Origin of the sequence: Mycobacterium xenopi (genome assembly GCF_009936235.1) — a bacterium.
Lineage (GTDB): Bacteria > Actinomycetota > Actinomycetes > Mycobacteriales > Mycobacteriaceae > Mycobacterium > Mycobacterium xenopi.
Window position 1 is genome coordinate 1,375,302 of sequence record NZ_AP022314.1, and the last position, 54,801, is coordinate 1,430,102.

Genomic DNA, 54,801 nt, shown 5'->3' on the forward strand with positions numbered 1-54,801 from the left:
AGACGAACAACACGACGACGCTGACCGCGGAAAAGGCCAGCACACTGCGCGCATAGTTAGCCCAGGTCTGTTCGGAGCGCGGGTTGGCACCGATCGTGCGGTAGATGAAATTCTCTGCGCGCGAGTGCTTTTCAGAGCTATAGACGCGGTACATGTAGTCGCCCAGTGGCACGTGGACGACCGCCAGCGCCGCGACCAGCAGTGCAAGGAACAACACGCTTGCGGTTACGTCGCTCACTAGAATTTTTCCGGAACGAGCAGGGCTGCACCGAGTAACAACGCGACCAGGATGGCCAGCACCAGACCGACGGCGTTGGTAAGGGTCATAGTCCTTCGACCAGCTTCAGCACGGCGCCGATCAGGGCAAAGATCGCCGACGTCAACACCAGGTAGAGCACGACAGACACATCTTCTCCGTTCGCGACAGCCCGTCACGCTTTGCGCGCAGCATTGTCTCGGTCCTGGAGCCAGGGCCCAGCTGACCTTAGACAGGCTCGGCGCTGGCCGGGAGCCGCGTTGACGGTTTCTTTACGTCCTGGGCCGCTATCTTTACGGCCTTGGTTTTGTGGCCTGAGCGCAAATGAATCCTGCACTGCGGCCGCGTCGCGGTGCTGTGCTGATCGGCGTAAGGCCTGCGAAGCGGATCGGTGCGCGACCGACTGGGTTCACCTGCCGGGTGTAGGCATGGGCATCGTCGGCATTGGCGACATGCTCGGCATTGGCGACATGGGCGGCATGGAGGGCATGTTTTTCATGGCGTCTTTCATCGAGGCGCAGCAAGACTTGTCGTCCTTTGTCTGGCTGGTCGTCGTGGTCGGACTCTTGGCGTCACAACAAGTCTTGTGCCCAGGCTGCGCGATGAGAAGATACAGGCCGGCGACGATGATGAAGATCCCGACGGCGATGCCGGTGATCGCCAAGATTCGGTAGAGCCAACGCGTCCAGGGTGGTTCGGTAGGAGCCGGGGTAGCGGGGGTGGCGGTTGTCATGACTGCAGACCTCTCTCACACGTGCCGTCGTAGCTGACCGCAATATATACTATCCTACTTAGTAGATTAGTAGTAGATCCTGAATATAGGCTCGCCGCTGAGGCAGGAGGTCCGGATGCCGGCTGCGCATGGTCTCGGTGAACTAGAGGCTGAGATCATGTCCATCATGTGGGACAACGGGCAAGTCGCCACCGTGCGTGAGGTCCGTGCTGCCCTCAATCGGCAGGCGGCCTACACGACGGTGATGACCGTGATGGACAACTTGCACCGGAAAGGCCTGCTGACACGCGAACGAGTCGGCAAAGCGTTTCACTACCGGCCGACATGGAGTCGGGAGGAGTACACCGCGCGGCTGATGCGTGATGTGTTAGCGGCCACCGACAACCACGAGGCTGTTTTCACGCATTTCGTTTCCCAGATGTCGGCCGAGGAAGCTCGTAGCCTGCGGGCCGCCTGGCAGCGTCACACGGCCCGCCGGGAATAGGCATATGCCATGGTGCTGTGTGTTTTAACCATCACGCTGGTATGCATCGCGGTGGTGCCGGCCCTGCTGGACCGCGTCACACCCATGACGTCACCCGTGGTGCGCCTGACGGCATGGCTCGCGACACTGGTCACTGTTTTGGGTGCGGTGCTGGCCTTGCCGGTTATCGCCATGGCTACCGGGCATGCTGCCACGGCAACGGTGGTCAGCGTGCCGATTGCACTACTGGCACAAGGCATTTGGCGCCGCTACACCGAAATTATGCGCAGCACCCGTGAACATGCCCAAGCGGTATACCTCATCTCCCGTCCTGCGAACGGCGTGCGATCGCAGACTCCTGTCGTCACCATCGACTCGGTGTTGCCCTTGGTGTACTGCCTCCCCGGGCACCCGGGCCTTATCGTCACCACTACCGCTGTACGGAAGCGGCTGGGCTCCGCCGAGCTGCAAGCAGTTCTCGCCCATGAGGAAGCACACCTACGTCAGCGTCACATCCAGTTGCGCGCCATGATCGAGGCTGTCGCCATTACCGTACGGTGGCTGCGATTCTTTCGTCGCGCCGCCGAGCGCGTCACAGCTGCAACTGAACTCTGCGCCGATAGCGCCGCCGCGCGACGCCACCACCCGCACACGCTCGCTCGCGCCCTGCTGGCGCTGGCTCCCGCGCCGCCGGGCGCGCTCGGGGCGGCGCTCAGCGGGGCACCAGAACGCCTCGAACAGCTGCTTTGCCGGCCGCGGCGAAACTATCTTCGCCAGCTCGTCACCGGGCTGACTGCCACAGCCCCGGCCATCGCAATCCTCACGATCGACTTGTGGTGTCCCCTGATGGCATCGTGATTCAGCCGCGTGCCGGCTGCGCAATCATCGGAAGCCGCACCCGAAAGGCCGTTCGGCCGTTCGCGGATTCCGCCGTCACGGATCCGCCGTGCGCCTTGACGATCGAGGCGACTATGGCGAGTCCCAATCCGCTACCGGATCCTTCCGCCCTGGACTTGTCCGCACGCACGAATCGCTCGAACAGATGCGGTAGCAGCGCTGGATCGATATCGGGTCCGTCGTCGGCGACGGTCAATTCAACGTATGGCGGGCCATCGTCGTTGTGCTGCTGCGTGATTGCCGTCGTCACCGTGACACCGGCCGGCGTGTGCACCCAGGCGTTGCTCAACAGGTTGCTGACGAGTTGATGCAGCCGGTCGCGATCCCCACGCACCCACACCGGCTCGTCGGGCAGCTCCTTGACCCATCGGTGGCTGGGCGCAGCCACGGCCGCATCGTTGACGGCGTTGAGCACCAGCTCGGCGATGTCGACGTCCTCGGTTTGCAGGTCTTCCCCTTCCCCTAGCCGCGACAACAGCAGCAGTTGATCAACGAGCGAAGTCATTCGCCGGGCCTCGGATTCGATGCGGGCCAGCGCATATTCGGTGGTCGGTGGCAGGGCGGAACTGTCCTGGCGGGTGAGCTCGGCATATCCCTGGATCGACGCGAGTGGGGTACGCAGTTCGTGGCTGGCGTCTGTGATGAACTGCCGCATCCTCCGGTCCGAATCTGCACGATGGGCCAAAGCGCGATCTACGTTGTCCAGCAACCGATTCAGCGCGTGGCCGACAATCCCTACCTCACTGTCAGGATCGGTGTCATCGGATCCCACCCGTACGGTAATCTTGTCTTCGCCGTCAGTGAGCGACATCCGGGCAACGGTCGCGGCGGTCGCCGCGACACGGCGCAGTGGCCGCAAGGCGTAACCGACCACCGAAATCGTCAACACTGCCGTGATCAGCAGCGCGACAACGAAAAGCGCTACGGCAGCGACGATCCGGCGTGTGACGATCCGATTGACGAGATCGAGGGAGACGCCTACCACAAGGCGGTCCGCACCGAATGCCCGGCTGTCCAGCCGATAAGGGCCCAGGCTGCCCAGCTTTTCGGTGCGGGGCGGCCCGTTGGTCCACGACTGTGCCTCCAGGGCGTGAATGACGTCGGCTGAAGCAGGCGTCGGCTCGTTCTGAGAAAACACCGCCGAACCAATCACCACGCCGTCGCGCACGACCGCAATCAGGTTACCGGGCGTCTGTTCGGTGAATCCCAACATCGCTTCCCCGATCGGGATCGCATGTCCCGCCGAGCCCTCGCTAGCGCGGTATCGCGCATACGAATGGGTGAATGCGTCGAGAGATTCGGCGAGTTCGGCGTCGCTCATCGCGGTGACGTATCCGCGCAGGCTGAGCACGGAGACAGCCCCGACGACCACCAATACGACGCTGACCACGGCCAGCACGCCCAACAACAGCTGATGGCGCAACGAGCGAGGACGCCACCACCTGGCGCGTCTGGCCGGGGTCATCCCGGAGGGCGCAGCATGTAGCCGACGCCGCGCACGGTATGGATCATCGGTTGCTTGCCGGCGTCGATCTTTTTTCGCAGATACGAGATGTACAAATCGACGATGCTGGTGCGGCCCGCGAAGTCGTAGTTCCAGACCCGATCCAAGATCTCGGTGCGACTTAGCGCTCGTCGCGGATTACGCATCATGAAGCGCAACAGCTCGAATTCGGTGGAGCTCAGCGATATTGGCGCGCCGCCGCGGGTGACTTCACGGCTTGCCCCGTCCAGCGTGAGATCTCCCACGGTGAGGACCTCGTCTGCCGGCGGCGTCAGATGGCTAGAGCGACGCAACAGCCCGCGCAGCCGGGCAACCAGTTCCTCCAAGCTGAACGGCTTGGTCATGTAGTCGTCGGCGCCTGCGGTCAACCCGGTGACCCGGTCCATCACCGAGTCGCGGGCGGTGAGAAACAGCGTTGGTGTGTAGGCGTCCGATTCGCGGACCCGCCGCAGGACTTCGAGCCCGTCCACATCGGGCAGCATGATGTCCAAGACGAGCACGTCGGGGCCGATCTTGTCGAACTTGGCCACAGCTTCGCGCCCGTTGTGAGCGACGTCGACCACCCAACCCTCGTAGTGCAGCGCCATCTTCACCAGGTTGGTCAGCGCGGGCTCGTCGTCAACCAGCAAAACCCGGATCGGCGATCCATCGGCGCGGTGGATCCGCGGCAGCTGCCCGAGGATGGCCTGACGTGGACGCTGATCGCGCGCATACCCCGACATTGCCGTCATGTTCCCACATTTTCCCCGGCTCATATGAGGTTGTCACGGAGCTCATAGAGACTTCAAATGTTTCACGCTCCGCCGTCGGTGGAGGGCGGGCATATTTGTGTTTTCTATGTGTCTCGTCAGCGTCCTTGATCCAGCGAATTTCCGAAAAATACTGTGGTGCACAGCCGTTGTGCGGATACCGCGAAATGGCTTAGGTAGCTGTGCCTAATGAGTTGTGCGTGAAGTGGTTTCGGCGTGTAGCTACGAGCCCTACTGATGCATGACGGGCTCCTGACGGCCGAGACCCAGGCTTGGCACGGGACCGCCGTCGCAAACGGCGGCGGAGTTTGTAAGCAGAAATTAGGAGTATTCAATGACTTTCGGGGCGGGATTCGTCACCACGCACCCTGAAGGGCTGCTGGCAGCGACGAGTGATTTGGGCAGCGTCGGCGCTGCAATGGCCGCGGCAAATGCCGCCGCGGCCGCCCCGACCAGCGGGGTGATTCCGGCGGCGGCCGACGAAGTGTCGGCGCTGACTGCCGCCCAATTCGCCGCACACGCCGCCCGCTATCAGGCCGTGAGTGCCCAGGCGGCGGCGGTTCACGAGCTGTTCGTCAGGACCTTGGGCACCAGTGCCGCATCGTACGCCGCGACCGAGGCCGCCAACGCGATCGCAGCCAGCTAGCAAACAGGAGGCCAACCAAGATGGATTTCGGCGCGCTGCCACCGGAGATCAATTCTGCCCGGATGTACGCCGGGCCGGGTGCAGGCCCGATGCTGACAGCCGCAGCCGCCTGGGACGGGCTGGCCGCCGACCTGTACGCGACCGCGGACTCCTACCAGTCGGTGATTACCGGCCTGACCGCTGGCTCCTGGCAGGGCCCGGCGTCCTCGGCGATGGCCGCAGCAGCGGCACCCTATGTGACCTGGATGACCGCCACCGCGGCCCAGTGCGAGCAGGTGGCTAACCAGGCCAGGGCGGCCGCGAGCGCATTCGAGGCCGCATTCGCGATGACGGTGCCGCCGCCGCTGATCGCCGCCAACCGTGCTCAGCTGGCGGCGCTGGTCGCGACGAATTTCCTCGGGCAAAACACTGCGGCGATCGCGGCCACCGAGGCCCAGTACGGCGAGATGTGGGCCCAGGATGCCGCCGCCATGTATGGCTATGCCGGCAGTTCGGCCGCGGCTGCGACCTTGGCGCCGTTCACGCCGCCGCAGCAGAACACCAACCCGAGCGGGCCGGTCGCCCAGGCCGCGGCCGTCGCCCACGCGGCCGGCGACTCGGCAGCTACCCATGTGCGCACGGCGATGTCACCGTTGTCGATGATGCCCCAGGCCCTGCATGCGCTCGCGTCCCCAAGCTCGTCGTCGCCGGGACTATCGCAGCTGGCGATGGGTGAGGCCGCCTCGATGACCACGTCGGGGGCGTCTGCCCCCGCTAGTGCCCTTGCGGGCCTGACCGGCGCATCGGGCAAAGGAGCTGTCAAGGGTGCCGGGAACGGCGCGACATTTGGCGCGAATGCGCTGGCCGGTCTCCAGTCCAGCATGGGCGCCGACGAGTTGGGCCTGATCGAGGACACAGTGGGTCTGGAGATCGACGCGGCCGCCGCCGGTGGTTTGGACGGCGGCGGCGTCGGTTTGGACCTGATCGGTGTTGGAATTGACTTCCTGGGCGCCGACGAGCTCACCGAGTCGGGAGGCTTGGGACCTTTAGGAGCGCTGCCGCCTGGGTCGCTGGGCGGCTTAGGCGGTGGGACGGGGTTGGCACCCGGGGCAGGCTTGGGCGGCTTGGGCGGCTTGGGCGGTGCAGGGGCGTCGGCCAGCGTCGGTCAGGCCGGCTCGGTGGGCGTCTTGTCGGTGCCGCAGGGCTGGGGTGACGCGCTTTCGGCCGGGACCATGAGTCAGGCGAGCGCCATGCCGTTGCCGGGTAGCGGCCTGGGCAGTGTCGCGGGGGCGTCGGCAGGCGCGACTGGCGCGCCCAAGATGCCCGTTGCGAATCTGTCTGGGCGCGAATTCGAGGGCGCAATTCAGCAAATCGGCCTGCGCCCCAAAGTTATTGCGCGTTCACCGATGGTCGGATAGATCCGCCGCGCGGCCACAACATAGCTCGCACCTCGGATCGACGTGCGGGCTACGCCTGTGGTTGGTTGTTAGGCCCAGCTGGAGCCGACGGCGCTGTCGGTGCTGGCCATGTTGCTGCTGGCGGTTTGCACCTTTTGGCCGTGGGCGTTGGCCTGCTCGTAGATCACCTGGAAGTTGCGGCCCAGCTCGGTGATGAACTGTTGGCACGCCGTCGACCCGGCACCACCCCAGAAGTCACCGGCGGCCAGCACATCACGGATGATCGCCTGATGCTCGGCCTCCAACGCCGCCGCCTGCGCCCGAATCGTGGCACCATGAGCGTCAACGTCGCCGAATTGGTAGTTGATGGTCATTGTCGTTGTCTCCTAACGATTTCGGTGCTAGCTGCTCAGGATCTGCTGGGACGCCTGCTCTTGGGCCTCGTAGTTGTTGGCGTCGCGGATCAGCCCGTCACGCACCCCGTGCAGCATGTTGACGATGTTGCGAAACGCCTGATTCATCTGGCTCATCGTGTCGTAGGAGGTGGCCTGCGCAGACCCACTCCAGCCGGCACCGGCAATGTTGACCGACGACGCCCACATCTTGCGGGCCTCGTCCTCCACGGTCTGGGCGTGCACGTCGAACCGGCCCGCCATCGCCCGCATCTGGTCGGGATCGGTCATAAACCGAGTTGGCATCTGAATATCTCCTTAGCTCGAAGCCGTCGATGATCGCTGCGCCGCAGCAGCCTTATGGACTACAGTACGGCCTGGCGTTGAACGGGTGGATTCAAACAAGTTACATATTCTTTCCCTTTTCTCTTCCCTTTTGGTCAGCCGGCGACCACCGGGCGTGTTACCACGGTTGGTTTGACGCCGTAGCGAGGAGCGCCGAAGCCGGTCACCCCGCGGCTGGCGGAAGCCACCGAGGGCATGGCGGCCGGCATCGTGGCCACCGGCGGGGTTTCCTCGGCGGCGCTGGTCCAGCCTGAGGCGGTGAATGCAGCCTCTGTGCTGGCAGTTGGGGTGGCTGCCGACCACGTGGCCGGCACCGAGAGCTTGCCGACGGTGGCGGCCCGGCCCATGCCCGCTGACACCGGTGCCCCACCTGCGGCCGCTGGGGAGGCTGCGCTTGCCAGCATCGATCCGCCGGCGCTCGCCGCGACGCCCTCCGAGCCGGCAGGTGCGGCGGTGCCGCCAGGAAAGCCTGGCCCGGCTCCCGAGGAACTGATGCCTCTTGCGATGCCGGCAAACATGTTCCAAGCCCCGATGTTTCCTGCCGCCCCGGTGTAGGTCTGGGTTGCGTTCCAAATCCCGATGTTTTGTGTGGAGTTGATGAAATCTGACAGAAACCCACCGGGACCCGCCGACGCGGAGGCCGATCCGGCCAGCGGGGAGGCCAGGCCTTGCACGGTGTTGGGCAGGCTGGCAACTAGCTGCGACAACTCGGTCTGGGTGCCGGCGGTCGCGGCCGCGGCGGCTTGGCCGGCCAGCCCGGCAGGGTTGGTATTCGGCGCTGGCGGGGTCAACGGATGCAATAGTGCGGCGCTCGCCGAGGAACTCGCGTAGCCATACATGGCGGCCGCGTCTTGTGCCCACATTTCGCCGTAGTGGGCCTCGGTGGCCATAATCGCCGGAGTGTTCTGCCCGAGGAAGTTCGTCGCGACGAGCGCGGCGAGCTGAGCCCGGTTAGCTGCTATCACCGGCGGCGGCACCGTCATCGCAAACGCGGTCTGGTAGGCGGCTGCGGAGGCGGTGGCCTGCGCGGCTGCGTGCTCGGCGGCCGCGGCGGTGGTATTGAGCCACGCCACATAGGGCGCCGCCGCGGCGGCCATCGCCACCGACGACGGGCCCATCCAACCCTCGCTCGTCAGCGAGGAGATCACCGACTCGTACGCCGATGCGGCGGTAGCCAATTCAGCGGCCAGGCTGTTCCACGCGGCCGCGGTGGCCGTCATCGGGCCCGATCCTGGCCCGGCGTAGATGCGTGCGGAGTTGATCTCCGGAGGTAACGCGCCGAAGTCCATCTCGCACATCCCCCGTTCGTAGTAACCGATTGCGCTTGTGTCGAAGATGCAGGGACGCGGTCCCTAACCGACCGCCGGGCGCGGCATCACCGTGGGTTTGACGCCGTAGCGCGGTGCGCCGAATCCGGCGGTTTTGCCAGCCGAGGCCACCGACGGCATCCCGGCCGGCACCGTCGCCGCGGGCGCGCTGTCGGGTGTGGCGGCCGTCCAACCCGCGCCAGCCAGCCGCGCCGGGGCGCCGGTTGACACTGGCGTGGTCTCTGCGGCCCAACTGGGCGGCACCGACAACCCGCCGACCGCGGAGGCCTGACCTGCGCTGGCCAACACCGGCGCCGCGCGGGCACCAACCGCGCCCGCCGGCCCGACGGCATTCGTCGCCACCGCTCCGCCCACCCCGCCGGAATCGGCGGCCCCGGCACCCAGAGGCGCGGTCGCACTCGCTGCGGCGGTGCCCGAAGCGGGGCTGGCCTGGATGAGGTCGGATGCTGCGGAACCGAAATTCCCCGCTTGCAATGCGCCGATGATGGCGCTGTTGCTCAACGCACCGGGGACCAGCCCGTATGACCCTTCCCCCGTCAGGAACCCCAGGAGCGAGAGCCCCGACCCGGAGGAACCGGCGGCAGCCGCGTTGGCGGCTTCGGTGGCTGCGTACGAATCGGCGCTGGCTCCCAACGTGTTGACAAACATCTCGTGAATCGCCGCGGCCTGGGCACTGACTGCCTGATACAGGCTGCCGTAGGCAGAAAACTGGGTGGCCTGCAGCGCCGACACTTCATCGGCGGCCGCGGGGGCCACTCCCGTCGTCGGGGCCGCCGCGGCGGCGTTTTGGGCGGCCAATGCCGAGCCGATTCCCCGTAGCTGGCTCGAGGCAGCCGCCAACGCTTCAGGCAGCGTGGTGACGTACGACATTGGACTACTCCTCGGCAACCGAGCCGATAGGTCGGCTGTCGTCTTCCGTTTGTGATGCCACGACTCCACGCTTCCGTGCACAGACGCAGCGGTGATACCTCGTTAACGGCTCCTTAACGGTTTTGGCGGCGGTTTTAACGCTTTGCTGGCGGGCGCGCAGGGTCGGCAAACCAACTCGGCCGAACAACATTTCCGTAAAGGAGTGGGCTATTCGCGACTGGCACCGAGAAGAAGCAATTGCTCACGAATTCGCCGGGAATTTACCTACATGGTGAGATTGCAGAAACTGGCCAGTAACATCAACCGCTTGCCGGGATGTGGTGTTCATCAGCCCGACGGCGGGCTGGCTGCGAGCAATGTCATCGACCTTGCACGTGACGTGTTTTCCGAATGAATTACACAGCGGCGCAGCATGTTTCGCGCACAGCGACAGCTACGGGGGGTTCAGTTGCCGGGCTTGGCAGCAGTGTTCAGGTCGGGGCAGTAGTGGGCCACGGCGTCGGCGACGAAATACCTCGCGCCTTGTGGGGTCAACTTCGGGTTTTCCGATTGGATACGGTTGACCAGCTCGGCTGCTGGTCGTCCGGAGTGGAGCGCGTCGCAGACGGCTTTGGCGTAGTTGATGATCCGTGCCGGGTCTTGATAGGTGACGCCGTCCTGGTCGAGGGCGTGCAAAAACGAACTGTCGGTCGCATCGGCATGCGCGATACCGGTGCCGAGCAACCCCAAGGCCGCCGACACGGCGACCGCGAAACACCCGGCCGGTCGTCGGTTCATGGCGAGATGCTACTGCCGGTGTGCCGCGTCGGCAGCAGCTCGGGCCCGCTAAGGCCAGCCCATATACGCTTCTGAACTGCAAAGCCCCCATAGCCCAATTGGCAGAGGCAGCGGACTTAAAATCCGTCCAGTGTCGGTTCGAGTCCGACTGGGGGCACCGGTGGTCAGCTGTGCGTCCGAGAACCCGGCTGTGGCCACCCGCGGTGGCGGGCCGGCGCGATAGCACCGGGGGCTTCGTCGAGGCGCCGAATTGCGGTCCTGCGAACCACGCGTTTGCCAGGATCGGCGTGCGCCTCGGCGAACTGCCCGGTCTTGCCCGAAATGACGTGTTGGCACGGACGATTAGCGAATTCGCGGCGTTGTCCGGCTCCGGTCGCGGTAGGCTCAATACACGCAAATTCTGGCCAGCAGTGCAGCAGGGGTGGTGAGCGTCGCGCTGATCGGTTGGGGGTCACAGCGGGGATGCGAAACGAACATGTGCGCTACCTGACGGCCGCAGGGGCCGTCGCGGGCATCTGCATTCTCGCCGCCGGGTGCGGCGGTGGCGGCCACGAAGGCAGCGTCAAGTCGCGGCCCACCACCACCAAGTCGAAGACGGCGCCACCGATTACCGAGGTTGGGCTGAAGGGGTTGTTGCTCAGCGCCGATCAGGTCAACGCCGTCATGGGCGCATCCGAGATGAAGGTGACGAGATACCGCACTCAGATGTCTGACGACAGCGCCACGATGGAGCCCAAGGAATGCCTGGCCGTCGATGGTTCAGCGCAGGAGAAGGTCTACGCCAAAAGCGGTTACACCGCTGAGCGGGATGAGACACTTCAGGAAGGCGATAACTTCACCCATTTCGTCGAGCAGGCCGTGGTGCTGTTTCCGTCCGCCAAGCAGGCCAGCGCCTTCGTCGCCGCATCCGGGCTCCAGTGGTCGGCCTGTCACCAGTACACCCACACCCAAAGCCACACGGTGTGGGATGTGGGGCCGGTATCCAACACCAACGGCATGTTGAGCACGATCGCGACCCAACAAAACGCCAACGCCCCTGGCTGGGCCTGCGGGCGGGCGCTGACAGCCCGCAACAACGTCGTCATCGATGTCAACACCTGCAGCGCCGACCCGAAGAACACGGCGGTCGACATCGCGAATCAGATCGCCGGCAGGGTACCCATGACGTAAGCCCCGGCTGCGCGCGAAGCTGCGTTCCACGCGACTGCCGCGGATGTGACTTTCGCCTCTTTCTCGACGCTGATGCTGAACGATCTCTTAACTTTCCGTGTCGTGACGCGCATCGCCCTGTGGTTAGCGAGCAACCTGCAAAAGCCTGGAAGACCGCATTACTGCGTTCGCTGTATGGCAACCCGCTCATACCGACAGATCGATATTTAAGCGGGCTTTGAGGTCTTCTGGCGGGACCGGCAGGGCGGGCGGCGAACTGCGCGCGTTGCGTTAAGAAATCGGCCGCTAGACTCGCCCAGAAGCGGCGCTGATGGCGCCGAAATCCTGTCAACCAGGGATATTCCGGTCGTCATGCTGCGGTGACCCTTGTCGCGTGGCGTCGAAGCGCGACAAGTACAGCAAAGGCTGGTGTCAATGTGGGTTATCTGAAACGCAATTGGCTTGGCGATGACGGGTCAGCCGTCGGCACGGAGAGCACGTCGCAGTTCGCGATCGTTGCCGGAATGGCCGTGCACCGCGGACCCATCAGCGGCATCGTCGCCAGCCCCGACGGTGATCGGCTGCTATTGAGCAACTACCGCGATCACAGCGTGTCGATCATCGACACCGGCACCTGGGCCGGGGTAAGGACGATCACCGGGATCAATGAACCGTTCACCATCGCCATGAGCCCCGCCGACCCCCGCCACGCTTACCTCAGCACGGTTTCACCGGCATACGACGCGATCGCGGTCGTTGACTTGGAGACCGACAGCGTCGTCGCCGCGCATCCGGTGGCCCTGACGGTGACCGACCTGGCGGTCGACAGCGACGGCAGGCGGATCTATGTGAGCCGAACCGCAGCGAGCGGCGCCGACGTCGCCGTCCTCGACAGCGCGACCGGTCGTGTTGAAGCGATCGACATTGGCGCGCGGGCGGGCACCACCGCCGGATGCCTGCGCATCACCCCGGATGGGCTTGTCTACACCGCCACCCAGCGGGCCGCTGGCGGCGAAGTCGTGGTGATTGACGCACGCCGGCAGCGCGTCGTCGACACCATCGAGATCGGTTGTGCCATCCGCGATATCGCGATCAGCCCGGACGGCGCTACGGCTTACATCGCCAGCAGCGGCGTGGGGTTCGGCGCGGTGATCGACGTCGTCGATACCCGCAGCAACAAGATCATCAGCACACGCAAGCTCGGCGAGACCGGGGCATTGGTCACGCAGCTGGTGCTCAGCAGCGACGGCGATCGCGCCTACCTCGTCGGTGAGGACAGGATCAGCGTGCTGTGCCCGCTGACGCAGGATGTCGTCGCCACCATCACCGTGGGCAGGCAGCCGTCGTGCGTAGCGGAAAGTCCGGGCGGCCACTACCTCTATGTCGGCGACTATTCCGGCGCGGTGACCGTGGTGTCGATCGACTCCGCTGCGGCGGCCCCGAGGCTGCCGGGCGAAGACAACCGCACGCGCCGCTCGGGGCTGGGTCGGCACGCACTGCCGCAGCTTGAGCCGGCGTTGACGTAACCCGGCGTGGTTTATCAGCGCTTCTCGCGGGAACCACTAACAGTCGGGCGTCTCGGCGCTAGCATTCGCGCGACTGAACACCAAGCGATGCTGCGAACGGTAAGGCGGTACGTCGATGCAGAGCACCATGCAGCAATTCCCGCTGACGATCACCGCGATTCTGAGGCACGCCAGCGGCGTCCACGGCGCCCGCAAGGTCACTACCGCCACCGGCGACGGTTATCGGGAGTGCACTTACCGTGAGCTCGGCCAGCAGGCGGCCCAATTGGCGCATGCGTTACGCGGTCTGGGCGTCACCGCAGACCAGCGCGTCGCCACGTTCATGTGGAACAACACCGAGCACCTGGCAACCTATGTGGCGGTGCCGGCGATGGGTGCGGTGCTGCATACCCTCAACGTCCGGCTCTTCGCCGACCAGGTGGTCTATATCGCCAACGAGGCCGAAGACCAAGTCGTGCTGGTCGACACGTCGTTGGCACCACTGCTCGCCCCGATCCTGTCCCGCCTTCCGACGGTGCACACCGTGATCGCGGTCGGAGACGGAGACACCGCGCCCCTCGAGCAAGCCGGCAAGACCGTGCTGCGCTACACCGATGTCATCGCCGGCGAGCCGACCGAATTTGCCTGGCCGGACATCGACGAGTATTCAGCCGCCGCGATGTGCTACACCAGCGGCACCACCGGCCATCCCAAAGGCGTTGTCTACAGCCACCGTTCGAGCTTCCTGCATACCATGGCGGCCTGCACAGCCAACGGAATCGGCGTCGGGTCCAGCGATTGCGTGCTGCCGATAGTGCCGATGTTTCACGCCAACGCGTGGGGGCTGCCGTATGCGGCGCTGATGGCCGGCGCCGATCTGGTGCTGCCCGATTGCCACCTGGATGCTGGGTCGCTGATCGACATGATCGAGACGCTGCGGCCCACGGTCGCCGGTGCGGTCCCCACCATCTGGAACGACGTCCTGCATTACTTGGCTAAGGATCCCGACCACGACTTGTCGTCGCTGCGGGTGGTCGCCTGCGGCGGTTCGGCCGTCCCGCTTTCGCTGATGCGCACTTTCGAGGAAAAGCACGGCGTCCAGATCCGCCAGCTGTGGGGGATGACCGAAACATCGCCGATGGCCACCATGGCATGGCCCCCGCCTGGAACCCCGGACGAGCAGCATTGGCCGCTGCGCGCCACCCAGGGCCAACCCGTGTGCGGGGTGGAGGCCCGCATCGTCGACGACGATGACAACGTATTGCCCAATGACGGCAAGGCCGTCGGCGAGCTGGAGGTTCGTGGTCCGTGGATTGCCGCGTCCTACTACCGCGGGCACGACCAGTCGAAGTTTGCATCCGGATGGTTGCGGACCGGCGACGTGGGCCGCATCGACGAGCGGGGCTTCATCACGTTGACCGACCGGGCCAAGGACGTCATCAAATCAGGCGGGGAGTGGATCTCGTCGGTCGAGTTGGAGAACTACCTCATCGCGCACCCGGACGTGGTCGAGGCCGCGGTCGTCGGCGTACCCGACGAGCGCTGGCAGGAGCGGCCCCTGGCCGTTGCGGTGCTCAAAGAAGGTGTCCCTCCCGATGCCGCGGAGCTTCGAAAATTCCTGGCGGACAAAGTAGCTCGATGGTGGCTACCGGAACGGTGGACGTTCGTCGACCAGATTCCGCGCACCAGCGTGGGCAAGTACGACAAGAAGGCTATCCGGGCGCGCTACGCCGAGAACGGATACCAGGTCATCGAGGCGCGAGAGTAGGGGAGCAGACGCTGACGCCCCCATTTCGGCGCGAAATTGGGGGCGTTAGCGTCTGCTCACCACAGGAAGGCGACCAGCATGTGTCGACTCTTCGGACTGCACGCCGGGACGAACGTCGTGACCGCCACGTTCTGGCTGCTCGACGCTCCCGACAACCTGGCCGCTCAGAGCCGGCGGAACCCGGACGGCACCGGGCTTGGGGTCTTCGACGGCCACGGCCGTCCCGACGTCCGCAAGCAGCCGATAGCGGCGTGGCAGGACGCCGATTTCGCCACCGAAGCCCACGAGATGACCGGCACCACCTTCGTCGCTCACGTGCGCTACGCAACAACCGGGGCGCACGACGTGCTCAACACCCATCCGTTCGTGCAGGACGGACGCATCTTCGCCCACAACGGTGTGCTTGAGGGTCTGGACGTGCTCGACGACCGGCTCCGCGAGGTCGGTACCGCGGACCTTGTGTTGGGCCAGACCGATTCGGAGCGGATGTTCGCGTTGATCACCGCGTCGATCCGCGCGCGTGGCGGTGATGTGTCGGCTGGCCTAATCGACGCCATGCAATGGCTGGCGGCCAACGTGCCGATCTATGCGGTCAACGTGCTGCTGAGCACGGCCACCGATGTGTGGGCCCTGCGTTACCCCGAGGCGCACGAGCTCTACCTGTTGGACCGCCGCGAATTTGTACCGGGTACGGGATTCCACTTGCGCACCAACCGAATTCGCGCACGCTCAGAGCACTTGAGCGCCGCTCCGTCGGCGGTGTTCGCCAGCGAGCCGATGGATGACGACCCGCGGTGGGACCTGATCGCGCCCGGGGAGCTCGTCCATGTCGACGCCGCACTGCAGATCACCCGCGATATGGTGCTCCCCCACCCGCCCCGCTACCAGCTGCGCCGCGACGACTTGAGTTCGGCGGCGCAGGCAGCGCAGCACACGTGACGCGGTGAACATGGCAGCCAAACGCGCACTGGTCCTGGCAGGCGGAGGGATAGCCGGAATCTCCTGGGAGACAGGCGTTTTGCAAGGAATCGCCGACCAGGCGCCGCAGACGGCACGGACGCTGCTGGACTGCGATGTGCTGGTGGGGACGTCGGCCGGTTCGGCGGTGGCGGCGCAGATCAGCAGCGGTTCGGCCCTCGACGAGTTGTACGCCCGGCAAATCGCTCCGACATCAGCCGAACTGGACCCGGGTGTCGGCGTCGAAACCATCACCGAGCTTTTCTTCAACGCCATCACGAAACCAGGAACAACGCGGCAGAAGCTGCGACGGATCGGGGCGATCGCGGCGGCGACCGATACCGTGGCCGAGCCGGTCCGTCGTGAGGTAATCGCCGGCCGTCTGCCGTCGCACCACTGGCCGGACCGCGACTTGCGCCTGACCGCTATCGACATCGTCACTGGCGAACGCGTTGTATTCGACCGTGAGTCGGGCGTGGACCTGGTTGACGCGGTCGCCGCCAGCTGCGCGGTGCCCGGGGCGTGGCCACCGGTGACGATCGGGGAGCGGCGCTACATGGACGGCGGGGTCGCCAGCAGTGTCAACCTCGACATCGCCGCCGACTGTGACGTGGCGGTGGTGCTGGTGCCCTCCAGTGGGGCGGCGCCGTCGCCGTTTGGCGCCGCCCGGGTGCCGAGGTCGCGGCCTTCCACGGAGCGGCATTCGGTGTGTTCGCCGACGACGACTCGCTGGCTGCGTTCGGAGCCAACCCGCTGGACCCGCGCTGCCGGGTGGCGTCGGCGAAAGCAGGGCGGGCACAAGGCCGGCGAGACGTTGCCGCCCTCACCGCTTTCCTGGACGGCACCTAGCAGCGCTGCCCGCGGTCAGCTCTCGCTAGCCGGCGGAGCCGGGTCGTCGACGTTCAGGCTATCCAGCGCGTCGATGGCCAGTGTGCGGCCGACCTCGATCACCTCGGCAGCCCGGTGGAATTCCAAGCCGCGGCAGACGGTTCGGGGCACTTCGATCAACAAATCGGGCGGATAGGCAGCCAGTGTGTGGCGCGCCAGCGCGGCCTGGGCAATGTCGATAGTGCGGTTCATGACCTCAAAGCTGCCCAGCTTCGGCACCTCGGCCGGCGCCTCCGCAAGGTCGGTCGGCTCTTCGCCGGCCGCGATCTCCGGCTCGTCATCGGGTGCGGGAAGCGATGCGCCGAACCGGCTGAGCACCGCACGCGCCGTCGGCCGGTCCAGCAGCGACCGGGCGGCATTGGCGTCGAACAGTGCCGAGGTGCTGCGCACCATCCGGTTCAGCCACTCGGTGGTGGCACGTGGTTCCGGCTCGCGAGCGCCGTCGGCCTCGCTGCCGCTCAAGCTCACCGCGATGGTCAGGTCGGCGTTGACCGCGGCGATCGGGGCCATCGGCAGCGGGTCGAGAATCCCGCCGTCGGCCAAGAGCCGCCCGTCGACGACGTGCGGTGCGATGACGCCCGGAATCGCAATGGAAGCCCGGATGGCCTCGTCGACGGGACCGCGCTGCAGCCACACCGACTTGCCGGCCAGCAGGTCGGTGGCCACCGCGGTGTAGGGGATCGGCAGCTGCTCGATGGTGGCGTCGCCGAGGATGTCGCGCACCGCGTCGAGGATCTTTTCGGCCCGCAGCACTCCGGCGGCGGTGATCGAGGGGTCCAGCAGCCGCAGGATGGCGCGTTGCGTCAGCGACCTCGCCCAATCGGCGAATTCATGCAGCTTGCCCGCCGCCTGCAGACCCCCCACCAGCGCACCCATCGACGAACCCGCGATCCCGACGATCTGGTAGCCGCGCTCCTGCAGCTCGTTGATCACTCCGATGTGGGCGTATCCGCGCGCACCGCCGCTGCCCAGCGCCAGTGCCACGCGCGGCCTCGGCGAGCTGCCCACCCGAAGCGCGGCCGGCTGGAATGCGGCGCGCGAGCGCACCGGGTCGACGACAGGCATCACTTCATTGTGCGCGCGGCCGCTTTTCTTTCAGGCGTGATTCGAACTGCGCCGCACGCTCACCGTCAGCCACACTGGTCGTCGGCGGCCGCTTGGACCGCGACGATCACCGCCGCCTGCTGGCCCGGCGTCAGCTGCGCCCACGGCCGGTTGAACGTGCCCTTGCCGGGCTTCGCGGCCGGCGACTGCAGGGTTGCCAGATACGGCTCGATCTGCGCGTGCGGGTCGCCGCCACGACTGGTCATCCACTGCTTGGCGGCGCGGCAGGCCAGGGCGTATTCGTCCTGCGACGAGTCAGCGGGCACGTCGACCTTGGTGGTGACCCCGCCGGGTGAGACGCCGATGGCACCGGGCGGCGGCGGGCTGGTCGCCGGCAAGGGCTCCAATGTGGCGGGCGGAGGTGCGGTGTCCTGGCGGTCGGCTGAGGCGCAGCTGGCAATCATCGGAAACCCGACGACCGCAAGGGTGACCCAGACCAGTGAGCGATATCGACGCCAGCGCACGGTGTCAATGTATGCAAGGCTGGTTGCCGTGATGGAGCGCGCCATGGTTCTGGAGTGTTGTCGGCCCTAACGTCGCGCCGACCCCAGATCCGTCCATCTGTCCCCGGAGTTCTCACATGGTTCTCGCCAGCCCTGCCGCGTTGCGGACAGCCAGCTTCCCGTCGGTTTCCGGCCCCACCCGGTTGCGGGTGCCGGACCTGTTGCATGCCACGGATCGGGCCGCCGACAACGTGCTCAGCGGTGACTACGACCACCTGCTGCCGTCGGCTGGGGTGCCCGCCGACGACCGCTGGTTCAGCCGCATCCATGGTGACGACGAAATCGACATCTGGCTGATCAGCTGGGTGCCCGGGCATGCCACCGAGCTGCACGACCACGGCGGGTCGCTGGGGGCGTTGACGCTGCTGTCCGGGTCTCTCGACGAATTCCGTTGGGAGGGCGACCAATTGCGCCGTCGGCGGCTGCACGCGGGCGATCAAGCCGGGTTCCCGCTGGGCTGGGTGCACGACGTGGTGTGGGCTCCGCCGCCGGTCGGTGCGCCGGTCGGCCCCACCCTGAGCGTGCATGCATACTCGCCCCCGCTGACCGCGATGTCGTACTACGAAGTCACCGAACGCAACACGCTGCGCCGCCGGCGCACCGAATTGACCGACCGCGTGCCATGACCAGCCGGATAGATCGGATGCTGGGTCGCGCCCGGGCCCGATTGTGCCGGCTTACCGCCGAGCAGGTGCCCGGCGCGATGCGCCGCGGCGCCGTGCTCGTCGACATCCGTCCGCAGGCCCAGCGCGCTGTCGAAGGGGAGATCCCGGGCGCGCTGGTCGTCGAACGCAACGTCCTCGAATGGCGATGTGATCCAACCAGCGACGCCCGGCTGCCCCACGCTGTCGACGACGACGTCGAGTGGGTGATCATCTGCTCGGAGGGCTACACGTCGAGTCTGGCGGCGGCCGCGCTGCAAGACCTCGGTCTACGCCGGGCCACCGATGTGGTCGGCGGCTTTCGGGCGCTGGTGGACGCCGGTGTGCTCAACGATGCGTGAAGTTCGCGGGGCGCTTCTCGATGAACGCCGCCATGCCCTCGGACTGGTCGCTGGTCGCGAAAGCTGAATGGAATAGCCGGCGTTCGTAGAGAAGTCCTTCGGCGAGGGTGGATTCGAAGGCGCGGTTGACGGCTTCCTTGGCCATTCGGGTCGCCGACAACGACATTTGCGCGATGGTGGCGGCGACCGCCTTGGCCTCGGTGAGCAAGTCGTCGGCCGGGACGACACGCGACACCAGGCCGCTGCGCTCGGCCTCGGCCGCATCGATGGTGCGGCCGGTCAGGATGAGGTCCATGGCCTTGGCTTTGCCGATGGCCCGTGTCAACCGCTGGGAGCCGCCCATGCCGGGCAACACGCCGAGCTTGATTTCGGGCTGACCGAATTTCGCTGTGTCGGCGGCGATCAGCAGGTCACACATCATCGCCAGCTCGCAGCCGCCGCCGAGTGCGTGCCCGGCCACCGCGGCGATCGTGGGGGTGCGCACCGCGGCCAGCTTGGCCCAGGTGGCGAAATAGTCGGCGTCGAACACATCGGCGAACGTTAGGCTGGCCATTTCTTTGATATCCGCACCGGCGGCAAATGCTTTCGCCGAACCGGTGATGATGATCGCGCCGATATCTGGGTCTTCGTCGAAATCCGTTGCCGCACAAGTAACTTCATTCATCATCTGGCTGTTGAGCGCGTTGAGCGCCTGCGGCCGGTTCAGCGTGATGGTGCCGACTCGTCCGTCGCGTTCGACCAGGATGGTTGCCCAGTCTTTTTCGGTCATGTGCTGCCTTTCTAGAACTTCAGATCGTCGTCGACGGGTGCGAAGTAGGCGTCAACGTCGGCTGGATTGACCTCATCGAGCGACGCGGGTGACCACTTCGGGCTGCGGTCTTTGTCGATCAGTTGGGCGCGGATGCCTTCGATCAGATCGTGCGAGCGCAGCGCAGCGCACGACACCCGGTAGTCCTGAACCAAAACGTCCTCGAGCGTGTCCAGTTTTGCCGCGCGGCGCACCGCCTCCAATGTCACCGACAGCGCGATGGGCGAGCGGGTGGCGATCAGCTCGGCGGCGTCGTTGGCGGCTGCGGCCTCATGGCCGCGCAGCGCAGCGACGATGTCGGCGACGGTGTCGCCGGCATAACACTCGTCGATCCAATCCTGCTGGGCTGCAAGGCTGCTGGGTGGTGGTTCGACGGCATGGTCGGCGAGCGCCTGTTCGACGCCGTCGGTGACGATCGCGCGGGTGAACGCGCCCAGCATGGCGTGCGGCACGTAGTGGTCGGCGAATCCCATTGCGATGGCGTCGGCGCCGGAAAACGGCGCGCCGGTCAGTGCGGCGTGCAGGCCCAGCGATCCCGGCGCCCGCGACAGCAGGTACGTGCCGCCGACGTCGGGAATGAACCCGATGCCCACCTCCGGCATCGCCATTTTCGTCGTGTCGGTCACCACCCGGGTGTTGGCGTGCGCGCCCACCCCGACACCACCGCCCATCACGATGCCGTCCATCAGCGACACATACGGCTTGGCGAAGCGGCCGATCTGCGCGTCGAGCAGGTACTCGTCGCGCCAGAACCGCCGTGCCGCAACGCCATCGGCGCGGGCACTGTGGTAGATCGCCACAACATCGCCGCCGGCGCACAACCCCCGCTCGCCAGCCCCTTCCAGAACGACGCTGCGCACAGCGTCGTCGTGTTCCCATTCGCTGAGAACTGCGCTAAACGCGTTGACCATGGTCTGGGTCAGCGAGTTGATCGCCTTGGGGCGGTTGAGGGTCACGATGCCGACACCGTCGTCGATGCGGGTCAAGATCTCGTCGGATTCGCCCGTCACGCGCGTGGTCTCCCCTCGTGTCGCTTCATGCACGCCAAGACTGATCAGCAATCTAGATCGTTGCCCTCGACGGGGCGCCCGCGGGTAAGGTTTAGCTGGACAGCGACGTCAGGACATCCCAGCCAGGGAACCCGGTCGAACCGCTGATCGTTGTCCAGGTGTTCGCACAGCTCGAAGCCACAGCTCAAGAGAGGATCCGACGGTGCGGGAGACTAGCAACCCGGTATTTCGTTCCTTGCCGAAGCAGCGGGGCGGATACGCGCAGTTCGGCACTGGCGCTGCCGGCGCCGCAACACAGTACGGGTACCAGACGGACCCCTATGTGGCTCCGTACGACCAGCGGACCGGTGTTTCCCGTCCGCTGACTATTGACGACGTCGTAACCAAGACCGGTGTGACGCTGGCGGTGCTGTCGGCCGTTGCGATTGCTTCGTACTTCATGGTGGCGGCCAACCTTGCATGGGCCGCGCCATTCACCTTCATCGGCGGGTTCGGCGGATTGGCCCTGGTGCTGATCGCCACCCTGGGGCGCAAACAGGACAACCCGGGGATCGTGCTGACCTACGCCGCACTGGAGGGTCTGTTCCTCGGTGCCATCTCGTTTGTGCTGGCCAACATCGCGGTATCGTCCACCAGCGCCGGAGCGCTGATCGGACAGGCGATTCTGGGCACCCTCGGGGTGTTCTTCGGCATGCTTGTGGTTTACAAAACCGGCGCCATCCGGGTCACCCCGAAATTCACCCGCATGATCGTTGCCGGGTTATTCGGCGTGCTGGCCCTGATGATCGGCAACCTCGTTCTGGGAATGTTCGGTGTCGGCCACGGTGAGGGCCTGGGCCTGCGCAGCGGCGGACCATTGGCGATCATCTTCTCGCTGGTCTGCATCGGTCTCGCGGCGTTCAGCTTCCTCATCGACTTCGACGCGGCGGACCAGATGGTGCGCGCCGGGGCGCCGGAAAAGGCCGCGTGGGGCATCGCGCTCGGCTTGACCGTGACCCTGGTCTGGCTCTACATCGAGATCCTGCGTCTGCTCAGTTACCTGCAGAACGACTAGCCGTTACCACGCAAGACCGGCACGCCAAGCGACGTGCCGGTCTTGCTGTGCGCGGGTCGCTGCGGCCGTCAGCTGAGCCGCTCGATGATCATTGCCATGCCCTGGCCGCCGCCGACGCACATGGTTTCCAGGCCGAGTGTCTTGTCGTAGGTCTGCAGGTTGTTCAACAGCGTGGCGGTGATGCGCGCGCCGGTCATGCCGAACGGGTGGCCCAGCGCGATCGCCCCGCCGGAGACGTTGAGCTTGTCCTCGTCGATACCCAGCTCGCGAGCCGAGCCGATCACCTGGACCGCGAAGGCTTCGTTGATCTCGAACAGGTCGATGTCGCGCAGCGACATTCGGGCATTGGCCAGGGCTTTCTTGGTGGCTTCGATGGGCCCCAAGCCCATGATCTCCGGTGAAAGCGCGCTTACCCCGGTGGCCACGATACGAGCCAGGGGTTTGAGCCCGAGCTCCTTGGCTTTGGTGTCGCTGGTGATGACGACGGCGGCGGCGCCGTCGTTGAGCGGGCAGGCGTTGCCTGCGGTGACGGTGCCGTTGGGCCGAAACACCGGTTTGAGCTGGCTCACCTTTTCGTAGGTGGTGCCCGGCCGGGGGCCGTCATCGACGCTGACCGTGGTCCCATCGGGAAGGGTGACCGGCTCGATCTCGCGCTCGAAGAACCCGCTCTTGATCGCCTCCTCGGCCCGATTCTGGCTGCGCACGCCCCAGCGGTCCTGGTCTTCGCGGCTGATCCCGGTCAGCAGAGCAACGTTTTCCGCGGTCTGGCCCATCGCGATGTAGATGTCTGGCAATGCCCCGTCGGCGCGTGGATCATGCCATTCGTCGGCGCACTCGGCCGCTGCGGCGGTACGTTGCTGAGCCTCGGCGAAAATCGGGTTCTTGGTGTCCGGCCATGAGTCCGACGTGCCTTTGCCGAATCGCGACACGGTTTCCACACCGGCGGAGATGAACGCGTCGCCCTCGCCGGCTTTGATGGCATGAAAAGCCATCCGCGTGGTTTGTAACGACGACGAGCAGTAGCGGTTGACGGTGGTGCCCGGCAGGAAGTCATAACCCAGCTGTACGGCGACGACACGGGCGATGTTGAACCCGGACTCACCGCCCGGCTGCCCGCAGCCCATCAATAGGTCGTCGATCTGGTGGGGGTTCAGCGCGGGTACCTTGTCGAGTGCAGCGCGCACCATCTGGGCGGCAAGGTCGTCGGGCCGCATGCTGACCAGCGATCCCTTGGCGGCGCGGCCGATCGGTGAGCGGGCAGTTGACACGATGACGGCTTCCGGCACGATCGGCTCCCTCCAACGGATGCGGGTTGGATCCCAGTGGTCCGGCTTACGTTGCTTGGCCAGGCTAAAGCGAATCTAGCGCGACGACGATGCGGGCCGCGGAGTGGCCTGAGGAGGAGTCGTGCCATGGTTGGGGGTTAGCCGCCGGTCGGCACGACGACGGGTGCGGGTACACCGGTGGTGGGCCGCCGCCACAGCCGCGACACGATCCGAAGACGGGCCCGACCCAGACCGGTTCTCGCCGAACCGGATGTCGACTGCAGCTCGGCCGCCAACCCGCCCGTCGACTCGCCGAGGGCGGAACACAACGCCGGCAGCAGTTGATCGGCCACGAGCGCATAACCCGCCGCCGAGGGGTGGTAGCGGTCTTCGGAGAACAACACGTCGGGTGAGCGCCGGAAATGGGGCACCAGCAGATCCGCCAGCGGCACTGGCACGCCTCCGGCAGCTCGAACAGCGGCGGCCTGGGCGCGCGCCAGCCGCAGGCCGCGGGTGCGCGCCAGCCAGCGCAGCGGCTGCGGGATCGCGGTGATCACTCCGAAGTCGGGGCAGGTGGCAACGACGACGACGGCACCACTGGCACGCAACCGCCACACGGCCGCGCCCAGCCGGCGCGCCGAAGGCCCGATGCCGTTGAGGGCGGTAACGTCGTTGGCGCCGATCATGATCACCGCCGCGTCCGGTGGTGGTCCGGCCACGAACATCGCGTCAACCTGGCCGGACAGCCCTTTGGAGGTGGCGCCCACAATCGCCTTCGTGCTCAGTCGGACCCGTTTGCCGGTGCGTTCGGCAAGCGCACGCGCAAGCAGCACGCCGGGAACTTCGTCGGCGGTCCGGCAGCCGTAGCCGGTCGCCGTCGAATCACCGAAAACCATCAGGTGTAGGTCGAAGAGCACGCCACGATGCCACCGCTCGACAGGCCCGCCGCCGGGGGTGTACACGCCGTCAGCGCGTGGCGGGGGATCCCAGGCTTTCGGAATGACGCTGCGCGCCTGCCGCGCTTGGCCGATCAGCAGGTTGCGTGCGCCCAGGTAGGCGGTTCCGGTCGACGCGAGTGCACCCGCTGCGGCCAGCGCGATCAGCGATCGACGTGGCGCGCGTATGTCCACGTCCTTAGTTTAAGGCGCTCCCGACCGCCGACCCGGGAAGCGCGGGCCGCGGCGATCACAGCCCGGATCAGATGTGGTATCGAATCGGATTCTTTGACTGTTGACGTTAGTAAGAGTGTCAAGCTAAGTTTGCGAGGTTAGCTGGGCGCCCCAGGTGGGTACACACGAAGATGGCGAAGATGAACCGGCCGCTCCGCTACCTCGTCGACATGCTGTACCGCACTACAACGGCGTAGGAAGTGTTGAGCATGACCGCACCCAGCAAGGTATCCGGATCGCCCCGAGATACGCGACCTGGTCCATCTGTGCGCGGAGCGCTCGCGCTCCGCCCACTCCCGCGCCGATTTGCTGTCAGCGACGGCGTTCCCGTCGAAGTCATTGAAACCGGCCCCAGCTTGCCGGGCCGGCTGCTGTGGCTCGCGTCGCGGCTGACGATCCGTCCCGTGTTGGCGATCGGCAGCCGTGCGCCGCATGTGCGGTGGCCGTTCGGTGTGATCGACTTCACGTGCCGGGTCTTGCTGCCGGCGCCCGTCACCGTCCGCACCACAATTGATTTGCCGCACGCCACAGCGCAACTGGTGCGTGCACCTGGGGTGCTGCCTGCTGACGGCAAGCGGCGGGTGGTGCTCTACCTGCACGGCGGCGCGTTCTTGACATGCGGGGCCAATTCGCACAGCAGGGTGGTCAATGCGATCTCGCGCTACGCGGATTCGCCCGTCCTGGTGGTCAACTACCGGCTGATCCCCAAGCACTCCGTCGGAATGGCCCTCGACGACTGCCACGACGCGTACCGTTGGCTGCGCCGGCGTGGGTATCAGCCCGACCAGATCGTGCTGGCAGGCGATTCAGCGGGTGGCTATCTGGCGCTGGCACTTGCGCAGCGGCTGCAGAAGCTCGGCGAGGAACCGGCGGCCATGGTCGCGATCTCGCCACTGCTGCAGCTGGCCAAGGAACCCAAGCAGGCACATCCCAATATCAAGACCGACGCCATGTTCGCGTCGCGGACATTTGACGCGCTGGTCGCGCTGGTTGCCAGCGCAGCCGCCAGGCACGTCGTCGATGGCAAGCCCGAAGAACTCTGCGAGCCGCTGGACGAACTCGAACCCGGACTACCGCGCACCTTGATCCACGTGTCCGGCTCCGAAGTGTTACTGCACGACGCGCGACTAGCGGCTCGGCGGTTGGCCGCCGTGGGTGTGCCGACCGAGGTGCGCATCTGGCCCGGGCAGGTTCACGACTTCCAGCTCGCGGCCCCGCTGGTACCGGAGGCGACGCGCTCGCTGCACCAGATCGGCGAATACATCCGCGAAGCCACCGACTGAGTCGACGTCCCGGCCGAGCCGTTGCGTGCACATCCAAACCGCCTGAGACGATGACTGCATGCGGATTGCTGGGCACATCAGTGAGCTCATCGGCAACACACCACTGGTCCGACTGAATTCTGTCGTGCCGGCAGGGGCCGCGACCGTGGTCGCCAAGGTCGAGTACCTCAACCCCGGGGGCAGTGCCAAGGACCGGATCGCGGTCAAAATGATTGACGCCGCCGAGGCCAGCGGTCAACTCAAACCGGGTGGCACCATCGTCGAACCGACCTCGGGCAACACGGGTGTCGCGCTGGCCATGGTGGCCCAGCAGCGGGGATACAAGTGCGTGTTCGTCTGCCCCGACAAGGTCAGTGAGGACAAGCAGAACGTGCTGCGGGCCTACGGGGCCGAAGTCGTGGTGTGCCCGACGGCGGTGCCACCCGACCACCCGGACAGCTACTACAGCGTGTCCGACCGGCTGGTCACCGAGATCGACGGCGCCTGGAAGCCGGACCAGTACGCGAATCCCGACGGGCCGGCAAGCCATTACGAGACGACTGGACCGGAAATCTGGGCCGACACCGACGGCAGGGTCACACACTTCGTGGCCGGGATCGGCACCGGCGGGACGATTACGGGCGCGGGCCGTTACCTCAAGGAGGTGTCCGGGGGAGCGGTGCGGGTGATCGGCGCGGACCCGGAGGGGTCGGTCTACTCGGGCGGGACCGGACGGCCTTACCTGGTCGAGGGTGTCGGCGAAGATTTCTGGCCGGCGGCCTATGACCCGACCGTGCCCGACGAGGTGATCGCGGTGTCCGACGCGGATTCGTTCGAGATGACCCGGCGGCTGGCTCGCGAGGAAGCCATGCTGGTCGGCGGGTCGTGCGGGATGGCGGTGGTGGCCGCTTTGAAGGTGGCTGAGGATGCCGGACCGGACGCGCTGATTGTGGTGCTGCTGCCCGACGGCGGCCGCGGTTACATGTCGAAGATCTTCAACGACGCGTGGATGTCCTCCTACGGCTTTTTGCGCAGCCGCCTCGACGGCTCGATGCAACAACCCACCGTCGGCGACGTGTTGCGCGGAAAGTCCGGCGCACTGCCCGACCTGGTGCACACTCATCCATCGGAGACCGTCCGCGACGCGATTGGCATCTTGCGCGAGTACGGGGTTTCCCAGATGCCCGTCGTCGGTGCCGAGCCGCCGGTGATGGCCGGCGAGGTCGTCGGCAGCGTGTCTGAACGCGAACTGCTATCAGCCGTTTTCGAAGGGCGCGCCAAGCTGGCCGACGCGGTCAGCCTGCATATGAGCCCGCCGCTGCCGATGATCGGAGCCGGTGAGCTGATCACCGCCGCAGCCAAGGCGCTGCGCGACGCCGATGCGCTGATGGTGGTGGAAGAAGGCAAACCGGTCGGCGTCATCACCCGCCATGACTTGTTGGGTTTCCTGTCCGAGGGTCCACGGCGTAGGTAGCGAAATCGGTGTCAGGCAAATTAACTCGGCTAGTAATTCAACGGAGAGGTTGGTCCTCCTGGTCGCCCTGTCGCCGACGACCGCTTGCGCGGATCGCTCGTCGGGTACCGTAATGCCGCCGAGTGCAGGTCAGCCCATGTCCATGGAAGGCGTCTCGTGACCGACCAACCCGCCCCGCCGCCCGGCGGCCCTGATCCGCAGCATCCCGCCCCAGGGGGCTACCCGCCTTCGCCGCCCGGTGGCGGGTACCCGCCGCCCCCACCGCCTTCCGGGGGATTCGTGCCGCCACCGCCCGGCCCGGTGATTCGCGGTTTGCCACCGCACGCCTACACCTCGTGGGGCACCCGAGTCCTGGCTTCCATCGTCGACTTCGTCCCCTACGCGATCATCATCGCTATCGGCTGGCTCGTGCTGGTTGGCACGGAACAGACGGCATGCATCGCCGACATCTCGCGATACGCCGTCGACCAGGTCTGTGCCAGCAGCTATTCCGCGGTGGGTATGACGACGTTCTGGTTGGCGGTGCTGGTGGGTTTGGCCTACCTCATCTGGAACTACGGCTACCGCCAGGGCATGACCGGCTCAAGCATTGGCAAGACGGTGATGAAGTTCAAGGTGGTAAGCGAAAATACCGGCCAGCCAGTCGGATTCGGGGTGTCCATCGCGCGTCAACTCGCGCATTTCATCGACGCGATCATCTGCTACATCGGCTATTTGTTGCCGCTGTGGGACGCGAAGCGGCAAACCATCGCCGACAAGATCATGTCGACGGTTTGCCTGCCGAGCGAACCCCGGGCCGATACCATGCCACCACCGACACCGTGAACGCGCGATGACCATCCGTGGATCGCACAGCAAGAGCAAAGGACACCGTCGGTAACATGTCGACACCGCCTGGGCCACCTGGCCAACAGCCGGAATGGCGGGAGCCCAATCCGTACGGCTTTCCGAACCCTGCCGTGCCGCCGGCGTCCTGGCACCCGGGCTATTACGGTCAGCCGTACGGCTATTCCGGGTACCCCGGGTACGCGGTCGATCCTCAAGCGCCATATGGGCGTGATCCCGCCACGGGACTGCCGTTGTCCGACAAGTCAGCGGCCGCTGCTGGCTGCCTGCAGTTGTTTGTCGGCATGCTCGGTGTCGGCCGCTTCTACATCGGTTCGGTGGCAGTTGGCGGAATTCAGTTGGCGCTCACCATTATTGGTCTGATACTGACCATCGTCTTCGTCGGGTTCCCCATCTTGTTCGGGGTCGCGATATGGGCCTTTGTCGACGCGATCATGATGTTTACCGGAGCGGTTCCTGACGCTCACGGTCGCAAACTGCGCTAGCGGTCCATGCGACCGCGATTCGTTGACCTCACTAGGCTGATCGTCGATGAGCCAACAGCGCAACACCTCCGGTGACGGCGACAAGCGTCGCGTGCACGGGCTCGCTACCAGGGCCATTCACGCCGGCTACCCACCGGACCCTCTGACCGGCGCGGTCAACCCTGCAATCAATACCAGCAGCACGTTCGCGCAAGACGGCGTCGGCATCCTGCGCGGAGGATTCGACTACTCCCGATCCGGTAACCCAACGCGAGCAGCGCTGGAAGCGGCGCTGGCCGCGGTCGAGCAGGGCAGGTTCTGCCGCGCGTTCAGTTCCGGGATGGCGGCCACCGACTGCGCGTTGCGGGCGTTGCTGCGCCCGGGCGACCATGTGGTCATCCCCGACGACGCCTACGGCGGTACTTTTCGGCTGATCGACAAGGTTTTCACCGAATGGGGTGTGGACTACACGCCGGTAGCCCTTGCCGATCTCGACGCGGTGCGCGATGCGATCACTCCGCGCACCCGACTGATCTGGGTGGAAACGCCGACCAATCCGCTGCTATCGATCGCCGATATCGGGGCGATCGCCGACATTGCGCGACCGCGCTCAGTAAAAGTGTTGGTGGACAACACGTTTGCTTCACCGGCGGTGCAGCAGCCATTGGCGCTGGGCGCCGACGTTGTGCTGCATTCGACCACCAAGTACATCGGAGGACACTCCGATGTCGTGGGCGGTGCGTTGGTCACCGACGACGAAGAGCTCGATGCGGCGTTCGGCTTTCTGCAAAACGGCGCCGGCGCAGTGCCGGGCCCGTTCGACGTATACCTGACACTGCGCGGCCTGAAGACGCTGGTATTGCGGATGCAGCGGCACAGCGAAAACGGCGCGGCGGTCGCGCAATTCCTCGCCGAGCATCCGGCGGTCGGCACTGTGCTGTATCCGGGTCTGCCCAGTCATCCTGGCCATCAGGTCGCTGCGCGGCAGATGCGCGGTTTCGGCGGGATGGTCTCCGTGCGGATGCGGGGCGGGCGCAAAGCAGCCGAGAAGTTGTGCGTCAACACCAGAGTGTTCATTCTGGCCGAGTCGTTGGGAGGGGTGGAGTCACTGATCGAGCATCCGGCCGCAATGACACATGCGTCGACGGCTGGTTCGCAGCTCGAGGTTCCCGACGACTTGGTGCGGCTATCGGTGGGCATCGAGGATGTCGCCGACCTGCTGGCCGACCTCGAGCAAGCCCTGGGCTAGCTGCACGCCGCGCGTTGCGTGCTCGCGCCACCGCCGGGCGAGGGCGTCACGTCAACGCGGAGCGGATCGCCGCCGTCGTCACCGCCAGGTTGACCTCGGGCAGGCCCGGCTCGTATTCGTTCACCCAGCCGCCGCTGGCGATATCGCCGGCACGGTGGAGGACCCAGACCCAGCCGCGGTGGTCGAGGCTGAACACTGCGCCCAGTCCGTTGACGGCGTGCAGCAGCGAGATGATCGTCGCCGTCGCCGGATCGGGACACTGCCGGTCGAACAGCGCCGCCGTTATAGCCGCGCGTGTTTGCGAGACCCGGCCACGGTCAGTCAACCGCCAGCCATACGTCGGCTTGAATCCCTTGGCGTATAACTGGACTCGCCGCACTTGACCGCCACGTTCGAGCTGCGAGAGCACAATGGCCGGGGTTTCGCGGCGCAGTTTGGCTATCGCCGCGGCGGGGCTTAGGGGCGGCGCAGCAACAGCTGCAGCGCCGGCGCGACCACCGGATCGCCCGGGTCGGGACCGGTCAGCACCAACAGTCGTCGGGCTTGTACCGGGTCGCCGTCGACCGCCGGGCGAATCCGGCAGGCGTACGCCAAATCCAGCAGCACCGCGGCGGCCAGCAGGCGTCCGCGCCGTGTCCGATCCAACGCCGGCTGTCCCGACGCATTGTCGAGCAGCAGCAACAACAAGTCCTCGGCGATCCTCGCCATGGCGGGCCCGCGATACCGCCCGGTTCCCCGACCCTCGCTTTGCTCTAGGCGCGGTATGGCTCCGCACTGACCAATGTCACCTTGACGGTATTGCCGTTGGGCACCTTGTAGGTGCGGCTCTCGCCGACCTTCGCGTTCAGCAGGGCAGCGCCCAGCGGCGAATTCGGTGAGTACACCTCGAGCTTGCCGTCGTTAAGTCCTTCCTGCCGGGTGGCGATCAGGAAGGTCTCGGTGTCGGACTCGTCGTCGTTGTAGTAGACCTTCACCACCGAGCCCGGCAACGCCACCCCGGACTGCGTGGGCGCTTCGACCTTGGCGTTGCTCAGCAGGTCCTGCAGCTGACGGATGCGGGCCTCTTGCTGCCCCTGCTCCTCGCGAGCGGCGTGATACCCGCCGTTTTCGCTGAGGTCACCCTCCTCGCGGCGGGCGTTGATTTCCGCGGCGATGACCGGACGGTTCGCGATCAGTTGGTCGAGCTCGGCCTTGAGCCGGTCATGTGACTCCTGGGTCAACCAGGTCACCTGAGTGTCCGTCATCTCGTCGCGCTCCTTGTGTCGTCGTTTCCACGATATTCGCGTGGGCAAGGCTTTCGGTTCGCTGCCGCGCAGGCGGCTTCACCGCGCGTGCGCCGCGCTGTGCCGCGTATGTCGCGCTAATGCAGCAATACACGGTCCCAGCGGGAACCGTGTACTCAAACATGGTACCACCGCCACACCGTCCGCTAGTCAGGTTTGGACGGCCGCCGCTTTGCTCCGATGCGGCAACAGCAGTGTGGTTACGAGGGCCGCAGGTAGCTGGGCACATCGGTGCCGCAACCGTAGACGTCGCCCATTCTCGGCGGCCGAAAGGATTTCACGATCGTCGTCACTTGCACGGTGACCCGGTCCGACGGCGGGATCAGCACTTCGCGCCGGCCCGTCTCACTGCCGTCTTTCGACCGTGCTCGCACGATGCACTCAGCTGGACGCGACGGGTCCGGGCGCGTCACGTTGATCGTCACCGACACCGTCTCGTCGTCGATCAGGCGGTAGCCGGCCAGTGTGCCGGTCACGTCGCGGTTGCCCAACCGCTGATAACCGATGACCGCGATGAGGACACCGGCGGCGACCACCAACAACGCCAAGACGATGACGACACCGCGGCGCGACCAGCCGGACAGCCGGGGACGCCCATAGCGGGTCTGGGGACGCAGGATACGGCCGTCGCTCATGTCGGTGTGGCGGGTCTGGTGGTGGGGTTTCGGGGCCGGGTGGACGGGATGGAACGATTAGAACTGGAACTATAGGAGCACCTCAGCCAAACCGCTGACAGACAGAGAGCAGGTGAGCCAACTGCGATTGATGGCGGTGCATGCCCACCCCGACGACGAATCCAGCAAAGGCGCCGCGACCCTCGCTCGCTACGCGGACGAGGGTCATCGCGTGCTGGTGGTGACGCTGACCGGCGGCGAACGCGGCGAGATCCTCAACCCCGCCATGGACCTGCCCGAGGTGCATGGACGCATCGCCGAAATTCGGCGAGACGAGATGGCCAAGGCCGCCGAAATCCTCGGCGTCGAGCACACCTGGCTCGGTTTTGTCGACTCCGGTCTGCCTAAGGGCGAACTGCCGCCCCCGCTGCCCGAGGACTGCTTTGCGCTGGTGCCGCTGGAGGTTTCCACCGAGGCGTTGGTAAGCGTGGTGCGGGATTTCCGCCCGCACGTGATGATCACCTACGACGAGAACGGCGGCTACCCGCATCCCGACCATATCCGGTGCCACCAGGTATCGGTCGCCGCCTACGAAGCGGCCGGAGATTATGCCCGCTTCCGCGACGCCGGGGACCCGTGGACGGTGTCCAAGCTGTACTACGTCCACGGGTTCCTGCGGCAACGGATGCAGGTGCTGCAGGACGAATTCGCCAGGCACGGTCAGGAAGGGCCATTCGAGAAGTGGCTGGCGCTGTGGGATGCCAAGCACGACGTCTTAGCCGACCGGGTCACGACACGCGTGCAGTGCTCGGCATATTTCAGCCAGCGCGACGACGCGCTGCGCGCCCACGCCACTCAGATCGACCCCAACGCCGACTTCTTCGCCGCACCGATCGAATGGCAGCAGCGGCTGTGGCCGACCGAGGAGTTCGAGCTGGCGCGCTCGCGGGTGCCGGTCAGCCTTCCCGAGACCGATCTGTTCGCCGGAATCGAGGCCGAGTAGTGTCCGAAGTCTGGCTCTCCGCGATTGTGGTGCTGGCCGACGACGCACCACGCCACACCGGCCCGGATTTCGGCAAGGCCAGCCCGATGGGCCTGCTGGTCATCGTGCTGCTGCTGCTGGCCACGGTGTTTTTGATCCGGTCGATGAACCGCCAACTGAAGAAGGTGCCCGAATCGTTCGACCGCGACAACCCCGAGCCCGACCAGGCCGCCGACGAAGGAACGCGCGACGTCGAGCGGCCCACGGATGAAAAGCGGCCGCCCCGTGAGCCCGACAGCTAGGACCGGGCGATGAGTCCCGCGGCCAACACCCTGGCCGGCGCAGCCAGCCCGTATCTGCGCCAGCACGCCGACAACCCCGTGCACTGGCAGCAGTGGACACCGCAGGCTCTTGCCGAGGCCGCCGAACGTGACGTGCCGATCCTGCTCTCGGTCGGCTACGCGGCCTGTCACTGGTGTCATGTGATGGCCCACGAGTCGTTCGAGGACGATGAGGTGGCGGCCGCGATGAACGCCGGCTTCGTCTGCATCAAGGTCGACCGGGAGGAGCGGCCCGACATCGACGGCGTCTACATGAACGCCACCGTCGCGCTCACCGGGCAGGGCGGCTGGCCGATGACGTGTTTCCTCACCCCTGACGGCAGGCCCTTTTTCTGCGGCACCTACTACCCGAAACACACTTTCTTACAACTGCTCTCCGCAGTGTCAGCCACGTGGCGCGACCGCCGTGACGAAGTCGAACAGGCCGCCGACCACATCGCACGCGAGCTGCGGGCGATGTCTTCGGGACTGCCCGCCGCCGGCCCGGAGGTAACGCCGGAACTCTGCGATCACGCCGTCGCCGCCGTGCTGCGCGACGAGGACACCGTGCACGGTGGTTTCGGCGGCGCACCGAAATTCCCGCCGTCGGCGCTGCTGGAGGCGTTGCTGCGGCACCACGAGCGAACCGGATCGCCGGCCGCGCTGCAGGCGGTGGAGCGTACCTGCACCGCGATGGCCCGCGGCGGCATCTACGACCAGCTGGCCGGCGGTTTCGCCCGCTACAGTGTCGACAATGCTTGGGTGGTACCGCATTTCGAGAAAATGCTGTACGACAACGCGCTGCTGCTGCGGGTTTACGCGCACTGGGCACGGCGCACCGGGAACCCGCTGGCGCACCGGGTTTCCCGCGAGACCGCCCAATTCATGCTCGATGAGCTGGCCGACGGAAATATGTTCACCTCGTCACTAGACGCCGATGCCGCCGGTCGGGAGGGCTCGACCTACGTGTGGACGCCGGGGCAGCTGCGCGAAGTCCTGGGTGACGACGACGGGCACTGGGCTGCTTCGGTTTTCGGTGTGACCGAGGCGGGCACATTCGAGGCCGGGGCCTCGGTGCTGCAGCTGCCGGCCGATCCCGACGACACCGATCGCTTCGAACGGGTCCGCGCCGCGCTGCTGGCCGCGCGTTCGACCCGACCCCAACCGGACCGCGACGACAAGATCGTCACCGCCTGGAACGGGCTTGCCATTACCGCACTTTCGGAAGCCAGTGTGGCGCTGGATGATCCGGGGTTGGCCGACGCGGCGGGGCGATGCGCCGCGGCGCTGGTCGGGCTGCATCTGGTCGACGGGCGGCTGCGACGGGCCAGCCTGGGCGGGCAGGTCGGCGAGAGCGCGGCCATTCTCGAAGACCATGCCATGCTGGCGACCGGGCTGTTGACGCTCCACCAGTTGACCGGGGACCCGGGGTGGCTGGCGACGGCTATCGAACTGCTGGACATTGCCTTGGCGCACTTCGCCGACCCCGACCAGCCGGGCCGCTGGTTCGACAGCGCCGACGATGCCGAGCAGCTGATGGCGCGTCCCGCCGACCCGACCGATGGTGCGACGCCGTCGGGGGCCTCGTCGATCACCGAAGCGCTGCTGACCGCCGCGCACCTGGTCGGTGGTGACCGCGCCGAGCGTTATCGGCAGGCCGCGGCCGACGCGCTGCGGGCGCACTCGCCGCTGCTGGCCCGCGTGCCGCGCTCGGCCGGGCATTGGCTGGCGGTCGCCGAGTCCGCGGTGCGGGGGCCGCTGCAGATCGCGGTGGCGTGCCAGACGTCGCGGTCCCCGTTGTTGGCCGACGCGCGCCGGCTGGCACCCGGCGGGGCGATCGTGGTTGGCGGGGAAGCGAACTCGTCGGAGTTGTTGACCGGCCGCGACCGGGTCGACGGCGTCGACGCGGCCTATGTGTGCCGGGGCCGGGTCTGCGACCTGCCGGTCACCACCACCGAGGACCTGGCCGCCGCGCTGGCACGGTAGCCTGACCTGTCATGCCGAGTGCTGAAGTCATCGCCGACACCGTCAACCGCTACATCAGCCTGGTCGCCAAGGGCAGCGCCGACGATATCGCCGACCTCTACGCCGACGACGCCACCGTCGAAGATCCCGTCGGCGGCGAGGTGCACATCGGTCGGCAGGCCATCCGCGGGTTTTATTCGGCGGTCGAGGGCGCAGAACGGGACTGCGAATTGGTGTCGCTGCGAATCGCGGGCAACGAGGCGGCGTTTCAGTTCCGGCTGACCGTGAAGGCCGGCGACGGCGGGGTGGTCATCGAACCGATCGACGTGATGGTGGTCAACGAAGACGGCAAGGTCACGGCGATGAAGGCCTACTGGTCAGCGGAGAACGTCACCCAGCTGTAGCTGGCGAGCAGACGCAGAATCGCCCAAATCCCGCGGGATTTGGGCGATTCTGCGTCTGCTCGCCACGGGGTTCGCGGGCTAAAAGACCGCGAACCACATCGCGATGTAGTGGCAAATCGCCGCCAACGCGGTGCAGGCGTGGAAGAACTCGTGGTAGCCGAATGTCGTCGGCCACGGATCGGGCCAGCGCAGCCCGTAGAACAGCCCGCCGAGGCTGTAGATCACCCCGCCGACGATGAGCAGCACCATCGCGGCCACCCCGGCGCCGTGCAGGATCGGGCCGATGAACCAGATCGCCACCCAGCTCAGCATCAGATACAGCGGCACACCGACCCAGCGCGGCGCCGTCGGCCAACACATCTTGAGGACGATCCCGGCCAGCGCGCCGCCCCACACCATCCAGAGCACCAGCTGCCCTTCGCGGGTGGGCATGGCGCACACCGCGAACGGCGTATAGCTACCGGCGATGAACACGAAGATCATCGAATGGTCAAGCCGCCGCATCCATATCCGGGCGGTCACCGAGTTCCAATGGATCCGGTGGTAGGTGGCGCTGACCGCGAACATGGCCACGATGGCCGCGGTGTAAGTCAACGTCGCCAGCCCGGCCGCAGTGCCCGCCAACGGCCACGACACCGCCACCAACGTGGCACCCGCGACGATGGCCACCACCGCGGAGTGGACGTGGATCCAGCCCCGGAACCGCGGCTTGACCAGGACGTTGACCGCGCCCTCGACGAATTGCCCGGCCGCAGCGGCCGGGCCGGAAGCAGCATCGCGCACGCCGGTCGAAGCCCTCATCTCCCTTCCTGCCTCATCAAGATCGCTACCATGCTTGTAGCCCACAGTAATGCGGATGTCGAGGAACCCTCGGGTGCCGCGCGCCAAGATCGCCGATAATTCTTGGCGACCGCACTAGTCTTGAGCCTCGTGGAGATTATTCCGCCGCGCCTTAAGGAACCGCTGTACCGCGTCTACGAGCTGCGCTTGCGGCAGGGCCTGGCGGCATCCAAATCCGCGCTGCCCCGCCACATCGCCGTGTTGTGCGACGGTAACCGGCGCTGGGCGCGCAGCGCGGGCTACGACGACGTCAGCTACGGCTACCGGATGGGCGCGGCCAAGGTCGCCGAGATGCTGCGCTGGTGCCAAGAAGCCGGCATCGAGATGGCCACCGTCTACCTGCTGTCCACCGAGAACCTGCAACGCGATCCCGACGAGCTTGCCGCGCTCATCGAGATCATCACCGACGTCGTCGAGGAGATCTGCGCGCCGGTCAACCGCTGGAGCGTGCGAACCGTGGGCGACCTGGGGCTGGTGGGTGAGGAAACGGCACGTCGGCTGCGCGACGCCGTCGACTCCACCCGCCCGAACAGTGGGTTTCACGTCAACGTCGCGGTCGCCTACGGCGGACGCCAAGAGATCGTCGACGCGGTGCGCGCCCTGCTGAGCAAGGAGCTGGCCAACGGAGCCACCGCGGAGGAACTGATCGACGCGGTCACAGTCGAGGCCATCTCCGAAAACCTTTACACCTCAGGACAACCGGACCCCGACCTGGTCATCCGCACATCCGGGGAGCAGCGGCTGTCGGGATTTCTGTTGTGGCAAAGCGCCTACTCCGAGATGTGGTTCACCGAGGCGTATTGGCCGGCGTTTCGCCGGGTCGACTTCCTGCGCGCGCTGCGCGACTACAGCCTGCGTCATCGCCGTTACGGCATGTGAGGCGGCGCTGGCAGTATTTGGCAGTGCCGTGTCTGCAGTTGGCGCTGCTCGCGGCCGCAATATCGGCACATGACAGGCGAATTAGTTTCACAAAGTCACAGGCGAACCGATGACCCGCACTGGCGGTCGATCCTTGCCGACCTGGCCTTCTGGAGTGTCGCGGGCGCGATCGTCGCCACCATGTCCGGGCCGCTCGCTGACTGGTGGAGGGCGCCGCGGGCGGCGCTGCTCGTCGGTGGCGTGACGTTCCTCGTCGGTGGTGTCTGCCTACTGTTCGGGCTGAACCGGATCCGTCCGACGCCGCGCCGGCTGGTGCAAAGTTTCGGGCTGTTCAACGTCGTCTTTGCCCCAATCGTGTGGGCGACGGCGTGGTATGGCTGGTTGCCGCTGAGCGAGCCGGGTAACTGGGCGCTCGCCTTCGCCGGCGGTGTCGCGTTTGCGCTTGGCGGCTGGCAGTTGAACACGTGGCGCTGGCCCCAGCACAGATACGAGCACTGATAAGTCGCGCTGGTCCCCGGACGCTCGCGATCGACACGATGGCACGACGGTGGGCCGTGCCAGACTTGATCCATGGCTGCGCTGTCGGCTGCGGTGTTCGCGCTGAGCTGGTGGCTGGGGGCGTATTTGCTGGCGCGTGACCCGCGCAAGCCTGTGCTCGTGTTGGCGGCCACCGGGCTGTGCGGATTCGCCGCGGTGGTCGCGCTTGAAGCGATCCGCATGGTGGCGCACAGCAGCGTACTCAGCCAGGTCGAGATCTACCTGGCGACTGTTCCCGGCGTCGCATGGTTCGCCGTGCTCATCGAGCTGGGCAGGCCGTGCGACAGCTGGCGGGCCCGCACCGGCGAGGTGCTGCTGGTGGGCGGCGTCGCGGCGCTGACCCTGGTCGGCGCGGCGATGGCGGGCAGCGTCGACGGGCCGCTGCGGGCTGGCCATTGGGTGATGTTCGCGGTGATATCGCTTTCCACCCTCGGGGCGATGGCCAAGGCCCTGGTACGGCCCGCCCAGCCGATGCCGGTGGCGGGGCTGGTGGTCGTCGCGACGCTGTTTTTCGCATTGGGCAACGCGATCCTGATCATTCCGCTGGGGTTGGTGCCCAGCTGGCTGGCGCTCGCGTCGACCGGATGCGACGTGCTGGCGCTCGGCCTTGCCGTTGCCCTTTGGGATGCCTTCGACGAGGGCCAGGCGCTGCGCGCCGACATGCTGCGCTCGTTCGCCGGCAGCGTCGTCGCGGCAGCGTTGTTCGGCGGTCAGGTGCTGATTGGCATCGCGTTGACCGGCCAGCAGACTGCGCTGACGGTGCTGCTGTTCACCAGCCTGGCGATCGCTATCGACGTCCAAGTGCTAGCTGACCCGCTGGCGGGGCTGCTCGACCGGATGGCGTTTTGGCGGTCGCCGGCGCTGCGGGCCGACCGGGCCACACTGCGGCGCACCGAGGCGGCATTGCCGCTGCGTGCGGCTGACCCGCTTGACGATGTCGACGACGACACGTTTGCCCGGCTTACCCGTCGCGCGCTCGCCCACTACGGCGACCTGTCGAAGTTGGTGGCCAGCCCGTTGACCGCGCTGCCCATCATCGGCGAGCGGCTGGCCGCCCGCGGTGCGCCCGACCAGCCATTGGAGCGGGCCAACGAACTCAGGGCCCTGCTTGCCGAGCACATTGCCCGGCTCAAACCCCGCGACGGCGGCGATTTCGGCACCACCGAGCAGTGGCGTCACTACAACTCGTTGTACTTCCCGTATGTGGTCGGCGTGCGCGCTTACGCGCAGAACGCCACCGCGGCTGGCTTGGACCCGACGGCCCGGCAGGCCTGGCAGTGGCTGGTCACGGAGGTGCCGCAGCGCTCGCTGCACAACTGGCAAAACGCCGCGGCCAGGCTGATCGCCGCCGATCTGCGCGGGCGGGTGCCGGTCGGCGACCGGATTTGAACCAAGCCGGGAATAGCCCCGTATTCGACATAGGTTGATTTGCGCATGGCAATGCTTGGCAGTGTCATGTGTCGATCTGGCAGCGACTAGACCGCAAGCTCAACCGTGTCCCCCGACCGACGTCGCAAGGAGCTTTGACATGACCGCTGTCTCTTCTCTGCAAACGCGGCCCCTGTACGACTCGACCGATTCGTTATTGCGCTTCGCGATGCGTGTCGACGCCACCCTGACCGGGCTCGCCGGGCTGATCGTCGCGGCGGCTGCCGATCCGCTCTCGTCGCTGAGCGGGCTCAGCTCCGCCGCCGAATACGCCATGGGCGCGGGCTTCGTGCTCTACGGCCTGATTGTCTTCAGCCTCGCAGCGCTGCCGGATCTGCGGCGCGCCGGCATCGGCGTGGTCGTCGCCAACATCGCGTACACGCTGGCAGTGATCGCTGTGGTGGCCGCCGGCTGGCTACCGTTGACCGCGTTCGGTGCCGCCGCTACCCTGGGCAGCGGCGTCTACACCGCGTTGTTCGCGATGCTGCAGTACTTGGGAGTGCGCCGGCTGCCGGCCTGAGTCCCCGCCCGCCGGGGGCCTGCGCTGGCCGGCGCCGTGTCGCACCGGCTTACAGCTTGCGCAGCCGGAGCCGGTTGATGGAGTGATCGGCGTCCTTGCGCAGCACCAGCGTGGCCCGCGGCCGGGTGGGCAGGATGTTCTCCACCAGGTTGGGTCGGTTGATCGAACGCCAGATTTCCCGGGCGGCGGCGATCGCCTGCTGGTCGTTGAGCCGCGCATAGTGGTGGAAGTGAGACGCTGGGTTGGCGAACGCCGTGGTGCGCATGGCCAGGAAGCGTGAGATATACCACTGCTCGATGTCTTCGATGCGCGCATCGACGTAGAGCGAAAAATCGAACAGGTCCGACACCATCAGGGTGGGCCCGGTTTGCAGGACGTTGAGGCCCTCGAGGATCAAGATGTCAGGGTGGCGGACCACCTGCTTGGCGCCCGGGACGATGTCGTAGAGCAGGTGCGAATACACCGGCGCGCACGCATACTCCGCACCGGACTTGACCGCAGTAACGAAGCGCATCAGCGCACGGCGGTCGTAGCTCTCCGGGAAGCCTTTGCGGTGCATGAGGTTTCGCCGTTCCAATTCGGCGTTGGGGTAGAGGAAGCCGTCGGTGGTCACCAAGTCCACCTGTGGGTGGTGCTCCCAGCGCGCCAGCAGCGCCTGCAGCACCCGGGCAGTGGTCGATTTGCCTACCGCGACGCTGCCCGCCACCCCGATGATGAACGGCACCGGCCGATCAGGGTTTTGCTGAGGCTCGCCGAGGAATTCCGCGGTGGCCGCGAACAGCCGTTGACGGGCGGCGACCTGAAGGTGGATCAGCCGGGCCAGCGGCAAGTAGACCTCTTCGACTTCGAGCAGGTCGAGCTTCTCCCCGAGACCGCGCAGCTTGACGAGCTCTTCCTCGGTAAGTTTCAGCGGCGTCGACATGCGCAGCGCACGCCACTGACTTCGGTCGAACTCCACATACGGGCTCGGCTCGCTCAGCCGCGGCATACTGTCAGTCTTGCAGCCGCCGTCGTGCCCGCAGTGGCAGGGGCGACCGGATAGCGCGGCCGAGCGCGACGGCCGTCGCGGACAGAGTAGGTTCGGCTGCATGCCAGCTGACTCGACCGGAACGGCCACCCCAGCACCACCGCTTGGCGCCGAATATGCCGACACCGCCAGCGCCGCCTACCGCGCCGCGTTGCAGGTCGTCGAGTCCGTCGAACCTCGCATCGCCGCCGCGACACGCAAAGAGCTTGCCGATCAACGTGATTCGCTCAAGCTGATCGCCAGCGAGAACTACGCCTCGCCGGCAGTGCTGCTGGCTATGGGCAGTTGGTTGTCCGACAAGTACGCCGAGGGCACCGTCGGCCACCGCTTCTACGCCGGCTGCCAGAACGTCGACACCGTCGAGAGTGTGGCCGCCGAGCATGCCCGCGAGTTATTCGGCGCACCGTACGCCTACGTCCAGCCCCACTCCGGCATTGACGCCAATCTCGTTGCCTACTGGGCGATCCTGGCCGCCCGGGTCGAAGCGCCGGACCTGGCCGAGTCTGGCGTCAAGCACGTCAACGACCTCTCCGAATCGGACTGGGAAACGTTGCGGCACAAGCTCGGCGGCCAGCGGCTGCTGGGAATGTCGCTGGACGCCGGGGGCCACCTCACCCACGGTTTCCGGCCCAACATCTCCGGCAAGATGTTTTATCAACGCAGCTATGGCACCGACCCGCAAACCGGGCTGCTGGATTACGACGCGGTCGCCGTGGCCGCACGGGAATTCAAGCCGCTGATCCTGGTCGCCGGATACTCTGCCTACCCGCGGCGGATCAACTTCGCCACGATGCGTGAGATCGCCGACGAGGTCGGGGCCACGCTGATGGTCGACATGGCCCACTTCGCCGGGCTGGTGGCGGGCAAGGTGTTCACCGGCGACGAGGACCCGGTGCCGCACGCCCACGTCACCACCACGACCACGCACAAGTCGCTGCGCGGACCACGCGGCGGGCTGATCCTGGCGCAGCCGGACTACGCCGACGCCGTCGACCGGGGCTGCCCGATGGTGCTGGGTGGGCCGCTGCCGCACGTCATGGCCGCCAAGGCAGTGGCGCTCGCCGAGGCCCGCCGGCCGGCGTTCGCCAGCTACGCCCAGCGGGTCGCCGACAACGCCCAGGCCCTCGCCGAAGGGTTCCTGCGCCGCGGCGCCCGGCTGGTCACCGGCGGCACTGACAACCACATCGTGCTGCTGGACGTCACGTCGTTCGGGCTGACCGGGCGGCAGGCCGAATCGGCGCTACTGGACGCCGGCGTCGTCACCAACCGCAACACCGTTCCCGCAGATCCCAACGGCGCGTGGTACACCAGCGGCATCCGGTTCGGCACCCCTGCGCTGACCACCCGCGGCTTTGGGCCCGCCGACTTCGACCGGGTCGCCGAGCTGGTGACCGACGTGCTGACCAATACGACGCCGCAGGGCTCGTCGAAGGCGAAGTACACCCTGGCCGACGGCACCGCCCAGCGGGTGCGCGCCGCGGCCGCCGAGCTGCTGGCCGCCAATCCGCTCTACCCCGGGTTGGCGTTATAGGGCCGCGGCCGGGCAAGACGTAGCCCCCAATTCGTCGGCTCCGCATGTCAGACTGGCCTGCGTGACCGCCGCTCCTGACACCGCCACCTCCCTGATGTCGGCCCCGCTGGCCGAGGTCGACCCTGAGATCGCCGACCTGCTGGGCAAGGAACTGGGCCGCCAGCGCGACACCCTGGAAATGATCGCGTCGGAAAATTTCGCGCCGCGCTCGGTGCTGCAGGCCCAGGGCAGCGTGCTGACCAACAAATACGCCGAAGGACTGCCGGGCCGGCGTTACTACGGCGGCTGCGAATACGTCGACGCGGTGGAAAACATCGCCCGCGACCGCGCCAAGGTGTTGTTCGGCGCCGAATTCGCCAACGTGCAACCGCATTCGGGTGCGCAGGCCAACGCCGCGATCCTGCACGCGCTGATGACGCCGGGGGAGCGGCTGCTCGGCCTGGACCTGGCCAACGGCGGGCATTTGACCCACGGGATGCGGCTGAACTTCTCCGGCAAGCTCTACGAGACCGGGTTCTACGGCGTCGACCCGGTAACACACCTGATCGACATGGACGCGGTGCGCGCGCGAGCGCGCGAGTTTCGGCCCAAGGTGCTCATCGCCGGCTGGTCGGCCTATCCGCGCACGCTGGACTTCGCCGCGTTCCGGTCCATCGCCGACGAGGTCGGCGCCAAGCTGTGGGTGGACATGGCCCACTTCGCCGGGCTGGTGGCGGCCGGCCTGCACCCGTCGCCGGTGCCGCCCGCGCACGTGGTCTCCACCACCGTGCACAAGACGCTGGGCGGTGCCCGGTCCGGGCTGATCCTCGGCAAGCAGGAGTTCGCCAAAGCGATCAACTCCGCGGTATTTCCCGGCCAGCAGGGCGGGCCACTGCTGCAGGCGGTCGCCGCCAAAGCCGTCACGTTCAAGATCGCCAGCACACCGGAGTTCGCCGAACGCCAGCGACGCACGCTGTCGGGCGCACGGATCATCGCCGAGCGGTTGCTGGCCGGCGACGTCGCCACGGCCGGTGTGTCGGTGGTCAGCGGCGGCACCGATGTGCATCTCGTGCTGGTCGACCTGCGTGATTCGCCGCTGGACGGCAAGATGGCCGAGGACCTGCTGCACGACGTCGGCATCACCGTCAACCGCAACGCCGTGCCCAACGACCCCCGCCCCCCGATGGTGACCTCAGGGCTGCGGGTGGGGACCTCGGCGCTGGCCACCCGCGGATTCGGCGACGCCGAGTTCACCGAGGTCGCCGACATCATCGCCACCGCCCTGGCCGCCGGTGCCTCGGCGGACGTCGCGGCCCTGCGCCAGCGGGTCACCCGCCTGGCCCGAGAGTTCCCGCTCTACGAGGGCCTGGAAGACTGGAAGCTGGTCGACTCGTCAGACTCGACACACCCGATTTCATGAAACCCGTAACCCGAGTTACAGTTACTTCATGGCACAGAAACCTGTACCTAATGCGCTGACGCTCGAACTGCTTCCCGTGGTGGCCGAGAACCTGGAACGCCACCTCGACACCGAAGACCTCTGGTTTGCGCACGACTACGTGCCGTTCGAGCAAGGCGAAAACTTCGCCCTTCTGGGTGGGCGTGACTGGGACCCGTCGCAGGCCACGTTGCCGCGGGTGATCACCGACGCCTGTGAGATCCTGCTGATCACCAAGGACAACCTCGCCGGGCACCACCGCGAGCTCGTCGAGCACTTCATCCTCGAAGAAGAATGGGGTCGCTGGCTGGGCCGGTGGACCGCCGAGGAGCATCTGCACGCCATCGCATTGCGTGAATACCTCGTGGTCACACGCGAAGTCGACCCAGCCGCTAACGAGCAGGTCCGCGTTGAACATGTGATGAAGGGTTACCGCGCCGACCACTACAGCCAAGTCGAAACGTTGGTCTACATGACGTTTTACGAGCGCGCCCACGCGGTGTTCTGCCGCAACTTGGCCGCCCAAGTCGAAGAGCCTGTGCTGGCCGGTCTGATCAGCAGGATCGCCAAGGACGAAGAGCGCCACGAGGAGTACTTCGCCAACCTGGTCGCACACTGCCTGACCTTTGTCCGCGACGAGACCGTGGCCGCGATCGCCGCGCGCGCAGCCGAGTTCGACGTCGTCGGCGCAGACATCGACGCTTACCAAGACAAGGTGCGAAACGTCGCCGAGGCCGGCATTTTCGACCGTGAACAGTTGCGGCAGGTGATCTCTGACCGCATTACCGAGTGGGGCCTGGCCGACGAGCCCAAGCTGCAGGAGTTCGTGATCCGCTAGACCGGCGCGCCTGCACGGCGGGCATGCGGCGACCAGAGTAGCGTCGCAGTCGATGGCTAGCGACATGCTCTGCTGTCCGAGCGGCGCCTTGTGTCACAACTCCGGCAGGACCGGCCCCGGTCCTGGTGCCGCGGCCCCCGCCGAGCGCCCGCGTGGGGCCGCGCGGGCGGCTGACCAGTGATCAGGAGCGCCCGTGGCTGATTCCCCGTCGGTCCCACAGGACACCGTCCGCACGTATGTGCTCGACACCTCCGTGCTGCTGTCTGACCCGTGGGCGTGTACCCGCTTCGCCGAACACCACGTCGTGGTACCCCTGGTCGTGATCAGCGAACTGGAGGCCAAACGCTACCACCACGAGTTGGGTTGGTTCGCCCGCCAGGCGTTGCGCTTATTCGACGACCTTCGACTGGAGCACGGACGGCTCGATCTGCCGATTCCCGTTGGGACACAAGGCGGTACGTTTCACGTCGAGCTCAACCACAGCGACCCGGCGGTGCTTCCCGCCGGGTTCCGCACCGACAGCAACGACTCGCGAATATTAAGCTGCGCCGCCAACCTGGCCGCCGAGGGCAAGCGGGTCACCCTGGTCAGCAAAGATATTCCGCTGCGGGTCAAAGCCGGTGCGGTCGGCTTGGCCGCCGACGAGTATCACGCGCAAGACGTCATCACCTCGGGCTGGACCGGCATGGCCGAGATCGAAACGGCGGCCGAAGATATCGACGCGCTGTTCGCCGACGGCGAGATCGACCTGGCGGATGCGCGAGACTTGCCCTGCCACACCGGGGTTCGGTTGCTAGGCGGCAGCTCGCATGCACTGGGCCGCGTCAACCCCCACAAACGTGTCCAGCTTGTCCGTGGCGACCGAGAGGTGTTCGGGCTGCGCGGCCGCTCCGCTGAGCAGCGGGTGGCGCTGGACTTGCTGCTCGACGAGTCGGTGGGCATCGTCTCGCTGGGTGGCAAAGCGGGCACCGGCAAGTCGGCGCTGGCGCTGTGCGCTGGCCTGGAAGCAGTGTTGGAGCGGCGCACCCAGCGCAAGCTGGTGGTTTTTCGTCCGCTCTACGCCGTGGGCGGCCAAGACCTGGGCTATCTACCCGGCAGCGAGAGCGACAAAATGGGTCCGTGGGCGCAGGCGGTGTTCGACACCCTTGAGGGTCTGGCCAGCCCGGCGGTGCTCGACGAGGTGCTCTCGCGCGGCATGCTCGAAGTGCTGCCGCTCACCCACATCCGGGGACGTTCGCTGCACGACTCGTTTGTGATCGTCGACGAGGCCCAATCGCTGGAGCGCAATGTGCTGCTGACGGTGCTGTCACGGCTGGGCGCAGGGTCACGGGTGGTGCTGACCCACGACGTGGCTCAGCGAGACAACCTGCGCGTGGGCCGACACGACGGCGTCGTCGCGGTGATTGAGAAGCTCAAGGGCCACCCGTTATTCGCGCACATCACGCTGGTGCGCAGTGAGCGCTCGCCGATTGCCGCGCTGGTCACCGAGATGCTTGAGGAAATCGCGCCGCCGCGCTGACCCCACGTTTCGGTAGGCTGCCAGCGTGCCGAGACGACCCGACAGCCCGGCCTGGCGATACTGGCGAACCGTTTTGGGGGTCGCCGTGGCTGGCGCGGTGCTGGTAGTGGGGGCGCTGACCGGTCACGTGAGGCGCGCCGGTGCCGACGATGTGGATTGCTCGCGGGTCAAATGCGTGGCGCTGACGTTCGATGACGGGCCCAGCCCATACACCGACCGGCTGCTGCAGGTCCTGAAGGACAACGATGCCAAAGCGACGTTTTTTCTGATCGGCAACAAGGTGGCCGCCAACGCGGCCGGCGCCAAACGGATCGCCGACGCCGGCATGGAGATCGGCAGCCACACCTGGGAACATCCCAATATGACAACGCTTGCGCCCCAAGATATTTCACTGCAACTGACAAAGGCCAAGGACGTCATCGCTGCCGCTACCGGGCATACGCCGACGCTGTACCGGCCTGCGGGCGGGTTGTCCAACGCTGCGGTGCGCCACGCCGCCGGTCAGCTTGGACAGGCCGAGATCCTCTGGGACGTCATCCCATACGACTGGATCAACGACTCCAACACCGGCGCAACACGGCAGGTGCTCATGCGGCAGATCAAGCCGGGCTCGGTGGTGTTGTTCCACGACACCTACTCGAGCACAGTCGACCTGGTGTACCAATTCATCCCGGTGCTCAAAGCCAATGGCTACCACTTGGTGACGGTCAGCCAGATGCTCGGACCGCGTGCGCCCGGAAGTAGCTACGGCAGCCGTGAAAACGGGGCGCCCGCCAATGCCCTGCATGACATTCCGGCTGGCGAGATACCGACGCTGCCCAACACACCCTCGCCCACACCGATGCCAAACTTCCCGATCACCGATATCCCAGGCCAGAACTCCGGCGGGCCCAACAACGGGGCCTAGCCGCCGACGGCGTCGAACGTGAATCTGTGGCGAAATTCGCCGCGATTTTTCGCAACTGCTTCACGCTCGGCGAGTGCTGCCTAGCCCTGGTCCACCTTCGTCATCGCCAACACGTCAAGCCGGCGGTCCAGTTCCTCGATCGACAGCTTGTCGCCGATCAGGCCGCGGTCGATGACGGCCTGCCGGATGGTCTTTCGTTCCTTGAGTGCTTCCTTGGCCACCGCGGCGGCTTCTTCGTAGCCGATCGCGGAATTCAGCGGAGTGACGATCGACGGCGAGGATTCGGCGAGTTCCCGCAGGCGCTCGACGTTGGCGGACAGCCCAACGATGCACTTCTCGGCGAACAACCGCGACACATTGGTCAACAGCTTGAACGACTCGAGTATGTTGCGGGCCATCATCGGGATATACACGTTGAGCTCGAAGGCGCCGTTCGCCCCGCCCCAGGCGATCGCGGCGTCATTGCCGATTACCTGAGCAGCCACCTGGGTAACCGCTTCCGGGATAACGGGATTCACTTTGCCGGGCATGATTGAGCTGCCCGGCTGCAGATCGGGCAGTTGGATTTCGGCCAAGCCCGTCAACGGACCGGAGCCCATCCAGCGGATGTCGTTGGCGATCTTGGTCAACGAGACCGCGATCGTGCGCAGCGCGCCGGACGCCTCCACCAGCCCGTCGCGAGCGGCCTGTGCCTCGAAAGAGTTTGTCGCCGTGCGCAGTTCCGCCAGCCCGGTCTGGGCAACCAGCACCTCGACAACCTTGGCGCCGAAACCCTCCGGCGCGTTGAGGCCGGTGCCCACCGCGGTGCCGCCGATCGCCAGCTCACCGAGCCGGGGCAGCGTCGCCTTCACCCTTTCGATGCCCGCCTCGATTTGGCGGGCGTATCCGGAAAACTCTTGGCCGAGCGTCACCGGAACGGCGTCCATCAGATGCGTGCGTCCCGATTTCACCACCGTGCGCCACTCGCGCGCCTTCGCCGTCAGCGCCTCGTGCAGCACCTCTAGCGCCGGGATGAGTTGGCGCACAGCGGCTTCAGTGGCGGCGATGTGGGTGGCGGTCGGAAACGTGTCGTTGGACGACTGCGACATGTTGACGTCGTCGTTGGGGTGCACCGTGACACCGCGCAAGCCCGCGATCGACGCGATCACTTCGTTGGTGTTCATGTTCGAGCTGGTGCCCGAACCGGTCTGGAAGACGTCGATGGGGAACTGGTCGTCGTGACGGCCCTCGGCGATTTCCGCCGCGGCGGCGATTATCGCGTCGGCTTTCTCGGGCGCCAGCAGCCCGAGGTCCTTGTTGACTTGCGCGCACGCGCCTTTGAGCAGACCCAAAGCCCTGATCTGAGTGCGCTCGAGCCCCCGTCCCGAGATCGGGAAGTTCTCCACCGCGCGCTGAGTCTGCGCGCGCCACAGCGCCTTTGCCGGCACTCGCACTTCGCCCATGGTGTCGTGTTCAATGCGGTACTCGTTGTCGCCGCCGGTGTCGGCCATGGGTTGCGTCCTCGCTTGGTCGTGGTTAGGGCAGGGGATATTGTGCGTTGGAATCGCCGGTGAAGTCGATGGCTGAATATTCGTTGAGTTTCGAAAGCCGGTGGTAGGCCTCGATCATGCGCACGGTGCCGGATTTCGAGCGCATCACGATCGACTGGGTGGTGCAGCCACCGGGGTAGTAGCGCACGCCTTTGAGCAGGTCGCCGTCGGTGACGCCGGTGGCGCAGAAAAACACGTTCTCACCCGAAACCAGGTCCTCGGTGGTCAGCACCCGGTCGACGTCGTGTCCGGCGTCGATGGCCTTCCGGCGTTCGGCGTCATCCCTGGGGGCGAGCTGCGCCTGGATCTCGCCACCCATGCACCGGATCGCCGCCGCGGCGATGATGCCCTCCGGGGTGCCGCCGATGCCGGCCAGCATGTCGGTGCCCGAGTTGGGTCGGCAGGCCGAGATCGCGCCGGCCACATCGCCGTCGGTGATCAGCCGGATCCGGGCCCCGGTGGCACGGACGTCGTGGATGAGCTGTTGGTGGCGGGGACGGTCCAGAATGCACACCGTCATGTCCCGCACCGACAGGTCCTTGACCTTGGCGACTGCGCGGATGTTGTCGCCGATCGGCGCGGTGATGTCCAGCACGTGCCCGGCCTCGGGACCCACGGCGATCTTGTTCATGTAGTACACCGCCGACGGGTCGAACATCGCTCCGCGCTCGGCCACCGCCAGCACCGAGATGGCGTTCGGCATGCCGTTGCTCATCAGCCGGGTGCCGTCGATCGGGTCGACGGCGACGTCGCATTCCGGGCCGTCGCCGTTGCCGACTTCCTCACCGTTGTACAGCATCGGCGCGTGGTCTTTCTCGCCTTCGCCGATGACCACCACGCCGCGCATGGACACCGAGTTCACCAGTTCGCGCATCGCGTCGACGGCCGCGCCGTCGCCGCCCTCCTTGTCGCCGCGGCCCACCCATCGGCCGGCGGCCATGGCGCCGGCCTCGGTCACCCGCACCAGTTCCAGAGCGAGGTTGCGGTCGGGTGCTTCGCGACGGGAAGGCTGTCGACGCGTCCGCGACGACGAGCCGGGTTCCGGGGAGGAGGCAGCGGCGCCAGCGGGAGGAGTCATGTTGCCGATTGTCCCAGAACCGGATGGCCCGTCGGGAGCTGGGATACTGGATTCGTGACGACGCCGCCAGCACCGGCGCCCAAGACGGCCAAGCCTCGGCTGCTGCAGGACGGGCGCGACATGTTCTGGTCGATCGCCCCGCTGGCGGTGGCGTGCATCCTGCTGGCGGGGCTGGTCGGGATGTGCACGTTTGCGCCCGGCGGCACCAACAAAGGGGTGGTGCCGACCTACGATGCGACCAGCGCGCTGCGCGCCGATGCTCAGACACTGGGGTTCCCGATCCGGCTGCCACGGTTGCCGGAGGGTTGGCGGTCCAACTCGGGCAGCCGTGGCGGGATCGACAACGGGCGAACCGACCCGGCCAGCGGCCAACGCGCTCACGCGGCGACTTCGACCGTCGGGTACATCAGCCCGACCGGGATGTACCTCAGCCTGACTCAAAGCAACGCCGACGAGGACAAGCTGGTCGGATCGATTCATGCCGCGATGTACCCGAGCGGCGTGGTCGACGTCGACGGCACCCGCTGGGTCGTCTACGAAGGCGACGCCGCCGAGCCGGTGTGGACTACCCGGCTCGACGGCGCGGCGGGCGGCACCCAGATCGCGATAACGGGTGCCGGAAGCAGCGACCAGTTCCGTACGCTAGCGGCGGCAACCCAGTCTCAACCGCCGCTGCCGGCGAGCCGATAGTGAGGACCCGTCGATGACTGCACCCGAAGCCGACCTCACCGGGTGGTCGGCCGCGCCGTTCACCGGTGGCGGCTACACCCATGACGTCTACCGCAAGGGCGAGGGCCCCGGTGTGGTGCTGATTCCCGAGATACCGGGCATCCATCCAGGGGTACTGGCTCTGGGAAACCACCTGGTGGACAACAACTTCAGTGTGGCGATCCCGTCGTTGTTCGGCACCCCGGGCCGACCCGTCTCGGTCGGCTACGCACTTCCGGTCATGGTGCGCGCTTGCGTGGCAAGGGAATTCGCGGCGTTCGCCACCAACAAGCAGCGCCCGGTGGCGGTGTTCCTGCGGGCGTTGGCCCGCGAACTCAACGCGTCAACGCCGGGCAAGGGTGTCGGGGTGATCGGCCAGTGTTTCACCGGCGGTTTCGCGCTGGCCGCCGCGGTTGACGACACTGTGCTGGCGCCGGTGCTTAGCCAGCCGTCGCTGCCGCTTCCGCTCACCCGTGCTCAGCGGCGCGACCCCGGGGTGAGCGAGCATGAGCTGCGCGTCGTCGCGGAGCGGGCCGCCACTGAGGGCTTGTGCGCCATGGGTCTACGGTTCAGCGAGGACAAGCTGGTGCCGCGGGACCGGTTTCAGACGCTTAAGGACCGCCTTGGCGACGCGTTCGAGGTGATCGAGATCGACTCCGGGCCCGGCAACGAATACGGCTTCTCCCGGATGGCGCATTCGGTGTTGACCGATGAGGTTCGCGAGACCGACGGCCACCCGGCCTACGAGGCCCGCAAGCGGGTCGTGGAGTTCCTCACCCAGCGTTTGCTCTAGCGGCCTGGCGGGCGCGTTGCCGCTCGACGAACCGGATCGAAAACCGTTGCAGCAGACCAGGTGCCAGCCGCGCGACCAGCCACGTGGCATGCGCGCGTTTCGGCACGACCAGCAACGCCTTGTTGCGCTGGATCGCGCGCAGCGTGTCGCGGGCCAGCCGGTCGGGGTCGTAGGCGCGCCTGATGCCCTGGCCGCGCAGGTAGTAGTCGCGGCCGACGAACCCGCCGACCGCGCCCTTGTCCAGGATCGGCGTCTCCACGGCGGCGGGGCAGACCGCCAGCACGCCCACCCCGCGCGGGATCGCCTCCGAGCGCAGCGCCAGCGAAAGCCCCACCACCGCGTGCTTGGACATCACATAACTGGTGATCTGTCCGGCCGCGGTCAGCCCGGCCATCGACGCGGTGTTGACGATGTGGCCGTGGCCCTGGCGCAGCATCACCGGATATGCGGCGACCACCCCGTGCACCACGCCGCGGATATTCACGTCGATGATCGCGTTCCACTGCTGAAGTGTCAGCAGTTCGGTGTCACCGCCCCAGGCGATGCCGGCGTTGTTGAACATCAGATCGAGGCGGCCGGCGCGGGCCAACACCTCGTCGACGACGCCCTGCACCGCGGCGGCGTCGGTCACGTCGACCGCGGCCGAGCGGGCGGTTCCGGGGCCGGTGGCGTTGTCGGCGGTACGAGCGGCAGCGGCGGCGTCAATGTCGGTGCAGACGACCTCGGCGCCGGCAGCGACTAGCGCCCGGCACAGTGCCGCCCCTATGCCCGAGCCGGCGCCGGTGACGATGGCCTGCTTGCCGGTGAAACTCATTGGTGCTTCGCTAATTTCATGAATGACGGCCTCGCTGTTGTCACATCGACAGCGTTGCGGTCGGTCATGTTGGCCTCCTGCCGGTCGGGGATCGCTGGGTAGCGATAGTACGGGTGCGGCTTGCGTGTTGCCGTTTGGCGGTTAACTTGGCAGCAGAGAAGGTGATTGCAATGTATGACCGCGACCTGGACACCAAATGGCATGTCGACATCGAGTTCGACGAGGACGACACCCACACGCACGCGACCGTGCGTGCCCAACTCGGTGACGACGAGACCATCACCACCGCCGGCGACGCGTACCGTCATCCGAAGGATGCCAGCCAGCCGATGATCGGGGAGCAGATCGCCGCTGCCCGTGGGTTGATCGCGCTGGGCACCGAGCTGCTGCAGGCCGCGTCGCGGCGGATCGAACAGATTACCCACCAGCCGGTCCACCTGTATCGGTGATCCGTGGCCCTGGCTGTCTGCCTGCTGTTCGACCGACAGTCGGAGCGCGCGATCCGTGCGCTGTGGGATCGCATCGAGCAGCAGGGGGTGCCGAGCCTGCGCTCACACACTCATGGACGGCACGTGCCGCATGTCTCCTACGCGGTGCTGCGCAGCTGGGATCAGACGGCGGTCACCGCCGCACTGGAGGAAATCGCCGCCGGCTCGCCGGTCGAGCTGTGCTTTGACGGAGTGGGGCTGTTTCGGCGCGGCCGGATGTGGTTGGTGGCCGGTGTGGGTGCCGATTTCGTGGCGCGGCAGGCGCGCGTCGTAGCGGCGGTCACCGCCACCGGAGCCGAATTGCACAAACACTATGTGCCCGGGATCTGGCTGCCGCATTGTTCGCTTGCGCCGCGCGCGATGTTGGCGCAGCTGCCGGTGGTCGTCGGTTCGGTGCTCGACGTGTTGCCGCTGCACGCCCGACTGGACCGTGCCGCACTGGTCAACAGCGCGACGGGGGAGATCCAGGCGCTGGCGACGATGCCGTGATTGGCTACGCGTGGGCCGGCATCGTCACCGCCGACGCCGTGTGGTGCTTGGTGGTGGCCTTCAAGGTTTCGAACAATTCGACGTAATAGGGCAGGCATTCGGCCATCGCCTGCTCGGTGGTTAGCAGCGGCCGGTATCCCAGCTCCCGCTGCGCCTTGGCAATCGAAAAATAGTTGTCCAAATAAAGCCGTTCCACTGCAAGCGGTTCCAGTGGCGGCCGGGGCAGGCCGAGCCGGAAATGCAGCCGCTGCCACGTCGACATCACCGCGCGGACCACGGCACCGGACACCCGCAGCCTCGGCCAGCGCTGCCCGCACGCTTCGATGACCGGCCGGGTGAACTCGAACATGTTGACCGGTTCGCCATCGTTGATGAAATAGGCCTGACCAGGCGCGGTGCCGCCGGGGACCAGATGCTCTGCGGCAAGGATGAACCCGTGAATAAGGTTGTGAATGTAAGAGTTGTCCAGCTTGACGGTTTTGCGTCCGATCAGCACCTTCACCTGGCCTGCGGCCATGCTCTCGAAGATCTTGCGGAACATCGTCTGATCGCCGCGGCCCCAGATGCCACTGGGACGGATCGCACAGGTCAGCATCCCTTCAACACCGTTCTGCGACAACACAAATCGCTCAGCGACCACTTTGGTCTCGGTGTAAAGGTCATTGAACCGGTCGGTGTAGGGCAGCGTCTCGTCGCCCCCGGCGATGCGCTTACCGCCCATCACCACGCTGTTGGACGACGTGTAGACCAGCCGTTTCACTCCGGCCCGTTGGGCGGCGCGCACCAGATTCTCGGTGCCGCCGACATTGACCGCGAAACTGCGCCGCCGGTATTCGTCGGTCGCCGATGCACCGCCCAGCAACTCGATCAGCGCCGCGGTGTGAAACACCGTGTCGATGCCGTCGACCGCGGCGGCGACGATCCCGGTGTCGCAGATATCGCCTTGGAGCACCTCAAGCCGGGGATGCGCGGGCAGCGACGAGGGTGCGCGGTCGAAGGACCTCACCTGACAGCCGCGGTCGAGCAGCGTCGCCACCAGGTTGGCGCCGACGAAGCCCGACCCACCGGTGACCAGCACACGGCCGAGTTCAGTGGTCAGCGAAGGATCAGCCATGCGGGCGAGCATAACTGAAACATGTTTCAGTTTCGAGTGTCAGCGCTCAACACAGTGGCGTGCTCACGTTCCTTCGGCGTCGCCGCTGCCGAGCACGTCTTCGATGCGCTTACGAGCGCCAGCTAAGTGTTCTTCGCAGCGTTTGGCCAGCTTTTCACCTCTTTCCCAGAGAGTCAGCGACTCCTCTAGGCTCAGGCCACCCTGCTCGAGCACCCGTACGACCTCGATCAGCTCATCCCGGCACTGTTCGTACTCGAGCTCACTAATAGGCTTAGCGTCTTTCTTCTCAGCGGCCATCGGTAGGCCCTTCACTGATTGCCGCGACGGCGCCGTCGGACACCCGCACCCGAAGCCGGGTGCCCGCCGGGGCGTCGGCGGCCGACCGCAGTATCGCCGCGGGTCCGGACGCTGGGATCGTCTGCACTACCGCGTAGCCGCGGGCCAGGGTGGCCGCTGGGCCCAGCGCGCCCAGCCGGGCGGCCAGGTGGCCGATGCGTTCGGTTTCCGCGTCGGTCAGCCGAGTGACGTCGCGGCGAATCGCCGACCGGGCGCGCTGGATTTCCTCAGCGCGGGTCCGCAGCATCGTCAGCGGCTCGGCCAGCACCGGGCGGCTGCGCAGCTGCGTCAGCGCGTGCTGTTCGCGGGACACCCAATTGCGCAGCGCTTGAGCGCTGCGCCGACGCAGGTCGTCGATCAACACCTGCTCGGCGGCGGTGTCCGGGACGATTTTTTTGGCTGCGTCGGTGGGGGTGGCCGCGCGCAGGTCGGCGACCAGGTCGCATAGCGGGTTGTCGGGCTCGTGCCCGACCGCGCTGACCACCGGGGTGCGGCATGCGGCGATCGCGCGGCACAGCGTCTCGTCGGAGAACGGCAGCAAGTCCTCCACACTGCCGCCGCCGCGGGCTAGGACGATGACGTCCACGTCCGGGTCGGCGTCCAATTCGCGCAGCGCCTCGACGATCT

Annotated in this window: 60 protein-coding genes, 1 tRNA gene and 3 pseudogenes (2 of these 64 running past the window's edge); 37 read left to right on the forward strand and 27 right to left on the reverse strand. The window is 66.5% G+C overall.

The window, feature by feature from the left end; translation table 11 throughout:
• Together kdpA and MYXE_RS24290 are read right to left on the reverse strand one after the other, a co-directional pair.
• Positions 1-238, reverse strand: the 5' end (the start) of a protein-coding gene (gene kdpA / locus MYXE_RS06410; RefSeq protein WP_085194323.1) for a potassium-transporting ATPase subunit KdpA. It extends 1,433 nt beyond the left edge of the window; 238 of the gene's 1,671 nt are visible here — the first part of the coding sequence; its start codon is at positions 236-238; its stop codon lies beyond the left edge, outside the window.
• The gene (locus MYXE_RS24290; protein ID WP_112649966.1) at positions 238-327 is read right to left on the reverse strand and encodes a K+-transporting ATPase subunit F; all 90 of its coding nucleotides are present in this window, start codon (positions 325-327) and stop codon (positions 238-240) included. The genes kdpA and MYXE_RS24290 overlap by 1 nt, the downstream gene beginning before the upstream one ends.
• Before the next feature lie 357 nt (positions 328-684).
• Between MYXE_RS24290 and MYXE_RS06420 the strand changes: the two genes are divergently transcribed.
• The 3 genes from MYXE_RS06420 (at position 685) to MYXE_RS06430 (ending at position 2,310) form a co-directional block, all read left to right on the forward strand.
• Complete coding sequence (locus tag MYXE_RS06420; protein WP_085194327.1) at positions 685-930, forward strand: hypothetical protein; 246 nt, start codon at positions 685-687, stop codon at positions 928-930.
• A gap of 174 nt (positions 931-1,104) precedes the next feature.
• The gene (locus MYXE_RS06425) at positions 1,105-1,473 is read left to right on the forward strand and encodes a BlaI/MecI/CopY family transcriptional regulator (protein WP_085194329.1); all 369 of its coding nucleotides are present in this window, start codon (positions 1,105-1,107) and stop codon (positions 1,471-1,473) included.
• A gap of 9 nt (positions 1,474-1,482) precedes the next feature.
• Entirely contained in the window at positions 1,483-2,310 is an 828-nt protein-coding gene (locus MYXE_RS06430; protein WP_085194331.1) for a M56 family metallopeptidase, read from the forward strand.
• Position 2,311: 1 nt separating this feature from the next.
• Here the strand turns inward: MYXE_RS06430 and MYXE_RS06435 are convergent, their stop codons facing one another.
• The gene (locus tag MYXE_RS06435) at positions 2,312-3,814 is read right to left on the reverse strand and encodes a sensor histidine kinase (protein ID WP_085194333.1); all 1,503 of its coding nucleotides are present in this window, start codon (positions 3,812-3,814) and stop codon (positions 2,312-2,314) included.
• Positions 3,811-4,584: a response regulator transcription factor gene (locus MYXE_RS06440; RefSeq protein WP_085194335.1), complete on the reverse strand. Its 774-nt coding sequence runs from the start codon at positions 4,582-4,584 to the stop codon at positions 3,811-3,813. Before MYXE_RS06440 ends, MYXE_RS06435 begins: the two co-directional genes overlap by 4 nt.
• 352 nt (positions 4,585-4,936) lie before the next feature.
• Here MYXE_RS06440 and MYXE_RS06445 point away from each other — a divergent pair, with 352 nt between their 5' ends.
• Both MYXE_RS06445 and MYXE_RS06450 read left to right on the forward strand, forming a co-directional pair.
• Positions 4,937-5,248, forward strand: a complete 312-nt coding sequence (locus tag MYXE_RS06445) for a PE family protein (RefSeq protein WP_085194337.1) — start codon at positions 4,937-4,939, stop codon at positions 5,246-5,248.
• A 20-nt stretch (positions 5,249-5,268) separates the two neighbouring features.
• Positions 5,269-6,645, forward strand: coding sequence for a PPE family protein (locus tag MYXE_RS06450; RefSeq protein WP_085194339.1), 1,377 nt, complete (start codon positions 5,269-5,271; stop codon positions 6,643-6,645).
• Positions 6,646-6,713: 68 nt separating this feature from the next.
• Here the strand turns inward: MYXE_RS06450 and MYXE_RS06455 are convergent, their stop codons facing one another.
• The 5 genes and pseudogenes from MYXE_RS06455 to MYXE_RS24300 all read right to left on the reverse strand — a co-directional run.
• Entirely contained in the window at positions 6,714-6,998 is a 285-nt protein-coding gene (locus tag MYXE_RS06455; protein WP_003918926.1) for a WXG100 family type VII secretion target, read from the reverse strand.
• 27 nt (positions 6,999-7,025) lie between these two features.
• Positions 7,026-7,322 carry a WXG100 family type VII secretion target gene (locus MYXE_RS06460; RefSeq protein WP_003920670.1) on the reverse strand — a complete coding sequence of 99 codons (297 nt, stop codon included), beginning with the start codon at positions 7,320-7,322 and terminating at the stop codon, positions 7,026-7,028.
• Positions 7,323-7,456: 134 nt separating this feature from the next.
• Entirely contained in the window at positions 7,457-8,650 is a 1,194-nt protein-coding gene (locus MYXE_RS06465; protein WP_085196981.1) for a PPE family protein, read from the reverse strand.
• A gap of 63 nt (positions 8,651-8,713) precedes the next feature.
• The gene (locus MYXE_RS24295; protein ID WP_232061812.1) at positions 8,714-9,043 is read right to left on the reverse strand and encodes a PE/PPE C-terminal domain-containing protein; all 330 of its coding nucleotides are present in this window, start codon (positions 9,041-9,043) and stop codon (positions 8,714-8,716) included.
• 219 nt (positions 9,044-9,262) lie between these two features.
• A pseudogene (locus MYXE_RS24300) lies at positions 9,263-9,559 on the reverse strand (PE family protein); the annotation flags it as partial.
• Positions 9,560-9,701: 142 nt separating this feature from the next.
• Here MYXE_RS24300 and MYXE_RS06475 point away from each other — a divergent pair.
• Entirely contained in the window at positions 9,702-9,953 is a 252-nt protein-coding gene (locus MYXE_RS06475) for a hypothetical protein (protein WP_161552054.1), read from the forward strand.
• 50 nt (positions 9,954-10,003) lie between these two features.
• Here the strand turns inward: MYXE_RS06475 and MYXE_RS06480 are convergent, their stop codons facing one another.
• Positions 10,004-10,336, reverse strand: a complete 333-nt coding sequence (locus tag MYXE_RS06480) for a DUF732 domain-containing protein (RefSeq protein ID WP_003920594.1) — start codon at positions 10,334-10,336, stop codon at positions 10,004-10,006.
• A gap of 83 nt (positions 10,337-10,419) precedes the next feature.
• Between MYXE_RS06480 and MYXE_RS06485 the strand changes: the two genes are divergently transcribed.
• From MYXE_RS06485 to MYXE_RS06510, 6 genes and pseudogenes are all read left to right on the forward strand, one after another.
• Positions 10,420-10,493: transfer RNA gene (locus tag MYXE_RS06485), tRNA-Leu, on the forward strand.
• 305 nt (positions 10,494-10,798) lie between these two features.
• Positions 10,799-11,506, forward strand: coding sequence for a sensor domain-containing protein (locus tag MYXE_RS06490; protein ID WP_003920593.1), 708 nt, complete (start codon positions 10,799-10,801; stop codon positions 11,504-11,506).
• 416 nt (positions 11,507-11,922) lie between these two features.
• Complete coding sequence (locus tag MYXE_RS06495) at positions 11,923-13,011, forward strand: YncE family protein (protein ID WP_085196955.1); 1,089 nt, start codon at positions 11,923-11,925, stop codon at positions 13,009-13,011.
• Positions 13,012-13,126: 115 nt separating this feature from the next.
• On the forward strand, positions 13,127-14,758 hold the full coding sequence (locus tag MYXE_RS06500) for a long-chain fatty acid--CoA ligase (RefSeq protein ID WP_003920591.1): 1,632 nt from the start codon (positions 13,127-13,129) through the stop codon (positions 14,756-14,758).
• Positions 14,759-14,836: 78 nt separating this feature from the next.
• Positions 14,837-15,697: a class II glutamine amidotransferase gene (locus tag MYXE_RS06505; RefSeq protein WP_085196957.1), complete on the forward strand. Its 861-nt coding sequence runs from the start codon at positions 14,837-14,839 to the stop codon at positions 15,695-15,697.
• Positions 15,698-15,707: 10 nt separating this feature from the next.
• Positions 15,708-16,564, forward strand: a pseudogene (locus MYXE_RS06510) (patatin-like phospholipase family protein).
• A gap of 15 nt (positions 16,565-16,579) precedes the next feature.
• On the opposite strand, the gene MYXE_RS06515 reads toward MYXE_RS06510, so the two are convergent.
• Positions 16,580-17,668 (reverse strand): patatin-like phospholipase family protein, encoded by a 1,089-nt coding sequence (locus tag MYXE_RS06515; protein WP_112649965.1) that lies wholly within the window; start codon positions 17,666-17,668, stop codon positions 16,580-16,582.
• A 65-nt stretch (positions 17,669-17,733) separates the two neighbouring features.
• Entirely contained in the window at positions 17,734-18,216 is a 483-nt protein-coding gene (locus MYXE_RS06520) for a lipoprotein LpqV (protein ID WP_003920587.1), read from the reverse strand.
• A gap of 71 nt (positions 18,217-18,287) precedes the next feature.
• Between MYXE_RS06520 and MYXE_RS06525 the strand changes: the two genes are divergently transcribed.
• Together MYXE_RS06525 and MYXE_RS06530 are read left to right on the forward strand one after the other, a co-directional pair.
• Positions 18,288-18,836: a cupin domain-containing protein gene (locus MYXE_RS06525; RefSeq protein WP_112649964.1), complete on the forward strand. Its 549-nt coding sequence runs from the start codon at positions 18,288-18,290 to the stop codon at positions 18,834-18,836.
• Positions 18,833-19,213, forward strand: a complete 381-nt coding sequence (locus MYXE_RS06530) for a rhodanese-like domain-containing protein (protein WP_003920585.1) — start codon at positions 18,833-18,835, stop codon at positions 19,211-19,213. The genes MYXE_RS06525 and MYXE_RS06530 overlap by 4 nt, the downstream gene beginning before the upstream one ends.
• Here MYXE_RS06530 and MYXE_RS06535 read toward each other — a convergent pair.
• Together MYXE_RS06535 and MYXE_RS06540 are read right to left on the reverse strand one after the other, a co-directional pair.
• Positions 19,200-19,982 carry an enoyl-CoA hydratase gene (locus MYXE_RS06535; RefSeq protein ID WP_085196961.1) on the reverse strand — a complete coding sequence of 261 codons (783 nt, stop codon included), beginning with the start codon at positions 19,980-19,982 and terminating at the stop codon, positions 19,200-19,202. The genes MYXE_RS06530 and MYXE_RS06535 overlap by 14 nt on opposite strands.
• Positions 19,983-19,993: 11 nt before the next feature.
• Complete coding sequence (locus MYXE_RS06540; RefSeq protein ID WP_003920583.1) at positions 19,994-21,031, reverse strand: enoyl-CoA hydratase/isomerase family protein; 1,038 nt, start codon at positions 21,029-21,031, stop codon at positions 19,994-19,996.
• 202 nt (positions 21,032-21,233) lie between these two features.
• Here MYXE_RS06540 and MYXE_RS06545 point away from each other — a divergent pair, with 202 nt between their 5' ends.
• Positions 21,234-22,085: a Bax inhibitor-1/YccA family protein gene (locus MYXE_RS06545; protein WP_003920582.1), complete on the forward strand. Its 852-nt coding sequence runs from the start codon at positions 21,234-21,236 to the stop codon at positions 22,083-22,085.
• A gap of 68 nt (positions 22,086-22,153) precedes the next feature.
• Here the strand turns inward: MYXE_RS06545 and MYXE_RS06550 are convergent, their stop codons facing one another.
• Both MYXE_RS06550 and MYXE_RS06555 read right to left on the reverse strand, forming a co-directional pair.
• The gene (locus MYXE_RS06550) at positions 22,154-23,371 is read right to left on the reverse strand and encodes an acetyl-CoA C-acetyltransferase (RefSeq protein ID WP_085196963.1); all 1,218 of its coding nucleotides are present in this window, start codon (positions 23,369-23,371) and stop codon (positions 22,154-22,156) included.
• A gap of 137 nt (positions 23,372-23,508) precedes the next feature.
• Complete coding sequence (locus tag MYXE_RS06555; protein ID WP_085196965.1) at positions 23,509-24,480, reverse strand: SGNH/GDSL hydrolase family protein; 972 nt, start codon at positions 24,478-24,480, stop codon at positions 23,509-23,511.
• A gap of 248 nt (positions 24,481-24,728) precedes the next feature.
• Between MYXE_RS06555 and MYXE_RS06560 the strand changes: the two genes are divergently transcribed.
• From MYXE_RS06560 to MYXE_RS06580, 5 genes are all read left to right on the forward strand, one after another.
• Complete coding sequence (locus MYXE_RS06560) at positions 24,729-25,802, forward strand: alpha/beta hydrolase fold domain-containing protein (RefSeq protein ID WP_085196979.1); 1,074 nt, start codon at positions 24,729-24,731, stop codon at positions 25,800-25,802.
• A gap of 58 nt (positions 25,803-25,860) precedes the next feature.
• Positions 25,861-27,255, forward strand: a complete 1,395-nt coding sequence (locus MYXE_RS06565) for a cystathionine beta-synthase (RefSeq protein WP_085196967.1) — start codon at positions 25,861-25,863, stop codon at positions 27,253-27,255.
• Positions 27,256-27,411: 156 nt separating this feature from the next.
• Positions 27,412-28,080 carry an RDD family protein gene (locus tag MYXE_RS06570; RefSeq protein ID WP_332102223.1) on the forward strand — a complete coding sequence of 223 codons (669 nt, stop codon included), beginning with the start codon at positions 27,412-27,414 and terminating at the stop codon, positions 28,078-28,080.
• Between the two features lie 56 nt (positions 28,081-28,136).
• Positions 28,137-28,586 (forward strand): TM2 domain-containing protein, encoded by a 450-nt coding sequence (locus tag MYXE_RS06575; RefSeq protein ID WP_085196969.1) that lies wholly within the window; start codon positions 28,137-28,139, stop codon positions 28,584-28,586.
• Positions 28,587-28,632: 46 nt separating this feature from the next.
• Positions 28,633-29,814 carry a cystathionine gamma-synthase gene (locus MYXE_RS06580; protein ID WP_003920574.1) on the forward strand — a complete coding sequence of 394 codons (1,182 nt, stop codon included), beginning with the start codon at positions 28,633-28,635 and terminating at the stop codon, positions 29,812-29,814.
• Positions 29,815-29,860: 46 nt separating this feature from the next.
• Here the strand turns inward: MYXE_RS06580 and MYXE_RS06585 are convergent.
• From MYXE_RS06585 to MYXE_RS06595, 3 genes and pseudogenes are all read right to left on the reverse strand, one after another.
• A pseudogene (locus MYXE_RS06585) lies at positions 29,861-30,522 on the reverse strand (GOLPH3/VPS74 family protein).
• 44 nt (positions 30,523-30,566) lie between these two features.
• On the reverse strand, positions 30,567-31,058 hold the full coding sequence (gene greA, locus MYXE_RS06590) for a transcription elongation factor GreA (RefSeq protein WP_003920572.1): 492 nt from the start codon (positions 31,056-31,058) through the stop codon (positions 30,567-30,569).
• 239 nt (positions 31,059-31,297) lie between these two features.
• Positions 31,298-31,732 carry a DUF4307 domain-containing protein gene (locus tag MYXE_RS06595; protein WP_085196973.1) on the reverse strand — a complete coding sequence of 145 codons (435 nt, stop codon included), beginning with the start codon at positions 31,730-31,732 and terminating at the stop codon, positions 31,298-31,300.
• A 112-nt stretch (positions 31,733-31,844) separates the two neighbouring features.
• Between MYXE_RS06595 and mca the strand changes: the two genes are divergently transcribed.
• From mca to MYXE_RS06615, 4 genes are read left to right on the forward strand one after another with little or no spacing between them, the layout of a single operon-like run.
• A complete protein-coding gene (mca, locus tag MYXE_RS06600; RefSeq protein ID WP_085196975.1) occupies positions 31,845-32,714 on the forward strand; it encodes a mycothiol conjugate amidase Mca in 870 nt (289 codons plus the stop codon).
• Positions 32,714-32,995: a hypothetical protein gene (locus MYXE_RS06605; RefSeq protein ID WP_085196977.1), complete on the forward strand. Its 282-nt coding sequence runs from the start codon at positions 32,714-32,716 to the stop codon at positions 32,993-32,995. The genes mca and MYXE_RS06605 overlap by 1 nt, the downstream gene beginning before the upstream one ends.
• 9 nt (positions 32,996-33,004) lie before the next feature.
• Positions 33,005-34,999, forward strand: a complete 1,995-nt coding sequence (locus tag MYXE_RS06610) for a thioredoxin domain-containing protein (RefSeq protein ID WP_003920567.1) — start codon at positions 33,005-33,007, stop codon at positions 34,997-34,999.
• Positions 35,000-35,010: 11 nt separating this feature from the next.
• Positions 35,011-35,382 carry a nuclear transport factor 2 family protein gene (locus tag MYXE_RS06615; RefSeq protein ID WP_003920566.1) on the forward strand — a complete coding sequence of 124 codons (372 nt, stop codon included), beginning with the start codon at positions 35,011-35,013 and terminating at the stop codon, positions 35,380-35,382.
• Between the two features lie 78 nt (positions 35,383-35,460).
• On the opposite strand, the gene trhA is transcribed toward MYXE_RS06615, so the two are convergent.
• Entirely contained in the window at positions 35,461-36,183 is a 723-nt protein-coding gene (gene trhA, locus MYXE_RS06620) for a PAQR family membrane homeostasis protein TrhA (protein ID WP_081485313.1), read from the reverse strand.
• Positions 36,184-36,312: 129 nt separating this feature from the next.
• Here trhA and MYXE_RS06625 point away from each other — a divergent pair, with 129 nt between their 5' ends.
• The 4 genes from MYXE_RS06625 (at position 36,313) to MYXE_RS06640 (ending at position 39,586) form a co-directional block, all read left to right on the forward strand.
• Entirely contained in the window at positions 36,313-37,101 is a 789-nt protein-coding gene (locus tag MYXE_RS06625) for a (2Z,6E)-farnesyl diphosphate synthase (protein WP_085194128.1), read from the forward strand.
• Between the two features lie 69 nt (positions 37,102-37,170).
• Positions 37,171-37,599: a hypothetical protein gene (locus tag MYXE_RS06630; protein ID WP_085194126.1), complete on the forward strand. Its 429-nt coding sequence runs from the start codon at positions 37,171-37,173 to the stop codon at positions 37,597-37,599.
• A gap of 72 nt (positions 37,600-37,671) precedes the next feature.
• The gene (locus MYXE_RS06635) at positions 37,672-39,027 is read left to right on the forward strand and encodes a hypothetical protein (RefSeq protein WP_085194124.1); all 1,356 of its coding nucleotides are present in this window, start codon (positions 37,672-37,674) and stop codon (positions 39,025-39,027) included.
• Between the two features lie 139 nt (positions 39,028-39,166).
• Positions 39,167-39,586 carry a hypothetical protein gene (locus tag MYXE_RS06640; protein ID WP_003920560.1) on the forward strand — a complete coding sequence of 140 codons (420 nt, stop codon included), beginning with the start codon at positions 39,167-39,169 and terminating at the stop codon, positions 39,584-39,586.
• A 49-nt stretch (positions 39,587-39,635) separates the two neighbouring features.
• Here the strand turns inward: MYXE_RS06640 and coaA are convergent, their stop codons facing one another.
• Positions 39,636-40,574, reverse strand: coding sequence for a type I pantothenate kinase (gene coaA, locus MYXE_RS06645; RefSeq protein WP_085194122.1), 939 nt, complete (start codon positions 40,572-40,574; stop codon positions 39,636-39,638).
• 100 nt (positions 40,575-40,674) lie between these two features.
• Between coaA and MYXE_RS06650 the strand changes: the two genes are divergently transcribed.
• From MYXE_RS06650 to MYXE_RS06670, 5 genes are all read left to right on the forward strand, one after another.
• Positions 40,675-42,144, forward strand: coding sequence for a glycine hydroxymethyltransferase (locus MYXE_RS06650; protein WP_085194120.1), 1,470 nt, complete (start codon positions 40,675-40,677; stop codon positions 42,142-42,144).
• Between the two features lie 94 nt (positions 42,145-42,238).
• Entirely contained in the window at positions 42,239-43,543 is a 1,305-nt protein-coding gene (gene glyA / locus MYXE_RS06655; RefSeq protein ID WP_039890007.1) for a serine hydroxymethyltransferase, read from the forward strand.
• 28 nt (positions 43,544-43,571) lie between these two features.
• A complete protein-coding gene (locus tag MYXE_RS06660) occupies positions 43,572-44,399 on the forward strand; it encodes an acyl-ACP desaturase (protein ID WP_003920554.1) in 828 nt (275 codons plus the stop codon).
• 193 nt (positions 44,400-44,592) lie between these two features.
• Entirely contained in the window at positions 44,593-45,918 is a 1,326-nt protein-coding gene (locus MYXE_RS06665; RefSeq protein WP_085194118.1) for a PhoH family protein, read from the forward strand.
• 25 nt (positions 45,919-45,943) lie between these two features.
• Positions 45,944-46,825 carry a polysaccharide deacetylase family protein gene (locus tag MYXE_RS06670; protein WP_085194116.1) on the forward strand — a complete coding sequence of 294 codons (882 nt, stop codon included), beginning with the start codon at positions 45,944-45,946 and terminating at the stop codon, positions 46,823-46,825.
• Between the two features lie 80 nt (positions 46,826-46,905).
• On the opposite strand, the gene MYXE_RS06675 is transcribed toward MYXE_RS06670, so the two are convergent.
• Positions 46,906-48,315 carry a class II fumarate hydratase gene (locus tag MYXE_RS06675; protein ID WP_003920550.1) on the reverse strand — a complete coding sequence of 470 codons (1,410 nt, stop codon included), beginning with the start codon at positions 48,313-48,315 and terminating at the stop codon, positions 46,906-46,908.
• Between the two features lie 25 nt (positions 48,316-48,340).
• Complete coding sequence (gene glpX, locus MYXE_RS06680; protein WP_085194114.1) at positions 48,341-49,432, reverse strand: class II fructose-bisphosphatase; 1,092 nt, start codon at positions 49,430-49,432, stop codon at positions 48,341-48,343.
• A 54-nt stretch (positions 49,433-49,486) separates the two neighbouring features.
• On the opposite strand from glpX, the gene MYXE_RS06685 reads away from it, so the two are divergent.
• Positions 49,487-50,122, forward strand: a complete 636-nt coding sequence (locus tag MYXE_RS06685; protein ID WP_003920547.1) for a DUF4245 domain-containing protein — start codon at positions 49,487-49,489, stop codon at positions 50,120-50,122.
• Between the two features lie 13 nt (positions 50,123-50,135).
• Positions 50,136-50,933, forward strand: coding sequence for a dienelactone hydrolase family protein (locus tag MYXE_RS06690; protein ID WP_003920545.1), 798 nt, complete (start codon positions 50,136-50,138; stop codon positions 50,931-50,933).
• Here MYXE_RS06690 and MYXE_RS06695 read toward each other — a convergent pair.
• Positions 50,914-51,747, reverse strand: coding sequence for an SDR family NAD(P)-dependent oxidoreductase (locus tag MYXE_RS06695; RefSeq protein ID WP_003920544.1), 834 nt, complete (start codon positions 51,745-51,747; stop codon positions 50,914-50,916). The two genes, MYXE_RS06690 and MYXE_RS06695, sit on opposite strands and share 20 nt — an antisense overlap.
• Positions 51,748-51,917: 170 nt before the next feature.
• On the opposite strand from MYXE_RS06695, the gene MYXE_RS06700 reads away from it, so the two are divergent.
• Together MYXE_RS06700 and MYXE_RS06705 are read left to right on the forward strand one after the other, a co-directional pair.
• Positions 51,918-52,196, forward strand: coding sequence for a DUF1876 domain-containing protein (locus MYXE_RS06700; RefSeq protein ID WP_003920542.1), 279 nt, complete (start codon positions 51,918-51,920; stop codon positions 52,194-52,196).
• 3 nt (positions 52,197-52,199) lie between these two features.
• On the forward strand, positions 52,200-52,724 hold the full coding sequence (locus MYXE_RS06705) for a 2'-5' RNA ligase family protein (RefSeq protein ID WP_003920541.1): 525 nt from the start codon (positions 52,200-52,202) through the stop codon (positions 52,722-52,724).
• Positions 52,725-52,728: 4 nt separating this feature from the next.
• Here the strand turns inward: MYXE_RS06705 and MYXE_RS06710 are convergent, their stop codons facing one another.
• The 3 genes in view from MYXE_RS06710 to xseA are tightly spaced (at most 51 nt apart) and all read right to left on the reverse strand, a layout consistent with a single transcriptional unit that may run on beyond the window.
• The gene (locus MYXE_RS06710) at positions 52,729-53,850 is read right to left on the reverse strand and encodes a 3-beta-hydroxysteroid dehydrogenase (RefSeq protein ID WP_085194112.1); all 1,122 of its coding nucleotides are present in this window, start codon (positions 53,848-53,850) and stop codon (positions 52,729-52,731) included.
• 51 nt (positions 53,851-53,901) lie between these two features.
• Positions 53,902-54,135 (reverse strand): exodeoxyribonuclease VII small subunit, encoded by a 234-nt coding sequence (locus MYXE_RS06715; protein WP_003920538.1) that lies wholly within the window; start codon positions 54,133-54,135, stop codon positions 53,902-53,904.
• A protein-coding gene (xseA, locus tag MYXE_RS06720; protein ID WP_415624461.1) for an exodeoxyribonuclease VII large subunit crosses the window boundary here: on the reverse strand, positions 54,125-54,801 show its 3' portion. It continues 565 nt past the right edge of the window; the window shows 677 of its 1,242 coding nt (coding positions 566-1,242); its start codon lies off the right edge, out of view; it ends in the stop codon at positions 54,125-54,127. The genes MYXE_RS06715 and xseA overlap by 11 nt, the downstream gene beginning before the upstream one ends.

Excerpts from the sequence above, each read along its gene's own strand:
- MYXE_RS06660 (WP_003920554.1), top strand. The coding sequence starts at position 43,572 with ATGGCACAGAAACCTGTACCTAATGCGCTGACGCTCGAACTGCTTCCC.
- MYXE_RS06430 (WP_085194331.1), top strand. The coding sequence starts at position 1,483 with ATGGTGCTGTGTGTTTTAACCATCACGCTGGTATGCATCGCGGTGGTG.
- MYXE_RS06630 (WP_085194126.1), top strand. The coding sequence starts at position 37,171 with ATGACAGGCGAATTAGTTTCACAAAGTCACAGGCGAACCGATGACCCG.
- MYXE_RS06615 (WP_003920566.1), top strand. The coding sequence starts at position 35,011 with ATGCCGAGTGCTGAAGTCATCGCCGACACCGTCAACCGCTACATCAGC.
- MYXE_RS06695 (WP_003920544.1), bottom strand. The coding sequence starts at position 51,747 with ATGAGTTTCACCGGCAAGCAGGCCATCGTCACCGGCGCCGGCTCGGGC.
- MYXE_RS06460 (WP_003920670.1), bottom strand. The coding sequence starts at position 7,322 with ATGCCAACTCGGTTTATGACCGATCCCGACCAGATGCGGGCGATGGCG.
- MYXE_RS06700 (WP_003920542.1), top strand. The coding sequence starts at position 51,918 with ATGTATGACCGCGACCTGGACACCAAATGGCATGTCGACATCGAGTTC.
- MYXE_RS06450 (WP_085194339.1), top strand. The coding sequence starts at position 5,269 with ATGGATTTCGGCGCGCTGCCACCGGAGATCAATTCTGCCCGGATGTAC.
- trhA (WP_081485313.1), bottom strand. The coding sequence starts at position 36,183 with ATGAGGGCTTCGACCGGCGTGCGCGATGCTGCTTCCGGCCCGGCCGCT.
- greA (WP_003920572.1), bottom strand. The coding sequence starts at position 31,058 with ATGACGGACACTCAGGTGACCTGGTTGACCCAGGAGTCACATGACCGG.
- MYXE_RS06560 (WP_085196979.1), top strand. The coding sequence starts at position 24,729 with ATGACCGCACCCAGCAAGGTATCCGGATCGCCCCGAGATACGCGACCT.
- MYXE_RS24290 (WP_112649966.1), bottom strand. The coding sequence starts at position 327 with ATGACCCTTACCAACGCCGTCGGTCTGGTGCTGGCCATCCTGGTCGCG.
- MYXE_RS06455 (WP_003918926.1), bottom strand. The coding sequence starts at position 6,998 with ATGACCATCAACTACCAATTCGGCGACGTTGACGCTCATGGTGCCACG.
- MYXE_RS06565 (WP_085196967.1), top strand. The coding sequence starts at position 25,861 with ATGCGGATTGCTGGGCACATCAGTGAGCTCATCGGCAACACACCACTG.
- MYXE_RS06525 (WP_112649964.1), top strand. The coding sequence starts at position 18,288 with ATGGTTCTCGCCAGCCCTGCCGCGTTGCGGACAGCCAGCTTCCCGTCG.
- MYXE_RS06575 (WP_085196969.1), top strand. The coding sequence starts at position 28,137 with ATGTCGACACCGCCTGGGCCACCTGGCCAACAGCCGGAATGGCGGGAG.
- MYXE_RS06420 (WP_085194327.1), top strand. The coding sequence starts at position 685 with ATGGGCATCGTCGGCATTGGCGACATGCTCGGCATTGGCGACATGGGC.
- MYXE_RS06490 (WP_003920593.1), top strand. The coding sequence starts at position 10,799 with ATGCGAAACGAACATGTGCGCTACCTGACGGCCGCAGGGGCCGTCGCG.
- MYXE_RS06635 (WP_085194124.1), top strand. The coding sequence starts at position 37,672 with ATGGCTGCGCTGTCGGCTGCGGTGTTCGCGCTGAGCTGGTGGCTGGGG.
- MYXE_RS06425 (WP_085194329.1), top strand. The coding sequence starts at position 1,105 with ATGCCGGCTGCGCATGGTCTCGGTGAACTAGAGGCTGAGATCATGTCC.
- MYXE_RS06690 (WP_003920545.1), top strand. The coding sequence starts at position 50,136 with ATGACTGCACCCGAAGCCGACCTCACCGGGTGGTCGGCCGCGCCGTTC.
- MYXE_RS06515 (WP_112649965.1), bottom strand. The coding sequence starts at position 17,668 with ATGCCTGTCGTCGACCCGGTGCGCTCGCGCGCCGCATTCCAGCCGGCC.
- MYXE_RS06440 (WP_085194335.1), bottom strand. The coding sequence starts at position 4,584 with ATGACGGCAATGTCGGGGTATGCGCGCGATCAGCGTCCACGTCAGGCC.
- MYXE_RS06675 (WP_003920550.1), bottom strand. The coding sequence starts at position 48,315 with ATGGCCGACACCGGCGGCGACAACGAGTACCGCATTGAACACGACACC.
- MYXE_RS06530 (WP_003920585.1), top strand. The coding sequence starts at position 18,833 with ATGACCAGCCGGATAGATCGGATGCTGGGTCGCGCCCGGGCCCGATTG.
- MYXE_RS06610 (WP_003920567.1), top strand. The coding sequence starts at position 33,005 with ATGAGTCCCGCGGCCAACACCCTGGCCGGCGCAGCCAGCCCGTATCTG.
- MYXE_RS06595 (WP_085196973.1), bottom strand. The coding sequence starts at position 31,732 with ATGAGCGACGGCCGTATCCTGCGTCCCCAGACCCGCTATGGGCGTCCC.
- glyA (WP_039890007.1), top strand. The coding sequence starts at position 42,239 with ATGTCGGCCCCGCTGGCCGAGGTCGACCCTGAGATCGCCGACCTGCTG.
- MYXE_RS06505 (WP_085196957.1), top strand. The coding sequence starts at position 14,837 with ATGTGTCGACTCTTCGGACTGCACGCCGGGACGAACGTCGTGACCGCC.
- MYXE_RS06520 (WP_003920587.1), bottom strand. The coding sequence starts at position 18,216 with ATGGCGCGCTCCATCACGGCAACCAGCCTTGCATACATTGACACCGTG.
- MYXE_RS06500 (WP_003920591.1), top strand. The coding sequence starts at position 13,127 with ATGCAGAGCACCATGCAGCAATTCCCGCTGACGATCACCGCGATTCTG.
- MYXE_RS06465 (WP_085196981.1), bottom strand. The coding sequence starts at position 8,650 with ATGGACTTCGGCGCGTTACCTCCGGAGATCAACTCCGCACGCATCTAC.
- MYXE_RS06435 (WP_085194333.1), bottom strand. The coding sequence starts at position 3,814 with ATGACCCCGGCCAGACGCGCCAGGTGGTGGCGTCCTCGCTCGTTGCGC.
- MYXE_RS06535 (WP_085196961.1), bottom strand. The coding sequence starts at position 19,982 with ATGACCGAAAAAGACTGGGCAACCATCCTGGTCGAACGCGACGGACGA.
- glpX (WP_085194114.1), bottom strand. The coding sequence starts at position 49,432 with ATGACTCCTCCCGCTGGCGCCGCTGCCTCCTCCCCGGAACCCGGCTCG.
- MYXE_RS06650 (WP_085194120.1), top strand. The coding sequence starts at position 40,675 with ATGCCAGCTGACTCGACCGGAACGGCCACCCCAGCACCACCGCTTGGC.
- MYXE_RS06480 (WP_003920594.1), bottom strand. The coding sequence starts at position 10,336 with ATGAACCGACGACCGGCCGGGTGTTTCGCGGTCGCCGTGTCGGCGGCC.
- MYXE_RS06580 (WP_003920574.1), top strand. The coding sequence starts at position 28,633 with ATGAGCCAACAGCGCAACACCTCCGGTGACGGCGACAAGCGTCGCGTG.
- MYXE_RS06715 (WP_003920538.1), bottom strand. The coding sequence starts at position 54,135 with ATGGCCGCTGAGAAGAAAGACGCTAAGCCTATTAGTGAGCTCGAGTAC.
- coaA (WP_085194122.1), bottom strand. The coding sequence starts at position 40,574 with ATGCCGCGGCTGAGCGAGCCGAGCCCGTATGTGGAGTTCGACCGAAGT.
- MYXE_RS06640 (WP_003920560.1), top strand. The coding sequence starts at position 39,167 with ATGACCGCTGTCTCTTCTCTGCAAACGCGGCCCCTGTACGACTCGACC.
- MYXE_RS06710 (WP_085194112.1), bottom strand. The coding sequence starts at position 53,850 with ATGCTCGCCCGCATGGCTGATCCTTCGCTGACCACTGAACTCGGCCGT.
- MYXE_RS06445 (WP_085194337.1), top strand. The coding sequence starts at position 4,937 with ATGACTTTCGGGGCGGGATTCGTCACCACGCACCCTGAAGGGCTGCTG.